Genomic DNA, 57,671 nt, shown 5'->3' with positions numbered 1-57,671 from the left:
CTCGTTCCTTCAGATAATATTTTCGATTTTGCTGGAAGGCTTTAAATTCTCCTTTTATGGCCAAGACCTGCTGCTGCACGGAGATTTGGAGGGAATCCCTGTCTAAGCCTGGTATTTCGGCTTCAACAATAAGTTCATTTTCCGTTTCGTATAAATCGCATTTAGGGAAAAATTCATTCACGGCAGATACGGGATTTAAGGAAGATGGTCTATTGTTTTCATTAAAAATTTGATTCCAAAATTTCTCTGATTGAAATTGCTGGGCCACATCCAGCCATTTTTTTAATTTATCAACTTCCATCATACCACCTCATTTTAATCATCCCTATTCTCATCATATTTTTCCTTGTCAAAAACATGCAAAAAAAAATCGACGCCTATAAGATTTCTGTCACGTCGATTTGGGAATATTGCATATCAATATTTTTTGGAATTTTAATTTCAAGGACTCCATCCTTATAATTGGCTGCAGCCCCTTTTTTTCGGACAATTGCCGGCAGGGTAATAGTATGTTTATCTTCTTGCTCAGGAATATGTTCAACAATTAATTTGTTCGACGTATGATAAATGCGAATTTGTTTGAGCCATTCATCACTTTTAAGTGGAATTCTCACAAAAACAAAATCATGTGTTTCAAAGGCGGCTGAATTTAACACTCCTGTCATTTGCGGTTGTTGTGAAACGGATGATTGAAATCCGTTCATTAGATCCTGAGGATTCATCATGCCCATCATGTTTTGGGGCATGATCTTTCGCATTAAATCCTGGACGAAATTTTCAATTTCTTCAGGCTTCATATTTTTCATGCTATCCTTCATATTCTTATTAAAAGGGAACATATTCCACGGGAACATCTTTGTTCATCCTCTCTAAAGTCTAGAATTGAGCTGACATTGGGAAGGAAGGGTTCGCGATTTGATCTTGGTCACTTACGTCAGGATCGATGAATCCGTTAAATGAGCAAGAACTTGAGGGTGATAAGTCTCCCAGTGCTAAATTCGCACCAACCCATTTTTGGTTGGCTGTATGGCTGTTTTGGACAGCAGGGCCCAGAGAAATATTGGCATTATTAGCTACTGAATTTGTTTTAATATTAAAAACATTTATCTGAAAAGGCATTTTTTTCAGTCCTTTATTTCGGATTACTAAAGACGTTTGACGGATTTGCGATATCTCCCATATCATTGACATCAGGATCAATAAAGACGTTTTCCATTGCTGCGTTAGGCGGTGCAAAATCACCATAAGCCGTATTTTGACCCTGGGATTTTGTATTGGCGGTATGGGCATTATGAAGGGCTTCACCGATGTTGACAGACCCGTTATTAGAGACACTGTTAATTTTCAAGCTGAAAATGTTGATTACAGTCTGCATCCTGTCACATCCTTTTTATTGATATCTCACACTCATACTATGCAATTACTCGCCCATCCGTTATTAAAACTTGTGCTATTGTTTAAGGACACATTTGTTTAAAATTTGCATATATAAATGAATCTTTTTAACATATAGTAAAGAGAGAAATTTTATAAATAGTGAGGTAATGGTCGTGAAAATAAAAACGGCTTTAATTACAGGCGGAGCCTCAGGCATCGGAAAAATGACTGCCTATCAGCTTGCAGAAAAAGGATATCAGGTTGTAATTAATTATCGTAGAAGTGAATCAGAAGCTGTTTTGTTGACACAAAGTTTATCTGAAATGTTTGGGACAAAAAACATCGCTGTTCAAGGGGATGTTGCAAATAAAGAAGATTGTATCCGAATGGTTAATCAAGTTCTTTCTGAATATGGAACTGTAGATGTGCTTGTACATAATGCTGGGCCGTATATACATGAGAGAAAGAAAATGACCGAATATGCCTTCGAGGAATGGGACTACCTTCTGCAAGGAAATTTGAGTGCTGTTTTTTACTTGTCAAAGCTGTTGATTCCTGGAATGAGACAACAAAAATGGGGAAGGATTATTACACTTGGGTTTGACCGTGTCGAAACTGCACCTGGCTGGGTGTATCGTTCCGCGTTTGCGGCTGCCAAGGCAGGATTAGCCTCACTTACGAGAACGATTGCAATTGAAGAAGCAGAGAACGGAATAACGGCCAATATGGTTAGTCCAGGAGATATCATTAACGAATGGAAGGAAAAGAAAATAGACGAAGCAGCGTGGACGGCCAATCAAAATACTGACAAAAGAAGACAGGGGACAGGTGAAGATATCGCAAGAGTTATTGCCTTTCTCGCAGATGAAAAGTCTGATTTTATTACAGGAAGTATCATTCCAGTCACCGGCGGGACAGACGTCCTGGGCAAAATACATAAGATCTAAGACCTGTTATAAAATTCAGGTCTTTTTTTATTGTTAAAACATGTTATCCTCAAGAATTAAACGCGGTTATTTTGTTGATAATAGGAAATAATCATCGATGAAAGGAGCAAAGAAAATGAGTTTTAATATCAATAGAATTAATCCTAATCAAACTCAAATATTTTTTCATGATGGCCGTTTTGAAACATTAACCAATGAGGAATTAGAAGAATTTTTGCTCCAAATGGGACTTAACGAGGTAAATGAATCGCTGGAACAAAATGTAACGGATTAATAATATTACTTTATTTTTAAAATGAATGACTAGGGCGTAATTTTCGCTCTGGTTTTTTTAATTAATTAAAACTAAGTTGATTGGACCGGAAATTACCAATTTAGCTTTATACAAATAAAAAAGCAATCGTTTTTAACCGATTGCTTTTAAGCTTCCAATAAATGTGAAGAATCGTCTTGAGAAGATCCATTTCTGAGAAAATGCAGCGTATACATGTCTTTTGGAATCTCATATATATCATATACTTCCTCATGAGCATTCAATTGATCATATAGTGATTTTCTTGATTCATTCGCTTTTATAACATAAGGAAGTTTTTCTGCAGCCTTAATAGACCTAATATTAACTTTTCGAATCCTCATAAAAACAGTTTCAATCCCTAACTCATAAAAGAGTTCTTGAAAAAAGGCCTCTTTTGCTGGGCTATTATAACCTTGCCCATGATAAGGCTTCCCAAGCCATGTACCTAAAAAACCGGCATTCTCTTCAATGTCGAACAAATTGATGGTTCCGATTGGAGTGCCCCACTCATCAAGAATAGTTCGGGAAATTAATTCCCCGCGCTCTTCTGCTTCAATCGTTTGTTTCGTGATAAATAAAAATTCATCATAGGAAGCCGCTTTTTGGCGAACGAAAGGGAAGACATCTGGATGCGTCATTAGTTCATATAGTGTATGGCTGTCATGTAGATCACGTTTCTTTAGCATGATTATCCCTCCATTAGGGCATACCGATCCCATGTCAAAAGAAGCGGCCCACCCTCGAAATTTTTTATAAAGTTGCGTAAAAAATTTCGGGGTGGGAATCGAACCCACTAGAACCAGAAAAACTGGTGGCGCACCATTTGCCTTCCCTATATCATTTTTTGTTAAACCGAAATGTCCAAAAAACCCCCAAATTTTTCAGGTCTTAAACAGACTTACTTAATGTATGATACTAAAAATAATCAAAAAAAGAAATAGGTTTTCAGCACATTTTCAACAAGAATTTATTCCAATTTTCAACAATCTTCTACAGGTCTGAATAAATCATTTCACCAGCAATCATCGTCCATTTTGGCTTTGCTAAGTAATGGAAAGGATGATGGCTCCATAACACCAAATCAGCATCTTTCCCCTCTTCAATACTGCCAACATGCTGATCTATTTTTAAATTTCTTGCCGGATTAATTGTAATACCCTCAAGTGCCTTTTGCTCAGGTAACCCTTCGCGATTGGCAATACCTGCACAAATATTTAAGTATTGAATTGGGGTATAAGGATGGTCGGTCGTTATCGATACTTCCACACCATGATTAGTCAATTCTTGATAGGTTTTCCAGGTTTTGTTCTTTAATTCAACCTTTGACCTTCTAGTCAGGGTTGGACCGACTGACACTTTTAAACCAATTCCAGCAAGTTCTTCCGCTATTAAATGTCCTTCGGTACAATGCTCAATTCTTAAGTCCAGATTAAATTCCTCTGCAAATCGTAAAGCAGTGATGATATCATCAGCACGGTGAGCATGTATTCGAACAGGAATCTCTCTTTTTAATGCCATCACTAATGGACTGATTCTTAAGTCATCAGGGTTGTCTGCATGAATCGCTTGGTAAAAGGCTTCTCTAAGCATCCCCATGATCCCCATTCGAGTAATGGAGTCACTATTGCCGTGGCTGTGTATTCTTTTCGGATTTTCTCCTAAAGCAATTTTTAATCCAGCTATATCTTGGACAATCATTTTTTTGATATTTTTCCCTGATGTTTTTATGACGGAAGTAGTTCCTCCGATTACATTCGCACTGCCCGGCATAATGTGGACCGTGGTGATGCCGTTTTTAATCGCATCTGAAAAAGCGGGATCTAATGGATAAACGCCGTCCATTGCGCGGATATGAGGTGTTAGTGCTTCAGCCGTTTCGTTGGCATCATTACCTGCCCAACCTGTACCTTCATCGTATAGTCCTAGATGTGTATGAACATCTATAAAGCCTGGAAATAGGAAGAATTCACTACAATCCATGATTTTAACGTTTGAATTGGTAACGATATTTTTGCCAACCTTTTTAATTTTACCTTCCTCTATGAGAACATCGCCGTATTTAATCGGTTTAGATGTTATCGGGTAAATTGTTGCATTTTTTAAAAGTATGTTCGTCATAATTTAACCTTTCTGTAACTGGATGATATTATTTTATCTATTTTACCAACTAGTGTGCCTAAGGAAAAGTAGGGAATTTTCGGCTTTTTCAAAAAAAGAGCGGAATTTGTTGTGATAATGAAACCTTTAAAAGTGTACTGCGTAAATAGTAAGGTAGAGAGAAAAAACTTTTCAATGGGGGAAATAAAAATGATAAAGAATGAAGAAAGGTTATTGGCTGCAGGGATATATGTGTTAAGTTTATTTTTTCCGATATTAGGGCCCTTAATTATTTGGTTAATTAAGAAAGATGAATCATCATTTATCGATTATCATGGAAAAGAATATTTTAACTTTGCTATTTCTTATTTTGTATACTCTGTCATTTCCGGAATTTTAGTATTAGTTTTAATTGGCGTTTTCTTATTATGGGCAGTGGGCATTGCGGCTTTTATTTTCACGATTATTGCAGCCGTGAAAGCTTATGAGGGTAATCAATATCAATTCCCGCTTATTTTCCGAGTGCTTAAATAAATAAATGGTGAACCCGGCAAAAAAATTTGCCGGGTTTTTTGAACGTTTTTATAGTTCAAACGTCATATAAATGTATTTATAGAAAATAAAGGGGGAAATAACATGGATGCTTTAGCCCAATATGCACCAATTTTATTGCCAATCGTCATTATTCAGCTTATTTTATTAATTGTTTCTATTATTGATTTAGTAAGGATTGAAAAAACCAATGGTCCAAAATGGCTATGGGCCATCATTATTTTGTTTGTAAATATTATTGGTCCAATCCTTTATTTTGTGATTGGAAGGAGAAATAACTAATGTCCCTTATTCAAATATCCGGATTAAAAAAGAGTTTTCAAGGCACGGAAGTGATTAAGGGACTTGATTTTTCCTTAGGAAAAGGAAAATGCATTGCTCTTTTGGGACCGAATGGGGCAGGAAAAACAACAACACTTAGAATGCTTTCCGGCTTAATGGCACCCACTTCCGGCACGATTACTTTTACAGATGCTAAAAAAGGAGAGGATATTCGTCATTTCATTGGTTATCTCCCGCAATTTCCCGTTTTTTATGAATGGATGTCAGGGCTTGAATTCCTAATCTATTCTGGCAAGCTTGCAGGATTAAAGCATAAACAGGCGAAAGAACGAGCCATGGAACTATTGCAGCTTGTTGGAATTATGGATGCTAAAAATCGCAGAGTTGGAAAATACTCAGGGGGGATGAAACAACGATTAGGTATTGCCCAAGCACTTATTCATAGTCCAGAGTTGATTATGCTTGATGAACCTGTATCTGCTCTCGACCCATTAGGCAGAAGGGAAGTATTGGATCTATTAGAAGGGTTAAAGAAAGAGACGACCATTCTATTCTCGACCCATATTTTAAATGATGCCGAAGAGGTGTGTGACGAGATATTGTTCTTACATAATGGAGAAATCGTGGAGTCCGGGACAATGAATGAACTTCGTGACCGCCACCAGCAAGCAAAAATTGACTTTATCTTTAAAACCAAATCGGAGGAAATTGAAACTTATTTTACCAATCATGAATTAACTCAATCAGTGAATATTGATGGCAAACGGAACAGTGTATTCGTCAAGGATATTGAGCGTGCTAGACAAATCTTTTTACAGGAAATTTTAGAGAAAAACTGGCCGCTTGAAAAATTTGAACTTAGCAGCATGACACTAGAAGATGTTTTTATGAAGGTGGTGAGAAAATGATCCAGTGGATGACGTTATTACAAAAAGAGCTCTTAGAAATGTGGAGAAACTTTAAATGGATTTGGATGCCGATATCTTTTATCTTAATTGGTGTTCAGAAGCCAATAACCACATATTACATGCCGCAAATCATTGATTCGCTTGGCGGCTTGCCTGAAGGTGCTGTGTTAAAGATTCCAACGCCGACGGCCCGTGAGGTAATTATGCAAGGATTGGGGGAATACACCAGTCTCGGTGCTTTAATAATTGTTCTTTCAACCATGGGCATTATAGCTGCTGAAAGAAAAAGCGGTGTTGCTGCGATGATTTTGGTAAAGCCGGTTTCATTTACTTCCTTTGTCACATCAAAATGGGCTGGGGGAGTATTGTTAATGTGGCTATCTTTTTTTATCGGTTGTCTAACAACATGGTACTATACAGGCTTATTATTTGATTGGGTACCATTTGGTGAATTTTTGCAGGCCTATTTCTTTTATGCCTTGTGGTTTACGTTTATATTAACTGTATCTGTATTTTTTAGTTCTATGCTTAGAACGTCGGGAACGGCTGGTTTTATCTCATTAGCTGTAGTTATTATTGTGAGTATAGTGTCAAGCACTTTATCTCGCTGGCTTGAATGGAGCCCGGCTCAATTAACGTCTTATGCGAATGAAATTTTATTAGATAAAGGAGTTTCAGAGTATCTTTTACCAGCAGGATTGTTGGCCGGAGTCTGTATCATCATTTTGTTGGCATTAAGTGTTATGATATTTCGAAAAAAAGAGCTTGCAGCATAGCAGAGTCATTTCGCTTTGAGAATAGGTGCAGATATTTTATAATGTCTATTATTGTAACCGCTATGGATGAAAGGAAGAAGCAGTGTGGTAAATCAAGTCGGTTTGGTATTAGAAGGCGGCGGGATGCGTGGAGTATATACTGCTGGAGTCCTTGAATACTTTTTAGAGCAGGAGCTGTTTTTTCCTTATGTCATCGGCGTTTCTGCTGGTGCATGTAATGCTGCTTCCTATTTGTCGAAGCAAAAAGGAAGAAATAAGACTGTAACAATTGAATATGCTTCTGATCCCAGATATATTTCATGGAAAAATTATTTTAAGAATCGTCAATTTTTTGGGATGGATTTTATTTTTGATGAGATTCCAAACCAGCATGTCCCATACGATTATGAAGCCTTCTATAACTGTTCAAGCGAATTTGTCGTCGGAACAACAGATTGTATGACTGGTCAGCCTGTCTATTTTAACAAACAGGAGTATGGGAAGGACTTTTTAAAGGTATTACGTGCCTCAAGTTCTCTGCCGTTTATTGCACCAGAAGTGAAATTTAAGGATAAAATTCTGTTGGATGGCGGGATTACCGATCCCATTCCCATAAAAAAAGCCCAGCAGGATGGTTTTTTGAAAAATGTGGTTGTATTAACTAGAAATTCAGGTTATTTGAAAAAGCCTTCGAAATTTCACTTTATTGTTGATCGGAAGTATCCAGAGTATAAAGGATTGCAACAATCGCTTAGGGAACGATATCTAGTTTATAATGAAACGGTTGCCTATCTCGAGGAAGAAGAGAAAAAGGGCAGGGTGCTGATTATCCGTCCTACCCAGTCGCTTAAGGTTGGCCGAATGGAAAGAAATCCAGGAAAACTTGAAGAACTTTATAATCAGGGGTACGAGGATGCCCGAAAATCCATGAAAGCCATTTTAGAATATATTCATAAAAAAGAAGGGTCATTATGATGACTCTTCTTTTTTATCTATCAAATTGAAATCTCCTATCATTTTTTTAATAGTTGATAAATAAACTAGAACTAGGAATCGATAAGGGGTTTTCAAAATGAAAATATACGAATATTACCGTGATGCCGCCAAAATCCACTTAAATGGTAGTATTGCAGCTCTGTTACCCGCCTGCTTAATTGTTTTCGGAAATATTTCTTTTATTCAAAATCAGCAGATAATGCTATTAACCCTTCCATTTATTATTTATAGTTTTTTTAGTTTTCAATTCTATCTTTATAAAATTCATCAGTCGATTGCTATTGCTCGAAACATGTCTCACACTAAAAGCACTGCCTATTCTTTATTTGATGCGAGTGAATTATTGGTGCTTTTTATGAATACGCAATCACCAGCATTACAGCTCTATTTTCCTAATGGTCATTTAGCAGGCAGTATTAAAAGGTACAAGCGGAAAACTTATGCTCTCTATAATGCAAAGGAAGAAGTAATTGGTTTTTATCAGGTTAAAAGAAGAATGTTGATTACGATCAATGTATATGATCAAACACAAAACCACCTAGGCTGTCTCGAAATTAAGAAACATCCGTGGAAGAAAGTAAAGAAAGTATTGCTCGACAAATCGGGCAGAATAATTGGCGCTGTGAAAGGCTCTTCTGTTTTTATGGATGAGGAAGTTATTAATAAAAATAATAAACAATTAGGGCGCCTTAGGAGAGGCTGGATGCCGTTTGAATGGAGTCCATTGTTTCCAAACCCAAATACCCCTGTGCTTACCTTAAGAGAGCTTAAATCCGAAAGGGACAAGCTTCTGGGGATGGCATTTTTAATTCATGAATTCTTTGTCGAAAGATGATATGATAAAATATAATGCTATTGTGGGGGTAATGAATTTGGACATTAATTTTATCAAAGGTCATGGTTCTGGGAATGATTTTCTCATTATCGATGAAATAACCAATAATTATAGGTTTTCGGAAGATGAGAGAGCGAATCTTGCTCGTTTATTATGTAATCGGGAATCAGAATTAGGGGCGGATGGAATCCTTTTTGTGATGAAAAGTGACCATGCTGATGGGAGAATGAGGGTCTTCAACGCGGATGGATCTGAAGCCTCCATGTGTGGAAATGGTCTTCGTCTTGTTGCCCGATATATTTGTGAACTTAAGGGGATAAATGAAGCAGTCGTTGAAACAATGAAAGCAGATTTGAAGGTAAGTAAACAAAAGGAGCTGGTTCCGGAGGTTCATACCTATCAAGTTGAAATTTCCCCAGTCCTGTTCGAATTGTCGGCACTGCCTTTGAATTTAAATCAAGATACATTACGGAACGAAAAAATTGAGGAACTTTCAAATGAATTAAAGTTTACAGCACTTGCAGTACCCAATCCACATTTAATTACGATCGTTGATAAAGACCAGCTGCAGCTTGATATTCAAAAAGAGTTAAGTGAAAAAGTGAATGCTCCGAATGAATTGTTTCCTGACGGAGTCAATGTTAGTTTTGTTAAACCACTCGAGACAGGTTCCATTTATGTCAGAACCTTTGAACGGGGGGTTGGTTTTACAAATGCCTGCGGTACCGCGATGTCTGCTTCCACTTTAGTCACTTGCTTACAAGGGATAAATGAATTCGAGCAAACGATAAAGGTCTATAATAATGGCGGACGGGTTCAATGTATTGTCCATCATGACAACGAAACCTATTACATTGAATTGATTGGAAATGCTACATACCTTTTTACAGGTACAGTCAAGATTGATCTGGATAAAGAGTTATTTTCAATAACCGAAAGAAACGACTTAACGGAACAAAATGCTTACGAGTTACTGCAAGCTGATGCCCAGCGATTTATACATGAAACATTGAAAGGATAAGGAAACACCTTATCCTTTTTTTGCTGTACCTTTTTTTAAAACTTCCAGCACTGGCGTAAAGGGCTGAATGGCCTTCGTTTGCTGATAATTCTTGAAGGGGTCGATTTGTTTGCGAATTCGAGCAAGGGCATTTTGCATTGTAAAGCTTTTTGGATTGAGCTTTTCATCTACCTCTTCCCAATAGAGCGGTGTTGCGACCCCAGCGTGTTGATTTCCCCGCATTGAATAAGGGGCGACAATGGTTTTGCCTTCCCCATGCTGAACATAATCCACATATAACCGGTTTCCTCGATTTTTTTTCATTCTTTCGATCGTAAACGAATCAGGATCTTTTGAGATTAAATATTCAGCAATAAAGCTGGTAAACATTCTTGTATCCTCGTAAGTAAATTCGCCATCAGGCAATGGCAAGTAAATTTGCAGCCCTTTGTTGCCAGACGTTTTGATAAAACCAATCAAATTTAACTGATCAAGTACTTCTTTGATAAATAAAGCAGCTCTAATTGCCAAATGAAATTTATCTTGAGAAGGAGGATCCAAATCGAAAACAATTTCACTGGGGCCCTTGCTGTTTATCGTTTGAAAGGGAACATGAAATTCAATCGCTATTTGATTTCCAAGCCATATCAAGGTTTTAAGATTATTGCAAAGTATATATTCGATTCCATCTATTAAATAGGTTTGAACAAACTCAGGAGCATACTCGGGACAGTTTTTTTGATAAAAGGCTTCACCAAACATGCCATGTGGATATCGGATTACCGTTAACAAACGGTTATGTAAAAATGGGAGCATATAAGGTGAAACCTCACGTAAATAAAGAATATAATCTGCTTTTCGAATTTCGAGTTTATCCCATAAGGGCTTATCAGGATGTGTTATTTCCAGGTTATTTGGCAGATTTTTTTGGCCAAACATGAACTTTTCGTAGGAACACTGCTCTGGTTCCACATCAAAGCGAAAACGGTCAAAGTGAGGCTCACGCAATTGGTTTTCGTATAGCTCTAAGTATTTCACCTCGAGACAAATGGCAGGTTCTACATAGATAAATTGCTCATCCTCACGAATCATATTTTGTTTCATTGTCTGCTGAAGTGCCTGCTTCTCTTCCGGTTTAAACCCAAACAGTACCTGGCCGATTCCTACAATTTTTTTATCCTTATAAACACCAACATAAAAGTACCCATTTGTTTTCTCATAAGAGGTGACAAAACAGGTAACATATTTCCAATTCTTAAATTTTAACCATTGTAAGGAACGTTTTCCTTCCTCCCAAAGACTATTTTTTTGTTTGGCGACAATACCTTCCCCATCATATAAAATAACTTTTTCCCATAATTCATCAAAATTCTGATGGGCAATTACAGGCTGAAGAAGCGAGTTATTTCGCAAGCCAGGTTCACGGGCAAGACCCGTTGTTTGAAATAATTTTATAAGCTCCTCTTTTCGTTTATGAAACGCAGTTGTATAAAGCGATTTGCCTTTTAAGGAAAGCAAATCAAAAACCATAAGGCGGCAAGGAGAGGATTCAGCCTGTTCCGTAATTTTTTTGGATGATTTTAAACGGCCGCGAACTTGAATTGCGGCAAAATTTGCTTTGTAGGGATTTTCAAGCCAAACCAGCTCACCGTCAAGCTGAAGCGGTAAAAAGGGCTGAAATTGTTTTTCATACTGAAGTAAAAAATCCTGGATTTCTGGGAATTGGGGCAATAAAGATTTTCCGTTTCGGCTTGTTAATTGAATCCCGCTTGAGGTCCAATCCAAAATAGCACGGAACCCATCATATTTAACCTCATAAAGCCAATCTGATTGATTCGGGAGCTCAAAGGTCAAACTTGGCAGCATAGGTTTCATCTGAACGTTTCCCTTCGTTTTCTTTTTAGTTTGCTATATACTTTTTGACTTCATCCATTTCCAATTGTTTTAAGGAATGTTTAGCCTGTGGAATCGAACAATAAAAATAAAAAGAATGGAGATTAAGTTATGCATACGATGTGGAAGGGAAGTATCAGCTTTGGGCTTGTCAATATTCCCATCAAGCTTCATACGGCTACAGAGGATAAAGATATTAAGCTTCGGACCCTTCATAATAAATGTCATGCACCGATTAAATATGAAAAGATTTGTTCAGTGTGTGAGGAGGAAGTAAAACCAGAGGATATTGTGAAGGCATATGAATATACAAAAGGAAAGTTTGTCGTACTTGACAATGATGACCTCGACAAGCTGCGAAAAGAAAACGAAGATAAAGCAGTAGAAATAATTGATTTTGTCAATATGGAAGAGATCGACCCGATTTACTTTGACAGAAGCTATTATATGTCCCCAAATGAAGGGGGAGGTAAAGCCTATTCATTACTGAGAAAAGCACTTCAGGAATCACAAAAAGTGGGTCTTGCCAAAATCATAATTCGTTCAAAAGAACAGATGGCCGTGATTCGTGTATATGAAAACACATTGGTGATGGAGACCATCCATTATCCAGATGAAGTTCGTAAAGCAGGGGATGTACCCAATGTACCTGCAGAGGATAAGGTAACAAAAAAAGAACTGGATACGGCGATATTATTAATTGATCAATTGACCTCCAAATTTGAACCGGAAAAATACACCGATGAATATCGAACAGCATTGTTGGAATTAATTGAATCAAAACGGAACGGAAAAGAGACCGTAACAGCTGCAGCAAAGGAAGCTCCTTCCAATGTAACGGATTTAATGGCAGCTTTGCAGGCATCTATTGATCGAACGAAGCCAAATCCAAATAAAACTTCTGCCCCAAAAAAGAAAACAACAGTAAAAATGAAGAAACAAGCATAAGATTTAGTAGGTGTCCGATTCGAATTTTTCGAATCGGCTTTTTTCATTCCGTTCTTGCACACAAATAGACAGCATATTTTTTATTAGTATTCGTATATCATTGAAAACGGGGGAGTGATAATGACCTATAATGTACTCATGTTTGCCGATCCAGGAATCGATGATTCCTTTGCGATAATGTACGCCTTACTAAATCCGAAAATAAACCTTGTAGGAATTGTAAGTGGTTATGGAAATACTCCAAAAGAGCAATCGATAAGAAATACAGCTTATTTATTAAATCTTGGCGGAAGAGAGGACATTCCTATTATTGCAGGTGCTGCTGGTCCATTATCCGGAGAATTAGTGCGATATTATCCAGAGATTCATGGCCAGGAAGGATTGGGCCCGATTAAACCTCCTGATAATATCCAAAATGTTAAGGTATATGATATTAATAAAATCCTTGAAATTGTCGCTCAATATAAAAACAATATTATTATTGTATCAGTTGGAAGATTAACAGAATTGGCATTATTGTTTATTTTATATGGGAACCAGGCTTTAAAGGATGTATCAGCCTTTTATATTATGGGAGGAGCTTTTTTAGTCCCTGGAAATATTTCAGCGGAGGCGGAAGCCAATTTTTTTGTCGATCCCATTGCCTCTAATACCGTCATGGAAAAAGCACATAATATTTATTTACATCCATTAAATATTACCAATAAAGCCCTTATATCTCCTGAAGTTATTCAGTTTCTTGGTGAAAATAGCCCCACTCCATTTAGACCGCTAATAGTTCCAGCATTTGATTATTATTATAAAGCCTATCAAAAAAATATCCCTGGTATTAAAGGGGCTCCGCTTCATGATGTTGTCCCCTTAATGGCTTTAACGGAACCCGATCTGGTCAAATATATTCCCAGAAGAGTAAGAGTAGAGGAGTTCGGAACGGCCAAGGGGAAAAGTATCGCAGATTTTCGTCCGCGACCGGATAAAGAACCGCCAGAATCCATAGATAACATTGGAATGGATGCTGATTTTCAAAAATTCACAGTCAACTTTATGGAAATATTTTTAAAAGGTGATTTTAATAAAAGGTAATTTTGATTGACAAAAGACAGGATTGGGTATAATATTAAATTACGCTTTAATGTTCGTTAAATATTTATTGGATTAAGTAGTCGTAACTGCACGAATGATGTGGGTGATGTCTATTGCCCCAAAAAGTGCAAGTGCGGCTTTTTTATTTAAATGTAAAATTGACTTAAAGTGAACAAATTGTTGGGGGTAATATCCATGAAAAACGGTAAAGTAAAATGGTTTAATGCAGAAAAAGGTTTCGGTTTCATTGAAGCTGAAGGCGGTCAAGACGTATTCGTTCACTTCTCAGCTATTCAAACTGAAGGCTTCAAAACATTAGAAGAAGGCCAAGCAGTTTCTTTTGAAATCGTTGAAGGCGCTCGTGGACCACAAGCTGCTAACGTTCAAAAAGCTTAATTTTGTTAATTAAAAGGGTGATGCACTGTTAGGGCATCACCTTTTTATCTATATTCACTTTTTTAATGTACTAAAAACAAGGGGTGAAAGTTGTGGCATTTGGTAGAAGAAATGACGAAGAAATCAAATTAGAGGAAACAAAAATTTGGGTTTGTAGTTCAGAGGATTGTAAATGCTGGATTCGCGACAATTTTAAAAGCAGTGAAGTGCCCCGTTGTCCAATATGCAAAAGTGAAATGAAGCAAACAACAAAAGAGCTTCAGGTCATTCATAATCATAGTAAGAATTTTATGTAAACAGATTTAAAGCAGGGTAAATTGATACCCTGCTTTTTTTATTCAATCGCATTTTCTTTACAATATTTAAGAACCAGATCTTCCTCATCTTCCTCAAGGGCAAAGTCCAGCACCTTTTCGCTTCCTTTTTCGAAAAAATGATAGGTGGAAAGCTTTGCTTCATTTTGATCCTCAACGAAAATGACCTTTAAACCCACACCTTTATCTGAAAAGAGTTCATCTTCTTCATCAATATCTAAATCTAGGAAGAATTCGTAGCGATCCCCAGATAATAAGCCGAATGGATCTTCTAGTTTTTCTACTGTATGGCCAGTAATGTTCAAGGGTATCATCCTTTATTTTTTATTAGTCCTTATTATTATACACATTTTTATTGAAAAGCCGAGAAGTTATCCTAGTTAAATCTTATTTTGGTGAAATAATATTTAGTAGCACCAACATAACTGGTGCTTTTTTTATTGATCTTCGTGACGAATTGTCAAAAAACTTTCAAAAACAATCAAAAGATGATTATTTTTGAAAGAAAATGATTGATTTTTGCAATCGGTTTCAGTAATATAAAAGCAGGAAAAGAAATTTCAGGTGGTGATAATATGTTAACACCAGAACGGCATCGCATTATTCTCCAATTATTAAAAGAGAAAAGTGTCGTGAAAATCCAGGAAATTATGGACATTACTAATACTTCAGAATCAACAATCCGAAGGGATTTATCACAATTAGAGGAACAAAAGTTTTTAAAGAGAATTCATGGCGGGGCTTCCAGATTACAGGGCAAACTCCAAGAACCAAGCATGATTGAGAAATCCTCCAAAAACCTTCACGAAAAGCACCTAATTGCCAAGTATGCGGCTAGCTTGGTGGAGGAGGGAGATTCGATTTACCTTGATGCAGGTTCAACGGTAATTGAAATGATTGAATTCTTACCGTTTAAAAATATTGTGGTAGTGACCAATGGTTTAATGCATTTAAAACCGTTATTAAATAAAGATATTTCAACCTATCTAGTCGGTGGACTAATTAAACCGAATACTAGTGCTTTTATTGGAAGAGGAGCGTTAGCCAGTCTCGACCTGTATCGTTTTGACAAATGCTTTATAGGAGTAAATGGCATTCACCCTCAATTCGGCTTTACAACTCCGGATCAAGAGGAAGCATTGGTAAAGCAGAAGGCTATTTCTCTTTCTAGAGAAACATATGTTTTAGCAGATAATACGAAGTTTGCTGAAATATCTTTCGCGAAAATTGCTGACATCCATGAAGCGTCTATTATCACTAATGAATTAGAGGAAGAAACCATAAATCAGTATGTAAATAAGACATCCATAAAGGTAGTGACTGCATGATTTACACATTAACGTTAAACCCATCTGTTGACTATATTGTTCAATTGGAAAGCTTTAGTCTGGGGGGATTAAATAGAACGGTAAGTGAAGCAAAGTTTCCAGGGGGTAAAGGGATTAATGTTTCCAGGGTTTTAAAACAATATGGAGCAAAGAGTAAGGCGTTTGGCTTTTTAGGCGGCTTTACCGGAGCATATATCGAGCAATATCTAAATAACGAAAATATTGAAACAGATTTTGTGAAGGTGGCAGAAGATTCCCGGATCAATATTAAGCTGAAAACAGGCCAAGAATCTGAGATCAATGCCAAGGGGCCTAACATTACAGACCTAGATTTTCAGCAGCTAAAGGATAAAATTCGCCAGTTAGGTTCATCGGACTTATTAGTGTTGGCAGGAAGTATTCCTTCCTCTTTACCTAAAACCACATATGAAGAGCTAGTGAAGATTTGTAGGGAAACAGGAGCGCAATTTGTTGTCGATGCAGAAGGAGACCTGCTAAAAAAAGTTCTTCCTTATAAACCGTTTTTAATCAAACCAAATCATCACGAACTTGGAGAACTTTTCGATACTGCTTTTACATTTGCGGAGGAAGTTATCCCATATGGGAAAAAACTTGCTGAAATGGGTGCCCAAAATGTAATTGTATCACTTGCAGATAAGGGTGCTGTATTGATTAGTGAGAACATTGCCTATTTGGCTGAAGTGCCTAAAGGAGAGGTTAAAAATTCAGTTGGAGCAGGTGACTCGATGGTGGCAGGATTCCTCGCAGCATACGAGAGAACGGCTGACCTCAAAGAAGCATTTCGATACAGTGTTGCATCAGGAAGCGCAACGGCATTTTCACTCGGATTATGTACTAAAGAAAAAGTAGAAGAGCTCCTTACACAGGTGCATATAAAAGAAATTCTCTAAGGGAGAGAAAACGATGAAAATTACTGAATTGTTATCCCAGGATACCATTCTATTAAATATTGAAGGCAATCAAAAAGAAAAGACAATTGATCAACTTGTTTCAGTCTTATTTAATGCTGGAAAAATCAACGATCAAGCAGAATTTAAAGAAGCTATTTTAAAGCGTGAGGGGCAAAGCACTACAGGAATTGGTGATGGCATTGCCATTCCTCATGCGAAAACAAAAGCGGTTAATGAAGCTGCTATAGTATTTGGTAAATCTGCTACTGGTGTAAATTATGAATCCTTAGATGGGAAACCAGCACATCTATTTTTCATGATTGCCGCCCCTGAAGGTGCGAATAATACACACTTGGAAGCATTGGCCCGCCTTTCTGGTATGTTAATGAAAGCTGAAGTACGGTACGAGCTTTTAAAAGCAACCTCAGCGGAGGAAGTTATCGATACGATTAACCGATTTGATAAAGAAGATAAACAGGAAACGGTTATTTCCAATAAGAAGGATTTAATCGTTGCTGTAACAGGCTGCCCAACTGGAATTGCGCACACCTATATGGCAGCAGATTCCTTAAAAGCAAAGGCTGCTGAATTGGGAGTAGACATTAAGGTTGAAACAAATGGTTCAGGCGGCGCTAAAAATGTTCTAACGAAGGATGAAATTGAAAATGCTGCAGCTGTCATTATTGCTGCTGATATCAATGTGGAAATGGAAAGATTCAAAGGCAAACATGTGATTCAAGTTGCCGTTGCTGAGGGAATTCGCCGTCCGGAACAATTAATAAACCGTGCAGTAAAACAGGATGCTCCCATTTATAATGGAAATGGCGGCCAAAGTGAAAAATCATCTGAACAAAAAGCTCCACGATCAGGCTTTTACAAGCATTTAATGAACGGTGTCTCCAACATGCTTCCGTTTGTTGTCGGCGGTGGTATTTTAATTGCCATCAGCTTTATGTTTGGTTATAATTCCGCTAATCCAGATGACCCATCCTACAATCCAATTGCGGCAGTAATCAAGGCAATTGGCGGTGATAATGCATTTGCACTTATCGTCCCTGTTCTTGCAGGGTTTATCGCCCTAAGTATTGCCGATCGACCAGGTTTCGCTCCTGGTATGGTGGGCGGTATGATGGCAGCTCATGGAGGAGCAGGCTTCCTTGGCGGTTTGGTTGCCGGTTTCCTTGCAGGATACATTGTACTTCTTTTAAAGAGAGTATTTGCAGGCCTTCCACGTTCACTTGAGGGAATTAAAAGTATTTTGATTTATCCTTTGTTAGGCATTGCGATTACTGGGTTTTTGATGCACTATGTCGTTAATAATCCAGTGGCTTGGATTAACAAGGAAATTGCCGATTTGTTAACTAGTCTTGGAACAGGTAATGCTGTATTGTTAGGTATTGTTCTTGGTTTGATGATGTCTTTTGACATGGGTGGCCCGGTAAATAAAGCCGCGTATGTTTTTGGAACAGGTTTATTGGCAAGTGGGGTTTATGAGCCAATGGCGGCAATTATGGCAGCAGGAATGGTGCCGCCGCTCGCAATCGCAATCGCAACAACAATTTTTAAAAATAAATTTAACGATCAAGATAAAGATGCAGGTAAGGCTTGTTATGTTATGGGCTTATCCTTCATTACAGAGGGAGCAATTCCATTTGCTGCAGCAGATCCGCTGCGCGTTATTCCTTCCGTTATGGCAGGTTCGGCCATTGCAGGAGCGTTATCAATGGCATTTGGAATCGGACTGCGTGCTCCTCATGGCGGGATATTCGTTGTCCCATTAGTAGAGAATGGGGCATTACTATATGCCATGGCCATTTTAATTGGCTCGGTCGTATCAGCGCTTTTAATCGGTTTCCTTAAGAAACCCGTGAAATAATTTTAGAAAAAGGCCGGTAAACTTTGTTTGCCGGCATATTTTTTTATCATAAATTGTAACCACCCGGAATAACATCAGATTGGTATGTGTATTTTTACCTGAGGGGGCATTAGCATGAATGATGATTTTGAGAAAACAGCAAGATTTGAACATCGATTCTGGCTCCAAATATTAGGGGATCATTCCCGGTTTATTTTAGAGGCTTTAGCACCCGTAGAAAAAGAGGAAATCGAAAAAGCGGAAGCCTTTATTCAAACTTTTGATATGCTTCTTGGGCAGGCGAAAACAGCAGAAGTAGTACAATTAACGGCTAATGCTGAAACAGAAGTCCTAAAACTCCGTGAATTTAAATTTAGTTTAATTAAAAGGCATTTAATCGGGAGGATAAAAATCCATCTTTCACCAACGTTTCTTAACCATATGGTCAATGAATTAGAAGAATATTTACGGATTCTATCACACTTAAAAACAGGCAAGCTTCCCCCAGTTTATCATGAGCTTCATCATCATCTTGTTTGGTTATTGGATGCTGCCGGGCATGCAGGAGCGATTTCATCCAATTTAGACGGAGTGGAAAAAAGGCTGAAAGATAAAAGTAATTTGTATACTAAGCATTTTGAAGATTTTTATTTAAAAGCAGTTGAATTGGCAGGCTATTTAAGGACGAACATCACCACATTTCCAGCCTTGGATAAAATGAATTCAGATGCCGTCCTGGAAATTAAATTATTTCAAAATTTCCTCCATGAAATTGAAGAATTAGAACTAAGTGCTCAAGCTCTTGGTACGTTCTCACCATTAATGGCAGACCATATGTCCCGTGAGGAATGTTATTACCTCATGAAATTAGCAGAATCAACCAACACAGAAATGCCAAACTGTGATCCAGCTAAACCAAGACTAAAAGAATAGGCGCTGTTAAAGGCATTTAATGAATATTTAACACTGTTGATTGGAGCGCAGGGTACTCGAATCCTGCGTGAAATAGAGGTAACCTGGAGATCCTCAGGCGCTTTCATCGCCGAGGAGGCTCCAAGACCTCCCCGCTGAAAGCGAGTGCCCGAAGCGGAAATAAACATTTGTATAGCAGAGCCCGAATATAGAAAAAAGCTGAGGACATATTCCTCAGCTCTCTTTGGGTTTAATGGCTTTCAAAGCGACCAAGGCAGCCAAAATACTTAAACTGCTAAGAAGGATAAAAATCCAGTGGTTAGAATGTTTCATGAACAAAGCAATAATCGGAGGCCCAGCCGCTACTCCGATAAACCTCATCGAACTGTATATCGATGTAATAGTACCCCGTTCCTCCTTCTCAACCCCTTCAGTAATTAAGGCATCGAGACAAGGAAGACCAATACCAATCCCTACCCCGCTTATTAAAAACATCGTGAGCATATACCACAGCTTTATGGAAAACCAGAGGGCAGCAATGGAGAATGCCGCAGCAACCATTCCACCAAAGGTTAACCATTTCATTAATACTTTATTTTTTTTAATAACTTTGCCGCTTATATAGGATGATAGGCAAAGTGCCCCAAGTGGTAATGCTAAAAAGAAGCCTTTTTTAATAGCCTTTATCCCATATTTTGTTTCAAAAATTTCAGACAGGTAGAAGAGAATTCCAAAAAGGACGAGCATAAGAATGCCACCAATAAAAAAGATGGCATAAAGCCAACGACCTTTTTTCGTAAAGGTTTTCTTAACATTTATAAAAAATTCCTTAAATGGGACTGGTTTAGCAGATGATTTGGGGCATTTAACAAGAAAAATCATCAACAAAACAGAAATACCACAAAAAATTGGAAAAGAGAAAAAAGGTAAAAACCAAATAAATCCAGCTAAAAATGCCCCTAAAATTGGACTTAAAACTTTTCCAAAGGTGTTGGAGGTTTCAATTAAGCCAAGTGTACAGCTGACATCGTCATCATTCTTAAACATATCGCCGACGAGCGGCATGACAATCGGAGCTGCACCGGCAGCACCCACACCTTGAAGTGCACGCCCAATTAAAATCAGCCAATAAGCATTATCTAATTTCCAAGCGGCCCAGCCAGATAGCAGTCCTCCAATTCCGGCGATGATAAGACTTGGAATAATGACCTTTTTTCTGCCAATATGATCAGATAAATATCCGGCAACAGGGATTAAAAAAATAGCAACGATAGAATATACCGTAATGATCATACTGGTTTGAAAGGAAGAAATCGATAATTTTTTCTCCATCGTTGGCAAAACTGGAATTAGCATCGAATTTCCTAAGGTCATCACTAAAGGAATGGAAGATAGCGAGACAATGGCCCACTTTTGGCTTGAAACCTCATTGGACCTCTTTTGCCCTGCCCGAGACTGTTTCTTTTTAGCAGCTCGTGGATTTTGGCCTAACTGTTCAATATGTTCCATTAATCTTTGATCCCGCCTTAAATTATTTTCTACTGTTAATATTCACTTAAACAGTTTTAAAAAACTAATCCTTTAAATGGAAGTTGATTGAGTATTTTAATGACGATTTCGAAGATTGAAAAAATTAATGCTTGACAATGAAGGATGAACTGTAATAATATAATAAACAATAATATGAACGTAAGGCATTGACGAAGAGTAGTACCTTTAACGGATTCTTTAGAGAGCTGATGGTTGGTGGAAATCAGTGTTGACGTTTTAGGGAATGGACTTCCGAGCCTCCAAACCGAACCTCCTCGAATGGTCAGTAGGCTTTGGCGAAGATCTCATCGTTACAAGAGACAGATATTAAAGCTATTTGCTTCGATATCGGTAAAGTGAGCTAATTTTTTAGCTAATGAAGGTGGCACCACGGGTCTTCCGTCCTTTTTTGGATGGAGGGCCCTTTTTGTATTTAAAAATAATATAGAAATTCGTTGAGCAAGAGGAGTACACATTTTTGTTTCTTTGCAGAGAGTCGGGGATGGTGAGAGCCCGATAAGAAAGGATTTGTGGAATGGACTTGTGAGAGGCATCTTGAACAAAAAGTAGGGATGCACGGAATTCCACCGTTAAAAGGATAGGATATCGAATGAAATAATTCTGTATCCGAAAGAGGAAGCAGGTTGGGCCTGCTTCAAATGGAGGTGGCACCACGGTCCGAGAATCGTCCTCTATATGCGTATTTTTACATGCGCATATAGAGGGCGATTTTTTTTATTAAGAAGGGAGCTTGATTATGACAACAAAACCCAAATATATCGTAGAGGAAATAAAAGGAGATACGCTTACCCCCATTTCGATTTTACAAAAAATTAGCGGGAAAAAGAAATTCTTGTTGGAAAGTTCTCATAAATACAATGACTCTGGCCGCTATTCCTTTATTGGCGCAGATCCAGCCTTTGAGCTTATTTCTAAAGGGAATTCTAATGAAATTTTCAATCGGGCTGGTGAAAAAAAAGTAGTGCATGGAAATCCAATCGAGGTTATAAAAGAGCTTTTACCGAATAAAAGCCTGGAACAGCTGCCTTTTCCGTTTATTGGAGGAGCAGTTGGATATGTAGGATACGACATTATCCGACAGTATGAAGGTATTGGAGAAGAATTTCCAAATGGAATGGAAATGCCGGATGTCCACTTAATGTTCTATGAAGAGGTTATCGTTTTTGACCATCTTGAAGAAAAGGTAATGATTTGCGGATGCCAGCTTTCTGAAGAAAATCAGATAACAGAAATAGAAAAACGGATAAATCAGAGGATAGAAGAACTGAAAAAACCTACATTCTACCCAAATGAGAAGCCATTTCAATTTACTGGATTTGATTCTGAAACAAGTCAAGAGGTCTTTATCAAAAATGTGGAAATAGCAAAAGAGCATATTTTAGCAGGTGACATTTTTCAAGTGGTTCTTTCGAGAAGAATGAAGTCAATCTTTGCCGGAGACCCTTTATCTCTTTATCGGAAGCATCGCGCACATAATCCAACCCCGTATATGTTCTACATCGATTTTGAGGACTATACCGTAATTGGATCATCACCGGAGAGCTTGATAAAAACTAGGGGGAATAAGGTTTTTTCCAATCCAATCGCAGGTACCAAAAGACGAGGCAGAACCAAGGAAGAGGATTTATTAATCGAAGAAGAGTTAAAAAAGGATGAAAAGGAATTAGCTGAACATAAGATGCTGGTCGATCTTGGCCGAAATGATCTCGGAAAAATTTGTGAGTTTGGCACTGTTCAAGTTGATAGGTATATGGCCGTTGAAAAATACCGTCATGTGATGCACTTGGTATCAGAAGTGAGCGGGGTTCTAAATTCGGAGAAAACAGCGATCGATGCCTTGGCAGCATGCTTACCGGCAGGGACGGTTTCAGGTGCTCCAAAGGTTAGGGCAATGGAGATCATTAACTCATTGGAAAAGTCAAAAAGAGGCCTCTATTCAGGTGCAGTTGGTTATGTATCGGCTAACGGGGATATGGATTTTGCCTTGGCCATCAGAACGATGATTTTGAAGGAAGGATATGCCTATATTCAAGCTGGTGCTGGGATTGTATACGACTCGAACCCGGAATCAGAATATCAAGAAACGATAAATAAATTAAATTCCTTCTTGGAGGGTGAGAAATGATTTTACTGATTGATAACTTCGACTCCTTCACCTATAACCTTTATCAGTATTTAGGTGAAATCGGCGAAAAGGTTGAGGTAGTTAGAAACAACCAGCTTACCGTTGACAAAATAAAAGAATTAAACCCAAAAGCGATTATTCTCTCACCTGGACCAGGTAAACCTGAGGATGCGGGAATTTGTATTGAAGTGATTCAAACCTATTATAATCAGTTCCCAATCTTAGGAATCTGCCTTGGCCATCAGGCGATTGGAGCGGCTTTCGGAGGGGAAATTCAAAGGGCTGAATTAATCAAGCATGGTAAAACATCCATCATTTCGCACAATGGTGAAGGGCTTTTTAAAGATCTGCCGGAGGTATTGGAAGTCATGCGCTATCACTCCTTGATTATTGAGAAACGCACGATGCCAGAAGTCCTTCAATGTGTTGCAGAGTCTTGTGATGACCAAGAAATTATGGCGATAAAGCATCGAAATTTTCCAGTCTATGGTCTGCAGTTTCATCCCGAGTCAATTGGAACGCCAGCTGGAAAACAAATATTGAAAAACTTTTTACTTGAGATCGAAAGGATGAGGACAAATGAAGAATTATTTACTCCAGTTAGCTGAGCGTGAATCCTTTTCTGAAAGCCAGATGAAAGAAGCAGTTGATTTCATCTTGGGTGAAGAAGTTTCAGAATCCGAAATCGCCGCCTTTCTAATGGGGTTGAAATCCAAAGGAGAAACAGTTGATGAAATTACGGGTATTGTCAAAGCAATGAAGGCCAATACCCTGACCTTTAAAAAGAGATTGCCAGGTGTAATTGATAATTGTGGAACAGGGGGGGATGGTTCCTCGAGCTTTAATGTCAGCACAACCTCTGCTTTTGTAATCGCTGGCGCTGGAATTCCTGTTGCCAAACATGGAAATAGGAGTGTTTCAAGCAAGACAGGAAGTGCCGATGTTTTAGAGTACTTAGGGGTGAATTTAAATCTGTCAGCAGAAAGAACAGAAGAAATTCTTCAAGAAATCGGACTATCCTTTTTATTTGCACCGAACGTCCACCCAAAATTGAAAAAAGTAATGACCGTTCGAAAACAATTGAAAATACCAACAGTGTTTAATTTTATCGGGCCGCTGACAAATCCAATTGATTTAGACTATCAATTGCTCGGTGTGTATCGAAGAGACCTAATAAATGTTTTTGCCGATGTTCTAAAGAAGTTAGGCCGTAAACGGGCTATTGTCATTAATGGGGCAGGGTTTATGGACGAAGCATCTCTCCAAGGAGAAAACCATCTGACCCTTTTGGAGAATGGAATCATTACCAACCAATCCTTCCATCCTGAAGAGGTAAATCTACCGCAATATGATAATAGCTGTATCAAGGGCGGAGATTCAAAAGATAATGCCGAAATTTTAGTCAAAGTGTTAAAAGGCGAAAAAGGTGCTTACCGTGATACCGTATTGCTTAATGCAGGAATGGGGATTTTTACAGCGGGCAAAGCAAATTCCATTAAGGACGGAATTCAAGCAGCCAGTGAAATCATTGATTCCGGTGCTGCTTATGAAAAATTAACGAACTTAATTGAAAAATCACAAGCATCCGGTAAGAAAGAGGCGATTTAAGTGGAAACAATCTTAGATAAAATTATTGCTCAAAAGAAAAAGGATATTCTCCTGCTCCTTGAAGGGAAACAGACATTGCATTCTGTTGTTCGTCAGAGAAGATCTTTTATTCAAAAGCTGCAAACAGCAGAAGAAATATCCATAATTTCTGAATTTAAGCGGGCATCACCTTCTAAAGGAATTATTAACGATACGATTCCACCAGCCATTCAGGCAGGTTTATATGAAGAATATGGCGCTTCCGCGATTTCTGTCCTGACAGATCAAACCTTTTTTAAAGGATCATTTTCTGATTTGCTGGAGGTTCGAAACACGGTGAACCTGCCGATTCTATGTAAAGACTTTATTATTGATCAAGTTCAAATTGATTTTGCTGCAGCTCACGGCGCAGACATTGTTTTGCTGATTGTTGCAGCATTAGACGAATTTAAATTGATAGAACTTTTTCAATACGCTAAGGGCATAGGGCTGGAAGTATTGGTGGAGGTTCATAATCTGGAGGAACTGGAAACAGCCCTGAAAACGGGTGCCAAGCTTATTGGCGTAAATAATCGCGACTTAAAAACCTTTCATGTCTCGCTTGAAGTTACAGAGAATCTAGCAACAGTTGTAAGAGATGCGGGTGCCTTTCTCATAAGTGAGAGTGGAGTCCACCACCAAGAAGATGTGGAACGTGTAAGAAATGCAGGTGCAAATGCGGTCTTAGTCGGGGAGGCTTTCATGAAAAGTGCAGACGTGAAACAATCCTTCTTGAACTTTCGCTTACCTTTGAAAGAAGGTGCAGGAAGATGAAAGTAAAAATTTGCGGAATATCCGATGTGGAAACAGGAATTGCGGCCTCCCAATTTGGTGCCGATGCTATTGGGTTTGTATTTGCAGAAAGTAAAAGGAAGGTTTCGATTGATAAGGCAAAAGAAATAGCTTCCTTCCTGCCTGAAGAAGTGTGTAAAGTTGGGGTATTTGTTAATGAATCAATGGAAGCAATAGAAAGAATTGCGTCCATTGTTGGTCTTACTCATATCCAATTACATGGTGACGAAACGGCTCCTTTTAGTGAATCACTATCATTGCCAGTTATCAAGGCCATTAGCTTTCAGGGAAATGAGAACTTAGCAACCTATAAGAATTTTCCGAGTGACTATTTGTTACTAGACAGTCCAAAAGGAAAATATCGAGGTGGAAATGGCACTGCTTTTAATTGGAACGAGGTCAATTTAAGTTTGATAAATAGTAAACGTGTCATTCTTGCAGGCGGATTGCATGCAGGCAATGTGGAAGAGGCGATCCATATTATACAACCCTATATGGTTGATGTAAGCTCTGGAGTCGAAACGGATGGTAAAAAGGATCTCCAGAAGATAAAAACATTTATTGAAAAGGTAAAAGGAAGCTTAATTGGAGGGATTACAAAATGAACACATATACATTACCAAATGAAAAAGGTCATTTTGGCATTTTCGGCGGAAGATTTGTACCAGAAACACTAATGAAGGCAGTCATTGAGCTTGGTGAGGCATATGACGATGCAAAGAAGGACCCTAGCTTTCAAGCAGAAATTCAAAGATTATTAAAAGATTATGTGGGGAGAGAAACCCCATTATACTTTGCCGAAAATCTTACAAAGTATGCTGGAGGAGCAAGGATTTTTCTAAAACGTGAGGATTTGAATCATACGGGTGCACACAAAATTAACAATGCTATTGGTCAGGCACTTCTAGCAGTACGAATGGGGAAAAGAAAGATTGTCGCTGAAACGGGCGCCGGGCAGCATGGTGTGGCAACAGCAACGGTTTGTGCCTTATTAAACCTTGATTGCATCATCTTTATGGGTGAGGAAGATATCAAGAGGCAGGCACTAAATGTGTTTCGAATGGAATTGCTGGGGGCAAAGGTAGTCAGTGTGACATCTGGCAGTGCCACCTTAAAAGATGCTGTGAACGAAGCCTTAAGGTACTGGGTTGCCAATGTGGATGATACCCACTATTTATTGGGGTCTGTAATGGGGCCGCACCCATTTCCACAAATGGTTAGGGACTTTCAAAGTGTAATCGGCAAAGAAACAAAAGAACAATTTCATAAGCTTGAAGGAAAGCTTCCTGATGCAGTGGTCGCCTGTATTGGAGGCGGCAGTAATGCCATGGGCATGTTTCATCCGTTTATTGAGAATGAGGAAGTCAAGCTTTATGGCGTAGAAGCAGCTGGACGAGGTGTTGATACAGAATATCATGCTGCTTCCCTTACAAAAGGCAAACCGGGTGTACTGCATGGGTCTTTAATGTATTTATTGCAGGATCAGAATGGTCAAATTCAAGAAGCCCATTCGATTTCCGCCGGTCTTGATTATCCTGGCGTAGGACCAGAACACAGCTATTTAAAAGAAATCGGCCGAGCAAACTATCAATCTATTACGGATAAAGAGGCACTTGACGCTTTCCAGCTATTATCAAAAATGGAGGGAATCATACCGGCACTTGAAAGTTCACATGCAGTTGCCTTTGCTGTAAAACTTGCAGCTGAAATGAAAACAACAGAAAGCATTGTGATCTGCTTGTCTGGACGCGGTGATAAAGATGTAGATGCTGTGAAAAACAGGCTTGAGGGGGAGAATTAATCATGAATCGGCTCGAACAAACTTTTACAATATTAAAAGAAGATCAAAGAAAAGCGTTTGTACCTTATTTAATGGCAGGAGACGGCGGACTGGACTGTTTAGCAGACCGGCTGGTTTTACTAGAAAAGTATGGAGCTACTGCTATTGAAGTAGGAGTCCCTTTTTCTGACCCGGTAGCGGATGGGCCTACGATTCAACAGGCAGGGATTAGAGCACTGGAAAAAGGAACAACCTTAAGAGGAATTATTGCTGAAATTGAAAAAGCGAGAAAAGTGGTTACGGCTCCGATTATCCTTATGACCTACTTAAATCCTATTTACTGTTATGGAATCAGTGAATTTGTCCGAGATATTAGCAATGCAGGTGTTGACGCTTGTATTATACCGGACTTGCCTGTGGAAGAAGAGGATCTTATTGCGCCACAGCTTGAAGAAGCACAGGTTGAATTAATTCGTCTTGTTACCCTTACAACTCCAATCGAAAGGATAAAGACGATTGCAAGTAAGGGAAAGGGATTTTTATATACAGTAACGATCAAAGGGATAACAGGAACGAGAAATGAATTTGACAGTGAGCTGCATCAATTTTTAAAACAGGTGAAAGAAGTTAGTACGATTCCTGTTTTGGCTGGATTTGGGGTCTCTAATGAACAGCAGGCATTAGAATTAACAACAAATTGTGATGGTGTTATTGTCGGAAGTAAAATAGTGGAATTATTTGATAAAAATGAGCTGGCAGAAATGGAAAAATTAATGTCTGTTTTTAAACAAGAATCAAAAATATTATAGGAAATTGTGTTAAATGCTAACAGGAATTTTGAAATTCTTGATAGCGGTGATTATCTACCTTATAATATGATTATACTCGTAATATATAAAAATTTTTTCTTGCTGACAAACTTTGTACGAAACTTCCCATAGAGGAAGTTTTTGTTTGTTTTAATATTTATTTTAGAGGGAGTGTAGTATCTATGAAGGAAATAACTGTTGAAGAACTTATGACGATGAAGAATCCGATCATCATTGATATACGCTCGCCAATTGAGTTTAACGATGGTGCTATTCCTGGTGCAATCAATGTGCCTTTATTTACTGACGAAGAACGCCAAGAAATAGGGACAATTTATAAACAAGTTGGACAGGCAGCAGCAAAATGGAGAGCGATGGAGCTTGTATCTCCCAAAATACCTGATTTACTTCAAACGATTAAATCATTTAATAAGGACGGAGAACTGATTATCCATTGCTGGCGCGGCGGAATGCGCAGCAAAGCTGTTGTAACGTTTTTAGAATTTGCCGGCCTTTATTCATGGCGTTTGGTCGGCGGATATAAAGCCTATCGTAATTATATCCTGGAGAAATTGCCAACCATGCTGCCAAGCCAAGCTATTGTGTTGCATGGATTAACTGGAGTCGGCAAGACGGAGGTTTTGAAGATTTTAAAACTGAAGGGATATGCTGTTTTGGACCTTGAAGAAATGGCCGGCCATAGAGGTTCGATTTTTGGTACCATTGGTCTTGGTGATGGATATAACCAAAAAACCTTCGATGCTCTTCTTTTTAAAGGTTTAAGTGAAATCCAGGGTTCGGACTATTTTCTAGTTGAAGCAGAAAGCAAGCGAATTGGCAAAGCTGTTCAGCCGGAGGAATTAATGATAAGTAAGTTTAAAGGTATTAACATTTACATTCATTCACCAATAGAGCAGCGAGTTCGGCAGCTCGTTACCGAATATGTGCTTCCATATAAAGATCAGCCTTGGTATCTGGAAAAAATTTCTGCTAGTTTAGAAAAGGTGTTAAGAAGGATAAAAGATAATGATATTAAAAAAGGACTTATGCAAACATTAGAGGATCAGAATTATCCTGAAATGATTTAAATTTTACTTGAGCACTATTATGACCCTCGCTATGATCATGCAAGACAGGATTACGAAGGAGAATTTTTTGATATTTTTGCCGAAGACCCGATTGACGCTGCGGATCAAATTGCAACAAAGTTAAAAGAGTTATCAGTAAGACCTCAGCTTGTTCTAAATAATTAATTCTAATCTATTTTTAATGATATTTTCATTTATCTTTATGATTTCTCTTGTATGATAGGCTTGTATGAATAATCTTTGGGAACCGGCTTGTTAATAATTTTGATTATTTAAGTTCATTTTGCTTATGTTTGCTTCTTTCTTGCTGCTAAGAACAAGCATAACCAAAATGAGGGTTCCCAATCGTCAGCACACGTTTCGCGCGTGTGCTTTTCTTTATCATTTTGCTGTTGAATTGTGCTCCAAACAACATATATTTTTATTAGATTCTCATTTTCTTTTCATACGGTTTTCCTTTTTCAGCACTATAATGAGCTCAATTACAGTTTATATATTTAGACTGCTGAAAAAGGAGGAATGCAAGATGCCTTGGGTTCGTTTTGTCATTGTTGGCTTCTTTTCACTTACCGCATTTTCTCTTATGTCATACCAGTCGATAGAAATTGTACATGCAGTAATTAATTTTTTTCATGACAAACATCAGTTAAAATAAAACAAAAAACAATGTGAGCGTGGAAATATGCCTAAATTATTAATCATTGAAGATGAAAAAAACTTAGCCAGATTTATTGAGCTCGAATTGAATTATGAAGGCTATGAAACAAAAGTTGCATCTGATGGCCGTAACGGGTTGCAATTGGCCCTTACTGAAACCTGGGACGCCATCCTGCTTGATTTAATGCTGCCGGAATTAAATGGTCTGGAGGTCTGCCGCAGGATCAGACAGGCAAATAAGACCCTGCCAATCATTATGATTACAGCAAGGGATAGTGTTCTTGACCGTGTCTCCGGCCTTGATAGCGGGGCAGATGACTACATTGTTAAACCATTTGCGATCGAGGAATTGTTAGCTAGATTGAGGTCCTTGTTTCGAAGGGTTGAGGCATTAGGAACAACAGAATTAACAACAATTACGTTTAAGGATATTGTAGTTGAACTGGAATCATGTGTGGTTAAAAAAGGCGATAAGGTGATTGGTTTAACCAAACGCGAGTATGACCTTTTAGTGATTTTCATGAGCAATATTAATATCGTTCTAACAAGAGAAGTACTATTAAATAAAGTTTGGGGTTATAGCACCGGGGTAGAAACAAATGTTGTGGATGTTTACGTACGCTATCTGAGGAATAAAATTGATGATCAAAATCAGGCAAGCTTTATTCAAACAGTGCGCGGCACAGGATATGTTATGAGATGAAAAAGATAATAGGCTATTTTTTAAAACGGCTTCCCTGGCAGACTAAATTAGTCTTAAGCAGTTCAACGGCCATTTTTCTAACTTTTTTCTTGTTTAGCCTTTTGGAATATCATACCGTATCAAAATGGATGTTGAACCGAGAGGAAATTGCCATAAATAGAACCATCACAGATATTGCTGCCTTTTATAAAGTTAAGCCGGGCCCTTTATCCCAACAGGATATAGAACACAGTGAAGTCTTTTTAAGAAAAATGAACGATAAAGATCAGTTAATCAGGGTATACAATCAAAAGGGGGAACTGCTTGTTTCTGATAAAAATGGAGACTTTTCAGTGTTAGAGCCAACTCCTGCAAAAAAAAGAACGACTGAAAGAGTGTCCATCGAAGGTCATGAAGCTATTGTTGCGAGATACCCCTTAATGAGTTCAAAGTTTAAAGGAACCCTAGAGATTGTTCGGCAATTAAATAACTATCATAAAATGATGAGTAACCTCTTTTGGGTCATGACGATATTTGGGTCAGCAGCAATACTTTTTAGTGCTATTAGCGGTTTTTTTCTTTCAAGGCAGCTGTTAAAACCAGTCAGGGATTTGGCACGAGCCATGAAACGGATAAAAGAAAATGGTTTTCAAGGAAGAATGGAATTATATGTGCATAAGGACGAATTAACAGACCTTACAAACGTTTTTAATGAAATGATGGATGAAATCGAAAAGTCATTCATGAAGCAAAAACAATTTGTAGAGGACGCTTCCCATGAATTGCGGACACCCGTTTCAATCCTTGAAGGGCACCTGTCATTATTGAATCGCTGGGGGAAAAAGGATCCTGCTATTCTTGATGAATCCCTTGCTGCCTCATTACAAGAACTATCTAGGTTAAAAAAGCTAATAAATGATTTACTACTATTAACACGTGCAGAAAACCCACGTGTAAAAAGTGGGGATAAGGCGGATATCCCTGCTGTATTACAGCACTTGATTAAAAATATTGAGATTGTTCATCCCGAGTACCAGTTTAACCTTGAAATAGAACAGCCAATTTCTAAGGCTGCGATCTCCGAGCAGCATTTAGAACAAATCCTGATTATTCTCATCGATAATTCGATCAAGTATTCACACGAAAATAAAACAATCTGGATTTCTGCTCATCAAAGAGGACGTGAAATATTGTTATCTGTTATCGACAGTGGAATTGGCATATCTAGTGAACATATTCCGGAAGTATTCAATCGTTTTTATCGAGTAGACAAAGCACGCGGCCGGGAAAATGGAGGAACGGGTTTAGGATTATCGATTGCCAAGCGTTTAATTATGAAATACAATGGATCCATTTCGATTGAAAGTAAAGAAGGCGTCGGAACAAAGGTCAGTATGATTCTTCCAATTAATTAATAGGGAAAATTCTAAATTTTAACACAACTAATCATAACGATTTCCTATTATAATAGAATTAAGATCAAGGTGTAGAAAGGGTTGAGAGCAATGCGGGAATCGAAGATTAGTTATCATCTGTTAGTTGATTGCCAAGAACATAGTTCCTTTACCTTTGAAGATGGGATTAATATGTTTAGTGTTAATGCTTATTCTCATACATGCTTAAATTGTGGGCAGATAGAAGGAAAAGAATCATTAGACCCAAATATTATCGATAAACGAAATAAAGTCCCTAAAACACTCCACCACATTTCTTTAAAAAAAGTTTTCTATTGAAAAGACCGGTTTCGGTCTTTTTTTGTTGTACATATGAAATTATTTGTTCAAAATTACACACACTAAACAAGGTCCATAACGTAAAAATATATAGATTCAATAAAAGTCCATTAGGATACATACGTTTTAAGGGGGAATTGATGATGACTAAACCAAATGCCGATTTAAAAGCCTTCCTAAATAATTTTCTTGGTCCTAATCTTGGCTATTTAATGGAAAAATTTGAAAAGTATAAAGAGGATCCTTTATCAGTTGAACAGGATATGAGAGTGATCTTTGAACAATTAAATGAAGAGGATTTTATCGAAGCAGGAATTACGGTTCCAGTTTCAAATCTAAAGGCACCTATGGTTGAGAGTGAAAAGATCCTTGCTGCTGTAAAGCTTGCTGAAAATATCCGTACTTATGGCCACCTTGCAGCAAATATTTATCCATTAGGAAATCAAAAACCTGATGTAACTCACTTAGAATTAAACAGCCATGGAATCAGTGAGGAGGATTTGAAAAATTTACCATCAGGAATTATGACAAAAAATAGCCCATCGTCTTTTCAAAACGCACTAGAAGCGTTTGGATATTTAAAAGAGATTTATACAAAATCGATTGCATTTGAATTTGACCATGTCCATGACCTAAGAGAGAAAAATTGGTTAATGGAAAGAACTGAAGATAGCCGTTTTCGTACAGATCTTACGAATGAAAAAAGAAAAGGGATTTTAAAGAGACTTGTGGAAGTCGAAGAATTTGAAAAGTTTCTCCATAAAACATTTGTTGGTCAAAAGCGTTTCTCTATTGAAGGGCTTGATGCAATGGTGCCACTCATTGATGAGGTTATTTCTAAGGCTGTAATCGATGGTGCTGAAAATATTAATATTGGTATGGCGCATCGCGGAAGATTAAATGTCCTAGCCCATGTCCTTAATAAACCATATGAAAAGATATTTGCAGAGTTTCAGCACGCCCCAAATAAAGAACTTGTCCCCTCAGAAGGATCTACAGGCATCAACTTTGGCTGGACTGGCGATGTCAAATATCACCTTGGGCTCAACAGAGAGCTGGACGGCGATCATTCTGTTAGGGCTAGAATTTCGCTAGCCAATAATCCAAGTCACCTTGAATATGTTGGAGCGGTTGTAGAAGGATTTACAAGGGCGGCACAGGACGATCGAACGAAACCTGGTTATGCTGAAGATAATAGTAAATCTGCACTTGCTATCTTGATCCATGGTGATGCAGCATTCCCTGGTGAGGGGATTGTCGCTGAGACACTAAATTTAAGCAGGTTAAAGGGATATCGTACTGGAGGCACCATTCACATTATTGCGAATAACACAATCGGCTTTACCACAGAATCTGCGGATTCCCGCTCGACCAGGTATGCAAGTGACCTTGCCAAAGGATTTGAAATTCCAATCCTGCATGTAAATGCGGATGATCCAGAGGCTTGTATCGCTGCAGCCATTTTCGCAGCAGAATATCGCTATGTATTCCAAAAAGATTTTTTAATCGATTTAATCGGGTATAGGAGGTTTGGCCATAATGAAATGGATGAGCCCATGACAACCAGCCCGCAAATGTATTCGTTGATAAATAAGCACCCTACCGTCAAAGAAATCTATGCGAAAAGTTTAATAGAACGAGGCGTCATAAAACAAGATGAGTTAGCAGAACTAGAAAAACAAATCAGGAATAGATTAGCAAATGCGAATGATAAAGTTTCAATGATAAAGAAAGATACGGAAATAAGTGTCCCAGAACCACCAAAATTCAAGAAGGAACACGAATCAATTATTACCAAGGTTCCTTTAGAAAAACTGCAAATTCTGAACAATGAATTGCTTCAATGGCCAAATGAATTTACTGTTTTCAACAAGTTGGAAAAAATATTACAAAGAAGATCAGATGCACTAGGTGAAAATGGGAAAATTGAATGGGCCTTAGCTGAAACCTTGGCATTTGCGACGATTTTGGCAGATGGAACCCCAATAAGGCTAACCGGACAGGATTCAGAGCGCGGTACCTTTGCCCATCGCCATCTTGTGCTCCATGATAGTCAAACAGGTGAAACCTATTCACCGCTTCATCATTTTTCGTCAGCAAAAGCATCATTTGCTGTTTATAATAGTCCCTTAACGGAAGCAGCTGTAGTTGGTTTTGAATATGGGTATAATGTCTTTTCACCGGAAACCTTAGTGATTTGGGAAGCTCAATACGGTGATTTTGCCAATGCCGCACAAGTTATATTTGACCAATTTATCGCTGCCGGAAGGGCAAAATGGGGACAAAAGTCTGGTCTAGTATTGTTGCTTCCGCATGGATATGAAGGGCAAGGTCCGGAACACTCAAGCGGAAGGGTAGAAAGATTTTTACAATCAGCCGCCGAAAAGAATTGGACGGTCGCTAACCTTTCAAGTGCAGCTCAGTATTTTCACCTGTTAAGAAGACAGGCCGCAATGCTGTCAAAGGAAGAAATTAAGCCGCTTATCATTATGTCGCCGAAAAGCCTTTTACGAAACCCGCTTGTTTCATCGACGGCTGCAGAGTTAAGTGAAGGAGAATTTAAACCGGTTATAGAGCATTTCCAAGCAAATAGGGACGATAGTAAGGTAGAAAAAATTGTCCTCTGTTCCGGAAAAATATCCATTGATATTGCAGAACAGGTAAAAGAATCTGACAGTTATGATTGGCTTCAGGTCATTAGACTTGAGGAAATATATCCATTCCCAGCGGATGAATTACGAGAAATTTTTACGAAATACGAGAATGTCAAAGAAGTGGCATGGGTTCAAGAAGAGCCAAAAAATATGGGTGTATGGAATTTTGTAGAGCCGAGAATTAATGAAATTGTACCGGCCGGAATGAAGGTAGACTATATCGGCCGCCGCCGCCGGTCAAGCCCAGCGGAAGGGGAACCGAATGTTCACAAACTTGCCCAAACAAAAATTCTTCAAGCTGCCTTAACGAGGCTAGAAAAAGGAGGTTTACAGCATGGCTGAAATTAAAGTACCAGAATTAGCAGAATCGATTTCAGAAGGAACGATTGCGAAATGGCTAAAGAATATTGGAGAACATGTAGAGAAAGGCGATTATCTTGTCGAACTAGAAACAGATAAAGTCAATATTGAAATTATTTCAGATTTTTCTGGAACGCTTACTGAACAAAAATTTGCTGAAGGTGATACGGTTCAAGTAGGAGAAACGATTGCTGCTGTTGATGAAAGCGGCCAAAGCAACACTGTCCATACTACAGAACAAAACCCTTCTGAACCAATAGCACATACACCAATCCAACCTACAGTTGCTGCTGATGCCACTAAAGAAAATAAGGAGGAATTATCCAGCCGTCCGATTGCTTCTCCAGCAGCCAGACGGCTGGCTAGAGAAAAAGGGCTCAATTTAAATGATATTCCTGCAGTAGACCCTCTAGGAAGGATAAGAAAGCAGGATGTTTCGTCATATCAACAACCGGCACAAAATAATACTCCAAAAGTAGAAAAAGCTGGAGAAATGGTGCCGAGTCAAAATGTTCCTAAACCCATTTTATACGAGCGAATGTCGCGCCGGCGCCAAACGATTGCAAAAAGACTTGTAGAAGTACAACAAACCGCCGCTATGCTGACAACCTTTAACGAAATTGATATGACGGCGGTTATGGACCTTCGAAAAAGAAGAAAGGATAAATTTTTCGATGAGCATGATGTCAGACTTGGTTTTATGTCCTTTTTTACCAAAGCAGTTGTTGCTGCTCTAAAGAAATTTCCTTATTTAAATGCAGAAATTCAAGGTGACCAGCTGTTGGTTAAAAAGTTTTATGATATTGGCATTGCGGTTGCGGCAGAGGAAGGACTCGTGGTTCCTGTGGTCAGAGATGCCGATCGGAAAACTTTTGCAGAAATTGAAATGGATATCATGCAGCTTGCAGAAAAAGCAAGAACCAATAAACTTTCCTTAAATGATTTACAAGGTGGAACTTTCTCGATTACCAATGGCGGGGTCTTTGGCTCTTTACTGTCAACGCCGATATTAAACGGACCACAGGTTGGAATACTTGGAATGCACAAAATTCAACTAAGACCTGTAGCAATAGATAAAGAGAAAACAGAAAACCGTCCAATGATGTATGTGGCTCTTTCTTATGACCATCGTATTGTTGATGGAAAAGAGGCGGTAAGCTTTCTTAGTAAAATAAAAGAAATGCTCGAGGACCCAGAAAGTTTGCTGTTAGAAGGATAAGGGAAAATGAAAAACCGCTGAATAATGGTTCAGCGGTTTTTGGCATGTTACGATTCATTATCGATTCTTAAATGGTCTTAATCCACGGCGTTGAATTTCATCTTTTAATATTTTAATCCATTCCTTTTCCTTACCAGACTTTAAAGCGTCCCGATACGTTACAACCAACTGCTCATTACTCATAATTTTCAATGTGAGAATGCCTCCTTGGAAAATGGATTGAATATTCAGTTTTTATTATTGTAATGGTTTTCTTTTATTTTGAGAACCCCTAATTGATAAAAAATTAAAAGGTTCATAAATTGTTCATAGTTCATTCACGGAAAAGAATTATATTTTAAAAATATTGAATATTCTTATAAATATGATAACATACTTTTGAAAGCGTTTTATTGTATGTTTATGTACATAAGGAGGATGGAAGAATGTCGGTATTATTAAATGTTACCATTGGTGAACTTTTAGAAGAAAAAGCAAAATTACAACCCGACAATCAAGCAGTAATCTACTCAGATCGAGATTTAAGATGGACTTATCACGAATTTAATGATACTTGCCGGCTTGCAGCTAAGGGTTTGATGAAACTCGGAATAGATAAGGGTGAACAGCTTGCGGCCTGGTCAACCAATACTCCTGAATGGCTGATAACGCAATTTGCAACTGGGAAGATGGGAGCAGTTCTTGTGACCGTTAACACCAACTACCGTACAGCAGAACTTGAGTATCTTCTGCAACAATCAGATTCCACAACTTTTATTTTAATGGATACATGGAAGGAATCCTCCTATATTGATATGCTCTATGAAATTGCACCAGAATTAAGGACTTCGGAACCAGGCAAGCTGAAAAGCAGCCGTTTGCCATATCTAAAAAATGTCATCGTCCTCGGGGACAAACGATATCCTGGAACCTATTCATGGAATGATATTATGAAGCTTGGCGAATTGGTCTCTGATGAAGAATTAAATCAGAGAATGGATTCACTGGATCCGGATGATGTCATAAATATGCAGTATACTTCTGGGACAACCGGTTTCCCTAAAGGTGTAATGCTTACCCATAATAATATCGTTAATAATGGCTTTAATATAGCCGGTTGTATGAAGCTGACTCCCCAGGATCGACTATGTATACCAGTGCCATTTTTCCACTGCTTCGGTTGTGTTCTAGGGACAATGGCTTGTGTTTCAGTGGGTGCTGCAATGGTTCCGGTGCAGGAATTTAGCCCGAAACGGGTTTTGCAAACTGTACAGGATGAGAAGTGTACAGGACTTCACGGAGTCCCAACTATGTTTATTGCTGAATTGAATGACCCTGACTTTGAGAAATATGATTTATCAACATTAAGAACGGGAATAATGGCAGGCTCGAACTGCCCCATTGAGGTTATGAAGGCGGTTATTGAGAAAATGGGAGCAAAAGAAATAACGATTGCCTATGGGCAAACAGAGTCCTCTCCTGTTATAACCCAAACTAGAACGGACGACCCGATTGACTTACGCGTAGAGACAGTAGGAAAAGCCCTGCCGAACGTCGAGGTTAAAGTAGTTGAACCAGGTACATCAAAAGAAGTTCCTTTTGGGGTACAAGGAGAACTTTGTACTAGAGGCTATCATGTTATGAAGGGATACTATAAAAACCAAGCAGCTACTAATGAGGCGATTGATGCTGCAGGATGGCTTCATACAGGCGATTTGGCCGTAATGGGTGAAAACGGCTATTTGAAAATAACCGGCCGTTTAAAGGATATGATCATTAGAGGAGGAGAAAATATTTATCCCCGTGAAATTGAAGAATTTCTCTATTCTAATTCAAAAATATTGGATGTTCAGGTGATCGGAGTCCCGGATGAAGTATATGGAGAAGAAGTAATGGCATGGATCATTTTAAAAGAGGGTGAAGAGACAACAGCAGAAGAAATCAGAGAATATTGCAACGGGAAAATTTCGAAGCATAAAATCCCTCGCTACATTGAGTTTACCGACGCCTATCCCATGACAGCCTCAGGAAAAATACAAAAATACCGTTTAAAAGAAAAAGCCATCGAAGCCATTAAAAATTAATTTCAATCTAATATAGTGAGGTGTTGCACTATACAATCCCTTTTGATTATACTAGAAAATGGACAATGACTAATAGGGACGGTGGCAGCAATGATCCATTTATCTTGGCGTGATCGTGAAACAGTAAAAAAAGTGAAGTGTGTTCATACGGATGCAAAAAAATACCTCGTTCATAACGCGTTAACTGCAGGGAAAATCTACGATGTAAAAAATGAAACAGAAGAGTTTTATTACATTATTGATAATTCCGGTAAAGTTGGCGGTTTTTACAAAGAGTATTTTCAAGATGCATAAGAAAAAGGACTGTAAGGCATTGCCTGCAGTCCTTTTTCTTATATTATCGAGCATCAGGAAAAACACGGCGAATCGTTTTGGAGAATTCATCGACTAAACCAGAAATGGGTCTTCCATTCCGAATATCATTGGCATAGGTGTTCATCCGATCATAAAAGTCAGGATTAACCGATACATAAACATTGTCAATATTTGGGTCAGCAGATTTTACTTTTCGCGATATTTTATTTTCGATAGCACCGGTTAACTTATTGCGAGCTGATTTGTCAAGTTTTGCGGCAACAAAGGCATTATTATCTGTAACAATGATATTGGCACTGTCAACCTCAGACAGGCTGGTTACCTTATCAGCCGCTTTATCAGCAATCCTCATTTTCGAATCGTTATTCCCAACATTGTTACGGACATTTCGAATGTTGGTACGATTCATTTTTCGGTCAAGTTCAGTGTCACTGGTATCCACGCCAGTGATTGCTGGGCCGCCATGATTCGGGTTATGATAATTAACCCGTGCAGGTTCGATATCATTTCTGCTCCGGTTGGCAACATCGTCATTCACATTTTTGTTTGCACAACCAGTTAAATAAAGACTAAAAATTAAGGTAGATGTTAAGAATAAACCTTTTTTCATTAATTTTAGCACCCCTTTGTCTTAGTTGAACAAGAATAGCATTCCAAAATGGAAAGAAACTATCCTTAAGGACAAAAAGGATTAAAAAAGAAGCATCGGAAACCAATGCTTCTTTTTTCGGATCATTATTTTTGTTTCACAGTAACTTCCGTCGTTTTTTTCGATTGATACAGACTACGGCTAATCATTGTTTGTACGATTAGGAATGTACCGCCTACTACCCAATAAAGGGGAAGTGCGGCCGGTGCACTAAAGGAAAACATAACGATCATTAACGGTGATAATAACCCCATGTACTTCATTTGCTCCTGCTGGGCTGACGGCATATTGGATTGTGAAACTTTAAACTGGAAGTAATATATAAGCCCGGCGATGATAGTAATAACAATATCAGGGTGTCCAAGACTAAACCATAAAAATTTATGGTGGGCAATTTCCTTTGAACCCCGGATTGCATAATAAAAGCCTGTCAAAATCGGCATTTGAATGAGGATTGGCAAGCATCCCATATTTAATGGGTTAACGCCATGCTTTTGATAAAGCCCCATCATTTCAGCCTGCAGCTCTTGTTTTTTCTTTGGATCCTTTTCAGCCTTCATTTTCTTTTGAATGGCGTCCATTTCAGGCTTTAAGACATCCATTTTTTCCTTCATTTTCATCTGATTTTTATATTGTCGTAACATTAATGGCATTAATACAAGTCTGATAATAAGGGTAACAAGAATGATCGCTAAGCCATAATTCCCGCCAAAAAAATCTGCCACTGAGTGAATAATAGTCGAAAATGGGTTTACAAAATAAGTGTGGAAAAATCCATTGTTATTACCACTTTGAGTTTGTGATGAACAGGCAGATAAAATTAGCGTTGTTAAGGATAATAAAGCTATAAGAATAAGTGAAGAACGTTTTATTTTCATATTTCCTCCTAAAAATGTGATTTAGTATATTAGGTAAAAAGGAAGGAAATAGGTTCCTCGGAATCGTCCTGAGAACATTCTTTTCTACGAATATATTTAACAATTCTAATTAGAATAAAACTTCCATTTAAACGGCTTTTTTTCTTATATAAAAACCACGGGTGAATAATTTTTGTATTTGCAGGATTTGTCTGCGAGCCAATAAAGGAATATTCCACTCCCCAAGCCCATAGGTATTTCAGCATCATTCCTAAATAAATGCTGACATATAGAGCCGTTAAGGCATTTATATCTGAATGATCGATCAGTAATTGGAACAAAAATTTTCACCTCGCATAAACAGCCAATGATAAGAGTATATAGGAGAATAGTTAAATAATCAATTTAATCCTTGCTAAAATTCCAAAAGAAGAAGAGATTGCTAATATCCTTTTAAAAAGGCTATTTTCGCAAAGGTTGATTTTTTTCGTATAGGTTCAACCCGTTTAACTTGAATCTGGCATCTTTTCGTAATGACATTTGCGAAAATTGCCTAGAAACTTAGTAAATGACCCTTAATAAGTTCTACAAGTAACAAAGTTTACGAAAAGAGCCTTAAAAAACAGAAAAAGCGGAATTGTTCCGCTTTTTAATTCCAATGGGCTGTTAACTTTTGATAGGTAAAATCTACTTTTTCCTCTGTTGGCGGGTCAACATGTTTTAATGGATATTCATGTCCCAGAGCTTCCCATTTGTAAACACCGAGTTTATGATATGGGAGAATTTCAATTTTTTGGACATTTTCTAGTGTACCGATGAATTCTCCTAACTTTTGTAAATCTTCCTCGTCATCCGTAACTGTTGGAACTAGGACATGTCTTACCCAGATTGGTACATTGCGGCTGGATAAAAATGTTGCAAATTCAAGAATGTGATCATTTGCCATTCCAGTTAATTGGATATGTTTTTTTCGGTTGATATGTTTTAAATCCAATAAAATGAGATCCGTATATTGTAATAATTCTTCAAGCTGTCCAATAAAAAGCTTAGAATGAGAGAAACAGCCGCCAGAGGAATCGATGGTGGTGTGAATCCCTTTCTTTTTGCATTCCTTAAATAATTCGATAAGAAAAGGAATCTGTAACAATGGTTCCCCGCCGCTAACTGTTATACCGCCTCCAGAGGCTTGAAGGAAAGGGAGATAACTCATCAAATCATCCATGATTTCGGAAACGGTCATTTGCTTACCGGTACCGATTTCCCAAGTATCAGCGTTATGACAAAACTGGCACCGCAAAAGGCAGCCCTGTGTAAAAACAACATAACGTATCCCTGGTCCGTCGACTGTTCCAAGTGTTTCTATAGAATGAATATTTCCAATCATGAAGATGTTCCCCTTTCGTTTGAAAGCAGGAGCTCTACTAAAAAGAGCCCCCAATAATTTTAATTATAAAGATTCGTGAAAAGTACGGTTAATTACATCCAGCTGTTGTTCTTTTGTCAATTTAATAAAGTTTACAGCATAACCAGACACACGGATGGTTAATTGCGGATATAGTTCTGGATGTTCCATTGCATCTAAAAGTGTTTCTCTATTAAAGACGTTCACGTTAAGATGGTGACCAGTTTTCATTGCATAGCCATCTAAGATGGAAACTAAATTACGAATCTGGTTATTTTCTTCTTTTCCTAATGCTTTTGGTACGATGGAGAAGGTATTAGATATCCCATCCATTGCATAGCTATATGGAAGTTTGGCAACGGAAGACAGGGAAGCTAATGTACCTTTTGTATCACGTCCATGCATCGGGTTTGCACCAGGTGCAAATGGTTCCCCCGCACGGCGGCCATCAGGTGTATTTCCCGTTTTCTTGCCGTAAACCACGTTAGATGTAATCGTCAAAATAGACATGGTATGCACAGAATTGCGATAAGTTTGATGTTTTTGAAGCTTTTTCATAAATCGCTCCACGATTTCTACAGCAATACTGTCTACCCGATCATCGTTGTTCCCATATTTAGGGAAGTCACCGGAAGATTCAAAATCAACAGCTATCCCCTTTTCATCCCGGATAACCTTCACTTCGCCATATTTTATGGCGCTCAGGGAATCTGCAACTACACTTAACCCAGCGATACCAGTTGCCATTGTTCTTATTATTTCAGTATCATGCAAGGCCATTTCTATTCTTTCATAGCTGTATTTATCATGCATATAGTGGATGACATTCAAAGTATTTATATAAAGTCCTGCAAGCCATTCCATTATTAAATCAAATTTATTCATTACTTCGTCATAACTTAAGATTTCTGAGGTAATTGGCTGATACTCAGGCCCAACTTGAATTTTAAGTTTTTCATCGACACCGCCATTAATGGAGTAGAGCAGTGCTTTCGCTAGGTTGGCACGTGCTCCAAAGAACTGCATTTGTTTGCCAATTTTCATCGCAGACACACAGCAGGCAATTCCGTAGTCATCGCCGTATTCCGGGCGCATAATGTCGTCATTTTCATATTGTATAGAGCTGGTCTTAATCGACATTTTCGCACAATATTGTTTAAAGTTTTCAGGAAGCTGCGGTGACCATAAAACCGTTAAGTTTGGTTCTGGCGCTGGTCCTAAATTGTCCAAGGTATGAAGGAAGCGGAAAGAATTTTTCGTTACTAATGAACGTCCGTCTTGCGCCATTCCTCCAATAGATTCGGTTACCCATGTTGGGTCGCCGCTAAACAATTCATTATAATCAGGAGTCCGAGCAAATTTAACAAGTCGGAGCTTCATAACAAAGTGGTCAACTAGTTCCTGGACCTCTTCCTCTGTTAAGGTTCCATTTTGTAAATCTCTTTCAACATAAATATCTAAGAAGGAAGAAACACGGCCAAGGCTCATTGCTGCACCATTTTGTTCCTTAATGGCAGCTAAATATCCTAAATATAACCATTGAAAAGCCTCTTGTGCATTTTGGGCAGGATTGGATATATCAAATCCGTAGGAAGTTCCAAGCTCTTTTAATTCTTTGAGAGCACGAATTTGTTCCGCGATTTCTTCACGCAGCCGGATATTGTCTTCTGTCATTACCTTACTGGTATTCTGTTGATCCTTTTTCTTTTCCTCTATTAAAAAATCAATACCATATAAGGCAACACGGCGATAGTCACCAATAATGCGTCCTCGGCCATAAGCATCTGGCAGACCTGTGATAATGGCAGCTTTACGGGCAAGCATCATTTCATCTGTATAAGCATCAAATACACCTTGATTATGTGTTTTACGGAATTCAGTAAAGATTCTTTCAATTTCAGGATTTAATTGATATCCGTAAGCTTCGCAGGCTGCTTTTGCCATACGAATTCCTCCAAAAGGCTGCATGGAACGATTGAATGGTTTATCTGTTTGAACACCAACTACCTTTTCAAGTTCTTCATCCAAGTAACCGGGTCCGTGCGAGGTAATAGAAGAAACGGTTTCGGTATCCATCTCAAGAACGCCGCCGTTTTCCCGTTCCTGCTTTGTAAGTTCCATAACCTGGGCCCATAATTGTTTAGTTGATTCTGTTGCTCCAGTTAAAAAGGAATCATTTCCTTCATATTGAGTGTAGTTCTTCAAAATGAAATCCCGAACATTTACTTCTTTTGTCCAAACTCCTTTTGTGAATCCTTTCCATTGTTCCATTGTTTTTCACCTCTAAATTAAATTCGTAATTTTATATAACAGTTTGAATTGCTATTTATATCTTAAGTATAACAGCGTAGATTTGTGTAACAATGAGCATATGTTAAGAAATTGTGAAATCTATATTTTTAGGGGGTTTTCTGGGATAAGTTTGAACGAATTATGAACAACGAAGGGTTCTGTACTATAAAAAAATCCCATGAATATTTAACTGTTATACATGAGAAAGTCAATATTACCAACATATTTATAGGGGAAATGAATAAAACAGCACAAAAAAACAGGAGAAAGACTCCTGTCCTAATCGACGACTATATAAGCTATCATCGGCCCATTATGTGACCGGTCGGAGTGGGTTTCACAAATTAGCCTATATGTCCCTTCTTTTTTAAATTGAAGGGTAACCACTGTTTCCTCGCCTTTTTTCACTGTTCCCTTGATTTTTGTTCCCTCAATATAAAAGGGATGTGCTGCGCCGTTTATTCCACTGATATATAATTTAACCTTTTCACCTTTTTCTAAAGAAATGGTGCCGGGATCCCAACGGTAAGCCTCAATTTCTTTACCATTCTTCAACGTAGATTTAAATTCTCCCGTGACCATATGAATTTCTCGAATATTTTTATTCGCTTGTTGATTAAAAACAGTCACGTCGCCTGCTTTTAACATAAACCAAGCAGAGATGGTGGCTAGAACGACACCCACTGCCAGGAAAAATAGAAGTGTTTCTTTCTTTAACACTAAAAATTTCATCTAAAAACCCCCCCGATAATTTGTCCTATTTAATACTTATGCCGAGGAGGTATGTAAACTTGTCTCTTTTTTACAATATTAGATTGTTTTATTGACGGTTGAACGCTAAGTAAACTGTCAACAATGTAGGTAGTTAGAATTAATTTTCTTTTATTTTTCCTATCGAAAAGTTTATAGTTAATTTAGGATGAAAAAATAGGTGGTTATTTTGTTGGGGATTAAAAAAGAAAAAATATTAAAAGTAGTAAAGTTTATATTCCCGTTATTTTTGTTAATTTTCGCCATAGTTGAAATGAAAAAATTTACTGGGGATCTAAATTTACAATTATTAAAAAATGAGCTTAATCAACTCAATATTTTCTCATTATTATTAATTTTAGCAGTTACTTTCTGTGCTGTTCTGCCGATGCTTTTGTATGATGTTGTCCTTGTAAGGATTTTACAAATAAAAGTTCCCAAAAGGGAGCTGTTAGAACAATCCTTTATTGCCAATTCTTTTTCAAATTTAATAGGTTTTGGCGGATTGGTCGGGGCCATGTTAAGAACTTATTTTTTTCATAAGTTTGAGCATGATAAACGGCGGCTTTTAGGTGTCATCGCTACCGTTTCCCTATTTTATTTAACGGGAATCTCGTTTCTTTCATGGATTGTAGCACTTGGATATCATCATTTTCCATTGTTTATTGATACAAAATGGCTTTATTTTGCTGTATGGGGCGTTGGTTTATATCTACCGATTTTTTTATTTATACATATTTTAAAATCTAAAAAGGACCATCAGTCCCAATTTACTAACAAAATAGCAGCTGAACTTGTCATCATCTCGATCGTTGAATGGTTAGCTGTATTTATAGCGATATATGTTTTATGTAATGTATTGGGGATTGCTATTTCCTTTGAACAGCTTTTTCCGGTTTATATTGTGGCAGCCTGTGCAGGTATCATAAGTATGATTCCTGGGGGACTTGGCTCATTTGATTTGGTTTTTTTGTGGGGAATGCAAGAATTACATATCCCTGAAGAGAAAATCTTGGTGTTACTGCTTTTTTATCGAACTGGTTATTATTTCATCCCATTTTTCACCAGTTTGATCTTTTTTGTAAAGCTATATTGGAAAAAGTGGAACAAATCCTGGAATTATTTACCTAAGGCTATTATTCAAGGTCTAAGTCATATTATCCTGACAATTCTCGTATTTTTATCCGGGTTAATTTTGTTATTGTCAGCTAGTGTACCTGGCATTATGTCCCGGTTAAGAATTGCTCAGGAGCTGCTATCTTTTCCGATTATAAATGTATCTCATCAGCTTTCTGTTGCAGCAGGATTTTTACTTTTAGGATTGTCTCGCGGAATCGAATACAGTGTGAAGCGGACTTACGATTTGACGATGTTTGCGTTGATTCTTGCGGCACTTTTCTCCATTTTTAAAGGAATTGATTATGAGGAAGCTATCTTTTTAATTATTGTAGCCCTGTTACTAAGATTCTCTAAAGATCAATTTTACCGTGAGAGTTATGTGCTGACTTGGGGAAAAACGATTTTTGATATGACTATCATATTAATTATCACCTCAACGTATCTCATTATTGGTTATCTAAATTTACCTGAGGCGAAATTAGCCATTCCGACAAAATTTTTGCCGTATGTGATTCTCGATTACCGTGATTTATTTAAGAGTGCGAGTATCGGCCTTGTTATTGCGTTATTAATACTTATCTCCGGCTATTTCATTAGCTTGCCGAAGAAATGGAAATTGGATAGGTCATTTGATTTTGAAGATGAAATCAATCGTCATTTGACGAAGTATCATGGAAAAGTTTTAACTCACCTAATCTTCTTACATGATAAATACATCTTTTGGAATAAACATAGAAATGTTTTAATCCCATTTCAAAAATATGCTGATAAGTTAGTAGTACTAGGGGATCCAATAGGTGAAAAGAGTGAATTATCGAGTGCGATAGAAGAATTCCAGGAAATAGCGGATCTCCATGGATTTACGCCTGTTTTCTATCAAGTAAGTGACGAGATGCTTCCCTTTCTTCATGGCCACGGATTTGCCTTCTTTAAATTAGGGGAAGAAGCCTTCATCGATTTGAAAAACTTCTCGCTTTCAGGGAGTAAAATGAAAGGGCTGCGAGCTCTTAGAAGTAAATTCAATCGCGGCCAATACTCCTTTGAATTACTGCAGCCGCCTTTTTCTAATGAACTATTTGCAGAATTAAGAGAAATATCAAATGATTGGCTTCAAGGGAGAACTGAGAAGGGATTTTCCCTTGGTTTCTTTGATGAAGATTATTTAAATCGGGCACCAATCGGGATTGTACGTGATGAAAATAAACAAATACTAGGCTTTATGAGCATCATGTATGTTTATGATGACGCTGAGACCATATCAGTGGATTTAATGAGATTTAAGCCAGAGGTAGAACCTGGAATTATTGATTTTCTGTTCCTATCTTTAATAGATTGGGCTAAAGAACAGGGGTATCACCGCTTTAATATGGGAATGGCGCCTCTTGCTAATGTAGGCTTATCGAAGTTTGCATTTTTAAGTGAGAAAATAGCGGCCCAAATTTTCCTGCACGGCCACTTTATTTATCATTTTCAAGACCTAAGAAAGTTCAAAGAAAAGTATACAAATGTTTGGGAACCGAAATATTTAGCATATCGAAGAAAAGCCTCTCTACCTTTAATAATGGCCCAAATTACTTTACTAATATCGAAAAAAAGAGCTTAACCAATTTTTGACCTGTTACGATTACGGACAGGTTTTTTTTATAACAATTTTTTGAAAATACTATTTTTTTCTAAAAAATATCTGTTAAAATCAAATAGGAAATAGTTAAAGATAGGGTGTTTTGTATTGAAGAAATTATTTACTTATTTCATAATTTTCCTTGTGGCACTATCTTGGCAAATGAAAGCCCTTGCAGCAGAGAAACCTTCATTAGAACTTAAAAGTGAGGCTGCCTGCCTGTTGGATTCTGAGACAGGTGCCGTTTTATTTGCAAAAAATGCGGATCAAAAAATGTATCCTGCAAGCATTACTAAAATCGCAACAGCTATCTATGCGATTGAAAAAGGGGATTTAAACAGTATTGCAACGGTCAGCGCTAATGCAGTAAGACAAGATGGGACAAGGGTCTATCTGGTTGAGGGGGAGCAGGTCCCTTTAAAAAAGCTTATTCAAGGAATGCTGATTAACTCCGGAAATGATGCAGCTGTTGCCATTGCGGAACATTTAGATGGAAGTGTGGAACATTTTGCAGAAAATATGAATCAATATTTAAATACCACTATCGGAGTAAAAAATACACATTTTACGAATCCCAATGGATTGTTTGACGAGAATCATTACACAACAGCAATGGATATGGCACTCATCACAAATTATGCGATGAAAAACCCAATATTTAAAGAAATATTTGGCACAAAAGAACTCATGTGGGTGGGACAATCTTGGAGCACCAAGCTCGTTACACATCACCGCATGCTAAAAGGGGAACTTCCTTATCCAGGGATTACGGGCGGGAAAACAGGATTTACTACTGAATCCAGGCAGACCTTGTCCACAACCGCAGATAATGGCAAAATTAAATTAACGGCTGTCGTTATGAAATCAGAGTATAAAATTGATAAATATAAAGATACTGCTGCTTTGTTTGATTATGGTTTTAGTCACTTTCAAAATGCTATTCTCAAACAAGGTGAAATCTATCAAAAAGATCAGAAACAATATTATCTGGATAAAGATACTGTCATTACAGAAGAGATAAATGGGGCAACAAAGGAAGTGGCTCCAAAGGGAATTTTGTTGATAAAAAATACAAAGGGTCAAATGGTTCAGGAGATTCCTCTTCATTATAAAGAGCCACAAACAGTTCCAAAGAAAACCGAACTTGCTGCGCCGTCCACAAAAGCTCAAAAAGCACACAATAAGCAACTAACGGAGCTTAACGCTATTATGGGGGTAATAATACTTGGAATTGCTGTCCTATATATTGGCATGCGAAAAAAATCAAGAAAAATGATAAATCCAAAATAAAGCGATGGAGAGTATTCTTCTCCATCGCTTTATTTTGGATTAACGTTTGTGGCTAATAACATAAAAAAGGAGAGCAACACCATTGCAATGACTAAAAACCAGGCTAATTTCATGTTTCCAGATTCCATGGCAATATATATAGCTGTAGGGGCGGTTTGTGTTTTACCAGGAATATTACCAGCAAACATTAACGTTGCCCCAAATTCTCCAAGTGCCCTTGCAAAGCTTAATATGATGCCGGTAATGATTGATTTAATTGATAAAGGAACGCTGACGAGTAAAAAGACATTCCATTCGTTCGCTCCATCGACCCGTGCGGCTTCTTCAATATCTTTATCAACAGATAGGAAACCTGTTTTTACCGTTTGATACATTAGCGGAAAGGCGACAATCGTTGAGGCAAGAACCGCAGCCCAAGGGGTAAACATGATGGTGCTTTGAAATAATTCTTCAATCAATATACCGACAGGACTATTCCTGCCGAAGAAATAAATTAATAAAAAGCCAATAACGGTAGGCGGCAAAACAATTGGCAGTAACAGAAAAGTCTCTACAACTACTTTTCCTTTGAAATGAGTTTTAGTTAACAGTCTTCCAATAAGGGTACCGGAAATAAATACTAAAATAACAGAAAGGGAAGCCACTTTAAGTGACAATAAAATAGGAGGCCAAAATTCATTATGTATCAAGTTTATCCATCCAATACTTTATGCTCTTAACCATTATAACAAAAAAACTGCCTGGAGGCAGTTTTTGATTCATGGTTTAAACGACACTGTTCTTTGCAGAGGCACTATCAATGACATCCTGGTCTGTAACGGCCTGAATTGGAATATTGACCGGCGAAAGGTCCCCGTTTAATTCTCCAAATCCCTGATTCCGTTTTGTAGAAACAAATAAATCGAACTGTTGATTGGGACCCATGATGAGATTAGACCCTTGATCAATAATATTAACTTTGAAACCAAGTAAATTAACAACCATTGGGGCAAATAACAAGAACGATCACTCCTTTACACTATTGATTGGTTGAGAGTCGAAGGAGGTTGGGGAGTCAATTTGATCCTTATCATCCACAAAACTTCTAGTTGCCACAAAATCACTGCGATCACCAAAATTTTGTCCGAAGCCCTGATTTTTTTTATCAGAATTATGCCACTCGGCTAAAAGGTTTTGCCCAATATTTACAGCAGAAGCATTTTCAAAGGAATTAATTTTAATCATGAATATATTTATATTAATATACGGAACTGGAGCCGGCATTTTAATCCCCTCCTTTTACTTGCTTATAAATATATGCGGTTCCAAAATCTTTATGAGGTATAAAGAAAAGTTGGATTAAATTCCAAAGATAAATAGTATGATGAAAATAAGCATGAAGGGGGTGTGGATAGATGGAAATGGATAAATTGAAACAATGGATGGAGCTTGCCAAGAATATGCATGGTGGGGATTTCTGGACCAATATTTTTGACCAGGAATTTACAAAACAATTCATGATGAACGACCAGCAATTTAATTCCCCAAGTGATGGAGTAAATAGGAAAACGGGACAGGAGGAAAAGGTGCGCACCTTTCCTATCATTGATATTTTAGAAAGTGAAAGTGAAGTTATTGTCTTGATCGAACTTCCTGGTGTCGCGAAAGAGAATATTGAATTAGGGCTTAACGGGAATATATTAACTATAAAAGGAACTGCTCCAGCACTTCATCCGCACTTGAAAAAGAGCTATACGGAAAGGTTTTATGGTGAATTTCTTCGGCAGATTACCTTGCCAGATACCATTGCCCCTAATCAACTAAGTGCTAAATTTTGGAATGGTTTATTATTCGTAAGTTATCAGCGAATCGTTGAAAAAGGTGAAATCATACCAATAGACTAGCCGTTAATGACAATGGCGTCTAGAAGATCAGCATCCTCAACTGTTTGGATTGGTAAGGATATGGTTGAAAAGTCAGCAGATTGCTGCCCGAAACCTTGGTTTTTCTTGTTCGTATTCTTCCGCGATATTAATTGTGCACTTCCGATGGTAAAGGTTGAACCTAGACCAACTCCATTGATTTTTATGATCCCAAGATTACCTACTGTTGGAATATAGAACATTTTTTGCTTCCTCCTTTTTCCTTTGGACATGTTAAGGTAATTTCCCCATATACTTGAGAGTAAGGCAGGAAGTAAGGGAGCGTTTGTGAGTATGTCATTAAAAGATTTATTCCATAAATTCGGTAAAAATGATTACGAAAAGGAATTAAAGAGAAAATTGCTCTTTTTAGAAATGAATTTGGAAGAATTGAAAAAATCGCTGCAAACAATTCAAGAACAAATTCCAGCTGAAGCAAAAGGAAAAAGTCAAGAAGCGCCTATTATTATTGAAAAAATAAATATAGAAAAAATCATTTTAGATAAATATGAGTTAAATAATAATTTTGGACAACTCGGAATCAAAGAGTTAAAAGGAAAACTAAATATAGGGGCTACATATGGAAGTGAATTTACTCCAGCGTTAACCGACGAAGAAAGAGGAGAGGAGCAGGGTGAAATAAAGAAAACATCAACTGAAAAGAGCCCGCGGGTTAATATACAGGCGAAAAAAGAAGTGTAAGAAAAAAGACTAAAGTTGTACCCTTTAGTCTTTAAAAAAATTATTGCAGTCTGCTTTCAACTTGCTGGCATACCTCATCAGCAGACAAGCCGTTCGCATCAATAACAGACGCTTTTGTTGTTGTATCCTGCATTCCCATAACGTTAGAATCAAGGCCGGAAACGACACAGCAATCACAGTTTTGAGCATCTGACTCCTGCTTTAAATCCACAACATCATATCCTTTTTCCCGAAGAGCTTGTGAAATATTTGTAAGAGATTGTTCAACTCCAACTTTTGCCATTCTAAACACCTCCTCCTGTAAATTATCATGTCTAAGTTTCAAAGAAATATTCCGCATAAGTTGCGATAATCTTCCAAAAGCTAAAATGGGAGGTGTTTCAATTGGGTAAGCGAAGTAAGAAGAAAGCAGATCCTTCTACAATTGGGCTTAATTCACCGCAGGTGGAAGGGCAAGGAACAACAACGACTGAAACTGGCTCAAGAGCAGAGCCTTCTTCTAGAAGAAAGCAGAAAAGAATGTAAATAAAAATAGAAGGCACCATGAAAGGTGCCTTCTTATTTTTATTTATACATTTCAGCTACTTGTTTCTGAATTTCATCGTTTTCTAGGTATTCATCATAAGTCATTTGCTTATCAACTAAGCCATTTGGTGTTAATTCAAAAATGCGATTTGCAATTGTTTGTATAAACTGATGGTCATGGGAAGCAAACAGCATAGACCCTTTAAAGTTGATCAATCCATTGTTAAGTGCTGTAATTGATTCCAAATCCAGATGGTTTGTCGGCTCATCTAATAGCAGGACATTGGCTCCATTTAACATCATTTTTGAAAGCATACAGCGAACTTTTTCTCCTCCAGAAAGGACACTTGCTTTTTTAAGTACTTCCTCACCAGAGAATAGCATCCTTCCTAAGAATCCACGTAAAAAGCTTTCACTGTCATCCTTTGGAGAGAATTGTCGAAGCCAATCAACAAGATTTAAATCACTGTTTTCAAAATACTCCGAGTTATCCTTTGGAAAATAAGCTTGTGATGTTGTGATACCCCACTTAAAAGTTCCGCTGTCCGCTTCCATTTCGCCCATTAAAATTTTGAAAAGCGTTGTTTTAGCGATTTCGTTTGTGCCAACAAGTGCTATTTTATCTCCTTTATTCATAAAGAAACTGATATTATCAAGCACCTTTACACCATCTATAGTTTTTGTTAACCCCTCAACCCTTAATAAATCATTCCCAATTTCACGGTCTGGTGTAAACCCAACGAATGGGTAGCGGCGGGATGATGGCCTAATATCATCTAATGTAATCTTGTCTAAAAGTTTTTTACGGGATGTAGCCTGCTTTGATTTAGAGGCATTTGCACTAAACCGGGCAATAAAGCTTTGAAGTTCTTTAATTTTTTCTTCTTTTTTCTTATTGGCATCAGATGCCATTCTTGATGCTAACTGGCTTGATTCATACCAGAAGTCATAGTTCCCTACATAGATTTGAATTTTACTAAAGTCCAAATCCGCAATATGGGTACATACTTTATTTAGAAAATGACGATCATGGGATACGACAATAACGGTGTTTTCAAAGTTAATTAAGAAATCTTCAAGCCATTGAATCGCTTTGATATCCAAATGGTTGGTCGGCTCGTCCAAAAGTAAGACATCAGGTCGGCCAAATAATGCCTGTGCAAGCAAGACCTTAACTTTATCAGACCCTGTCAACTCGGCCATTTTTTTATAATGAAGATCTTCGCCGATTCCGAGACCTTTTAAAAGAATAGCAGCCTCTGGTTCAGCTTCCCATCCGTTTAATTCAGCAAATTCCCCTTCAAGTTCAGCAGCTTTCATGCCGTCTTCATCGGTGAAGTTTTCTTTCATATAAATGGCGTCTTTTTCCTGCATAACTTCGTAAAGTCTTGTATGACCCATAATAACGGTCTTTAACACTTCGAATTCTTCGTATTCAAAATGGTTCTGTTTCAAAACGGCCATCCGTTCATTAGGGCCTAATGTAACAGTACCAGTTTGTGCTTCAATTTCACCAGATAAAATTTTTATAAAAGTAGATTTACCTGCACCATTTGCCCCGATTAAACCATAGCAATTTCCAGGCGTGAATTTAATATTCACATCTTCAAATAACTTCCGGTCCCCATATCTCAAACCTACGTTACTTACAGTAATCATAATTAAAACATCCTCCAAAACAAAATATCTATTAATTATATCATTAAAATTAGGGGAGGGCGAATTCTATTGGAATGAAATGTTGTGAAAGAAAAATTTTCTAAAAAATTTTCCCCGATTTCACACTTTATTCATAAATTTGTTGTAGAATTGGTTTAAGAAGTATTAAAGAAGGTGATAAGTATGGCAAAAAAACAGCTTACTGATCTCGTTAACAAATTAAAAAAAGCAGGAATAAAAGTGAGTTTAACAAAACCAAAGTCCAATTACCTTTTATCTTTACAGCAACTTAAAAAATTTCCTTCATCCGTGAATTAAATAGGAAAATAGGTAATAAAAAGCGATTAATCCCTCCAGGATTAACCGCTTTTTTATTAAAAGGCCGTGTTTAAATCTGGCTGTTGATTTGCGCTCCAGGCGCTTCGCTTTCCGCGGGCGTTCCGGGGAGCCTCCTCGGCGCTAAAGCGCCTGCGGGGTCTCCCCAGCCCCGTACTCCCGCAGGAGTCTCGCGCCTTCCGCTCCAATCAACATCGTTTCAAGATAAATGGTGACAAATAACACTGTCTATTATTTAATTTCGTCCATTATTTTGTTGTAAACTTCTTTTTTATTAAATTCTTTTCCCATTGGAAATTTTTCAATAAATTTATTGTTTTCATCTACTAAGTAGGTAAAGGTAGAATGAATGAATTGGCCATTCCCTGGGTCTTTATATTGAAATTGCAATGCCCCCGTGACTTGCTTGATTTTTTGCTGTTCTTCTTTTATTTTTTGCTTGTCCCCAGTTAAGAACTGCCAGCTATCATTATTATTAATTTCGAAACCATTCATATAACCTTTTAAGACTTCTGGTGTATCACGATATGGGTCTATTGTGATGGTGATGAATTCGATTTCCTTGCCAAATACACCGCTTTTTACTAAATCATTTTTTAAGCCAACCATTTTTTGCGTTGTAGTTGGGCAGATATCAGGACAATGGGTATAGATAAACTCAACAAGCTTTAATTTCGTTTTATCTTTACCAAAATTATAGTCTTCATTATTTTGGTTAATTAAGGTAACATTTGCTGGAATTTTAGCATTTGCATCGCGTATAAGGAAAAACGATATTCCCGCAGAAATCCCAAGGAACAGCGCTAGGCCGCAAATAAGATAAATCTTTTTCATTTCGAATCCCTCCTATTAAAAGGATAAAGAAGTTCGCAGAAAAATGATATGGATAATTTGTGAACAAAAACCCATTTTTCTGAATCGTAGTTGACAATCAATTCCAAATATCGTATTCTTTACTTGAATTTAAATTTTTATTTTAGAGGGAGTATGTTTTATGTTAGGTGTCGTTCTTAACTAATCCAATCAATTGGATATTTTCATTTCACCACGCTCGTCTGTTTTTTTATAAACAGAAAAGGCTTATTTAAGTATGGCTGGAATGAGGTTAAGAACAATGGGCAAACATACGCATACATCTTTTACCAATGATGCTGTGTACACTCGTGTAGACAGTTTTTATTTTGGATAAAATTTTGTATGAAAAAATGAGTGTTTTAAACTCGTTTTTTTACAGCCGCAATGACATTGTTCATTGCGGCTTTTTTTATTACAAAGGAGGCAAAAAAATTGAATCAACACACCTTTCATACGTTAGAATTTCAACAAATAAAAGAAGCGATTGCACATTATGCATTAACAAAAGAAGGGAAAGAACAGATTCTTAAGCTGGAACCATCGACTAATAAGAACCAAATTGAAGCCTGGCTAGATGAAGTTTCTGAGGCTGTTCATATTTTAAAAAGGAGTGCCAGTGTGCCCATTTCTGGGATGGATGGAATGGAACAGCTTCTAAATAATCTGAATAAAGGTACAGCCTTAAGACCTGATCAACTTTCAAGGCTGTATGATTTTTTAGATTGCTGCGTCAAAATGAAAAAATACATGAAGGATAAGGAATTTTATGCACCAAGAGTTTCAGCTTATGTCGATGCAATTGATGAATTGCCAGACTTGGCAAGCGAAATTATTCGTTGCATCCGAAATGGAAGAGTTGATGACTATGCTACAAAAGAGCTGCTAAAAATTAGAAAACAAATGGCCATTCACGAGGAGCGGCTTAAAGAAAAAAGCATGCAGTTGATCCGCTCAAATAAATACAAAACCTATTTGCAGGAAAATGTAATCAGTCAGCGAAATGGAAGATATGTAATTCCAATAAAGAAGGAATACCGTAATAAAATAAAAGGCACCGTGCTTGATACATCGGCATCGGGTTCCACGCTTTTTATTGAACCTGAAGAAATAGCCGTTTATCAGGATCAGCTGACATGGCTTCAAGCTGATGAGGAGATTGAAGTGCAAAAGGTATTGTATTTCTTAACTGGATTAGCCGAAGAAAAAGAGCAGCAAATCCGCCTTGCTGTCGAAATCATGGTGCATTATGACTTTTTATTTGCCAAGGCCAAGTATTGCCGCTCAATTAATGCGGTCAAAGTGGAAGTAAATGATTTAGGTGAGGTTGAAATCATTGATGCAAGGCATCCTTTATTAGGTGACAAGGCAGTACCATTATCGTTTAGGTTAGCGCAAAATCAGAAAGCATTAGTGATTACAGGTCCGAATACCGGTGGAAAAACAGTTACCATTAAAACTGTAGGGCTCTTAACCTTAATGGTACAATGTGGTCTCCATATCCCAGCATCGGAAGGAAGTAAATTATGTGTCTTTGAACGCATTTTAGTAGATATTGGGGATGGGCAGAGCATTACCGAAAATTTAAGCACCTTTAGTTCAAGAATCGTAAATATTATCGAAATTCTTAAGGAGACGAATAGCCGAACCTTGGCGCTGTTAGATGAACTTGGTTCTGGCACAGATCCTGGAGAAGGAATGGGCCTAGCGACAGCGATTTTGGCAACTCTTTATGAAAAAGGTGCTATCATCCTCGCAACCACTCATTATAGTGAAATTAAGGAATTTGCTGAAAAGCACGATGGTTTTATTAATGGGTCAATGGAGTTTGACTTAAACACACTAAGTCCAACATATCGCTTAAATATTGGAAGGGGAGGGGAAAGCCAAGCGTTTGCTATTGCTTTAAAGCTGGGCATTCATCCGAAAATAATTGAAGAGGCACATAGAATTACCTATAAGGAAGATAAAATTTATACAACTGCCATAACAGATCCTTGGAAGCTTAAAGAAATTGAGAAGCAGATTATTTTCAATAAATATCAGAATCGAAAAAAAGTCCCCAGAACGGAATTGCAAATCCCTCAATATCAACAGGGTGACAATGTCAAGGTTTCACCTGCAAATGAATTTGGTATCGTTTATCAGGGGCCGGATTCCCAGGGGAATTATATAGTTCAAATTAAAGGGGAGAAAGTGTCAGTAAACCACAAAAGGCTAACGCTTTATATTGCGGCAAATGAACTATATCCAGAGGATTATGACTTTGATATTATTTTTCAATCGAAAGAGAACCGGAAAAAAAGTAAAATCCTTTCGAAAAGGCACGAGGAAAATATCAGTATCGATCATACTGAATAACGAATTTTGCTAGGACTTTGTATAAGTTCTAGCTTTTTTCGATTAGCAATATTAAAGGTCAAATTCGGTTTTTACCTATGTTGATTAGAGTGGAAGGCGCGAAGACTCCTGCGGGAGAACGGGTCCGAGTTATCATGAACGAAACTAGCTCCTACTCGTAAATACGTAGGTTAATTTGGTTAGAATGTTTATTGGAAAAAACAAACCAAATCAGAGC

General features: G+C 37.8%; 62 protein-coding genes and 2 other annotated features (1 of these 64 running past the window's edge). Of the genes, 39 read left to right on the top strand and 23 right to left on the bottom strand.

Annotated elements, in window-relative coordinates:
* The 4 genes from PH210_RS24670 to PH210_RS24655 form a co-directional block, all read right to left on the bottom strand.
* A protein-coding gene (locus tag PH210_RS24670) for an Hsp20/alpha crystallin family protein (protein WP_289989033.1) crosses the window boundary here: on the bottom strand, nt 1–301 show its 5' portion. It extends 161 nt beyond the left edge of the window; only the first 301 of its 462 coding nucleotides appear in the window; it begins with the start codon at nt 299–301; its stop codon lies beyond the left edge, outside the window.
* Nucleotides 302–377: 76 nt separating this feature from the next.
* A complete protein-coding gene (locus PH210_RS24665) occupies nt 378–854 on the bottom strand; it encodes an Hsp20/alpha crystallin family protein (RefSeq protein WP_289989032.1) in 477 nt (158 codons plus the stop codon).
* Nucleotides 855–876: 22 nt separating this feature from the next.
* Nucleotides 877–1,119 (bottom strand): spore germination protein, encoded by a 243-nt coding sequence (locus PH210_RS24660; protein ID WP_289989031.1) that lies wholly within the window; start codon nt 1,117–1,119, stop codon nt 877–879.
* A gap of 13 nt (nt 1,120–1,132) precedes the next feature.
* Complete coding sequence (locus tag PH210_RS24655) at nt 1,133–1,375, bottom strand: spore germination protein (protein ID WP_289989030.1); 243 nt, start codon at nt 1,373–1,375, stop codon at nt 1,133–1,135.
* Nucleotides 1,376–1,550: 175 nt separating this feature from the next.
* On the opposite strand from PH210_RS24655, the gene PH210_RS24650 reads away from it, so the two are divergent.
* Together PH210_RS24650 and PH210_RS24645 are read left to right on the top strand one after the other, a co-directional pair.
* Nucleotides 1,551–2,324, top strand: a complete 774-nt coding sequence (locus PH210_RS24650; RefSeq protein WP_289989029.1) for an SDR family oxidoreductase — start codon at nt 1,551–1,553, stop codon at nt 2,322–2,324.
* A 115-nt stretch (nt 2,325–2,439) separates the two neighbouring features.
* On the top strand, nt 2,440–2,598 hold the full coding sequence (locus tag PH210_RS24645; RefSeq protein WP_289989028.1) for a hypothetical protein: 159 nt from the start codon (nt 2,440–2,442) through the stop codon (nt 2,596–2,598).
* A 146-nt stretch (nt 2,599–2,744) separates the two neighbouring features.
* Here the strand turns inward: PH210_RS24645 and PH210_RS24640 are convergent, their stop codons facing one another.
* Both PH210_RS24640 and PH210_RS24635 read right to left on the bottom strand, forming a co-directional pair.
* Nucleotides 2,745–3,305, bottom strand: a complete 561-nt coding sequence (locus PH210_RS24640; RefSeq protein ID WP_289989027.1) for a GNAT family N-acetyltransferase — start codon at nt 3,303–3,305, stop codon at nt 2,745–2,747.
* A 304-nt stretch (nt 3,306–3,609) separates the two neighbouring features.
* Complete coding sequence (locus tag PH210_RS24635; protein WP_289989026.1) at nt 3,610–4,737, bottom strand: amidohydrolase; 1,128 nt, start codon at nt 4,735–4,737, stop codon at nt 3,610–3,612.
* A 189-nt stretch (nt 4,738–4,926) separates the two neighbouring features.
* Between PH210_RS24635 and PH210_RS24630 the strand changes: the two genes are divergently transcribed.
* From PH210_RS24630 to dapF, 7 genes are all read left to right on the top strand, one after another.
* Nucleotides 4,927–5,250, top strand: coding sequence for a DUF4870 domain-containing protein (locus tag PH210_RS24630; RefSeq protein WP_289989025.1), 324 nt, complete (start codon nt 4,927–4,929; stop codon nt 5,248–5,250).
* 102 nt (nt 5,251–5,352) lie between these two features.
* Nucleotides 5,353–5,550, top strand: coding sequence for a PLD nuclease N-terminal domain-containing protein (locus PH210_RS24625; protein ID WP_289989024.1), 198 nt, complete (start codon nt 5,353–5,355; stop codon nt 5,548–5,550).
* Nucleotides 5,550–6,458, top strand: a complete 909-nt coding sequence (locus PH210_RS24620; protein ID WP_289989023.1) for an ABC transporter ATP-binding protein — start codon at nt 5,550–5,552, stop codon at nt 6,456–6,458. The genes PH210_RS24625 and PH210_RS24620 overlap by 1 nt, the downstream gene beginning before the upstream one ends.
* Nucleotides 6,455–7,234, top strand: a complete 780-nt coding sequence (locus tag PH210_RS24615; RefSeq protein WP_289989022.1) for an ABC transporter permease — start codon at nt 6,455–6,457, stop codon at nt 7,232–7,234. Before PH210_RS24620 ends, PH210_RS24615 begins: the two co-directional genes overlap by 4 nt.
* 84 nt (nt 7,235–7,318) lie before the next feature.
* Complete coding sequence (locus PH210_RS24610) at nt 7,319–8,188, top strand: patatin-like phospholipase family protein (RefSeq protein ID WP_289989021.1); 870 nt, start codon at nt 7,319–7,321, stop codon at nt 8,186–8,188.
* 97 nt (nt 8,189–8,285) lie between these two features.
* Nucleotides 8,286–9,044, top strand: a complete 759-nt coding sequence (locus tag PH210_RS24605) for a hypothetical protein (RefSeq protein WP_289989020.1) — start codon at nt 8,286–8,288, stop codon at nt 9,042–9,044.
* Between the two features lie 37 nt (nt 9,045–9,081).
* The gene (dapF, locus tag PH210_RS24600) at nt 9,082–10,065 is read left to right on the top strand and encodes a diaminopimelate epimerase (protein WP_289989019.1); all 984 of its coding nucleotides are present in this window, start codon (nt 9,082–9,084) and stop codon (nt 10,063–10,065) included.
* Between the two features lie 9 nt (nt 10,066–10,074).
* Here the strand turns inward: dapF and PH210_RS24595 are convergent, their stop codons facing one another.
* A complete protein-coding gene (locus tag PH210_RS24595) occupies nt 10,075–11,919 on the bottom strand; it encodes a DNA ligase D (RefSeq protein ID WP_289989018.1) in 1,845 nt (614 codons plus the stop codon).
* Nucleotides 11,920–12,048: 129 nt separating this feature from the next.
* Here PH210_RS24595 and ku point away from each other — a divergent pair, with 129 nt between their 5' ends.
* The 4 genes from ku (at nt 12,049) to PH210_RS24575 (ending at nt 14,660) form a co-directional block, all read left to right on the top strand.
* The gene (ku, locus tag PH210_RS24590; RefSeq protein ID WP_289989017.1) at nt 12,049–12,885 is read left to right on the top strand and encodes a non-homologous end joining protein Ku; all 837 of its coding nucleotides are present in this window, start codon (nt 12,049–12,051) and stop codon (nt 12,883–12,885) included.
* 120 nt (nt 12,886–13,005) lie between these two features.
* Nucleotides 13,006–13,968, top strand: a complete 963-nt coding sequence (locus tag PH210_RS24585) for a nucleoside hydrolase (RefSeq protein WP_289989016.1) — start codon at nt 13,006–13,008, stop codon at nt 13,966–13,968.
* 195 nt (nt 13,969–14,163) lie between these two features.
* Complete coding sequence (locus PH210_RS24580) at nt 14,164–14,364, top strand: cold-shock protein (protein WP_223593178.1); 201 nt, start codon at nt 14,164–14,166, stop codon at nt 14,362–14,364.
* A 92-nt stretch (nt 14,365–14,456) separates the two neighbouring features.
* Nucleotides 14,457–14,660, top strand: coding sequence for a cold-shock protein (locus PH210_RS24575; protein WP_289989015.1), 204 nt, complete (start codon nt 14,457–14,459; stop codon nt 14,658–14,660).
* 38 nt (nt 14,661–14,698) lie between these two features.
* Here PH210_RS24575 and PH210_RS24570 read toward each other — a convergent pair whose 3' ends face one another.
* Nucleotides 14,699–14,992 carry a DUF6509 family protein gene (locus PH210_RS24570; protein WP_289989014.1) on the bottom strand — a complete coding sequence of 98 codons (294 nt, stop codon included), beginning with the start codon at nt 14,990–14,992 and terminating at the stop codon, nt 14,699–14,701.
* A gap of 261 nt (nt 14,993–15,253) precedes the next feature.
* Here PH210_RS24570 and PH210_RS24565 point away from each other — a divergent pair, with 261 nt between their 5' ends.
* From PH210_RS24565 to PH210_RS24550, 4 genes are all read left to right on the top strand, one after another.
* On the top strand, nt 15,254–16,006 hold the full coding sequence (locus PH210_RS24565; RefSeq protein WP_289989013.1) for a DeoR/GlpR family DNA-binding transcription regulator: 753 nt from the start codon (nt 15,254–15,256) through the stop codon (nt 16,004–16,006).
* Entirely contained in the window at nt 16,003–16,917 is a 915-nt protein-coding gene (gene pfkB / locus PH210_RS24560) for a 1-phosphofructokinase (protein WP_289989012.1), read from the top strand. The genes PH210_RS24565 and pfkB overlap by 4 nt, the downstream gene beginning before the upstream one ends.
* Before the next feature lie 13 nt (nt 16,918–16,930).
* On the top strand, nt 16,931–18,793 hold the full coding sequence (locus PH210_RS24555; RefSeq protein WP_289989011.1) for a PTS fructose transporter subunit IIABC: 1,863 nt from the start codon (nt 16,931–16,933) through the stop codon (nt 18,791–18,793).
* Between the two features lie 114 nt (nt 18,794–18,907).
* Nucleotides 18,908–19,705, top strand: a complete 798-nt coding sequence (locus PH210_RS24550; RefSeq protein ID WP_289989010.1) for a DUF2935 domain-containing protein — start codon at nt 18,908–18,910, stop codon at nt 19,703–19,705.
* A gap of 213 nt (nt 19,706–19,918) precedes the next feature.
* Here the strand turns inward: PH210_RS24550 and bcbE are convergent, their stop codons facing one another.
* On the bottom strand, nt 19,919–21,193 hold the full coding sequence (gene bcbE / locus PH210_RS24545; protein ID WP_289989009.1) for a bacillibactin exporter BcbE: 1,275 nt from the start codon (nt 21,191–21,193) through the stop codon (nt 19,919–19,921).
* Nucleotides 21,194–21,372: 179 nt separating this feature from the next.
* Nucleotides 21,373–21,624 (top strand) — a binding site (T-box leader).
* Nucleotides 21,625–21,660: 36 nt separating this feature from the next.
* Nucleotides 21,661–21,910 (top strand) — a binding site (T-box leader).
* A gap of 61 nt (nt 21,911–21,971) precedes the next feature.
* Here bcbE and trpE point away from each other — a divergent pair.
* The 14 genes from trpE (at nt 21,972) to odhB (ending at nt 36,760) form a co-directional block, all read left to right on the top strand.
* Nucleotides 21,972–23,360, top strand: a complete 1,389-nt coding sequence (gene trpE, locus PH210_RS24540; RefSeq protein WP_289989008.1) for an anthranilate synthase component I — start codon at nt 21,972–21,974, stop codon at nt 23,358–23,360.
* Nucleotides 23,357–23,968 (top strand): anthranilate synthase component II, encoded by a 612-nt coding sequence (locus PH210_RS24535; protein WP_289989007.1) that lies wholly within the window; start codon nt 23,357–23,359, stop codon nt 23,966–23,968. Before trpE ends, PH210_RS24535 begins: the two co-directional genes overlap by 4 nt.
* A complete protein-coding gene (gene trpD / locus PH210_RS24530; RefSeq protein ID WP_289989006.1) occupies nt 23,940–24,968 on the top strand; it encodes an anthranilate phosphoribosyltransferase in 1,029 nt (342 codons plus the stop codon). Before PH210_RS24535 ends, trpD begins: the two co-directional genes overlap by 29 nt.
* Nucleotides 24,969–25,760 (top strand): indole-3-glycerol phosphate synthase TrpC, encoded by a 792-nt coding sequence (gene trpC / locus PH210_RS24525; RefSeq protein WP_289989005.1) that lies wholly within the window; start codon nt 24,969–24,971, stop codon nt 25,758–25,760.
* Complete coding sequence (locus PH210_RS24520) at nt 25,757–26,383, top strand: phosphoribosylanthranilate isomerase (protein WP_289989004.1); 627 nt, start codon at nt 25,757–25,759, stop codon at nt 26,381–26,383. The genes trpC and PH210_RS24520 overlap by 4 nt, the downstream gene beginning before the upstream one ends.
* Nucleotides 26,380–27,579 carry a tryptophan synthase subunit beta gene (gene trpB, locus PH210_RS24515; protein WP_289989003.1) on the top strand — a complete coding sequence of 400 codons (1,200 nt, stop codon included), beginning with the start codon at nt 26,380–26,382 and terminating at the stop codon, nt 27,577–27,579. The genes PH210_RS24520 and trpB overlap by 4 nt, the downstream gene beginning before the upstream one ends.
* Before the next feature lie 2 nt (nt 27,580–27,581).
* Nucleotides 27,582–28,367 (top strand): tryptophan synthase subunit alpha, encoded by a 786-nt coding sequence (gene trpA, locus PH210_RS24510; RefSeq protein WP_289989002.1) that lies wholly within the window; start codon nt 27,582–27,584, stop codon nt 28,365–28,367.
* A 182-nt stretch (nt 28,368–28,549) separates the two neighbouring features.
* A complete protein-coding gene (mnmH, locus tag PH210_RS24505) occupies nt 28,550–29,455 on the top strand; it encodes a tRNA 2-selenouridine(34) synthase MnmH (RefSeq protein ID WP_289989001.1) in 906 nt (301 codons plus the stop codon).
* 526 nt (nt 29,456–29,981) lie between these two features.
* Nucleotides 29,982–30,110, top strand: a complete 129-nt coding sequence (locus PH210_RS24500; protein WP_289989000.1) for a hypothetical protein — start codon at nt 29,982–29,984, stop codon at nt 30,108–30,110.
* A 27-nt stretch (nt 30,111–30,137) separates the two neighbouring features.
* Nucleotides 30,138–30,815, top strand: coding sequence for a response regulator transcription factor (locus tag PH210_RS24495; protein ID WP_289988999.1), 678 nt, complete (start codon nt 30,138–30,140; stop codon nt 30,813–30,815).
* Nucleotides 30,812–32,209 carry a HAMP domain-containing sensor histidine kinase gene (locus PH210_RS24490; protein ID WP_289988998.1) on the top strand — a complete coding sequence of 466 codons (1,398 nt, stop codon included), beginning with the start codon at nt 30,812–30,814 and terminating at the stop codon, nt 32,207–32,209. Before PH210_RS24495 ends, PH210_RS24490 begins: the two co-directional genes overlap by 4 nt.
* Before the next feature lie 90 nt (nt 32,210–32,299).
* Entirely contained in the window at nt 32,300–32,527 is a 228-nt protein-coding gene (locus tag PH210_RS24485; RefSeq protein WP_289988997.1) for a hypothetical protein, read from the top strand.
* Between the two features lie 143 nt (nt 32,528–32,670).
* Nucleotides 32,671–35,523, top strand: coding sequence for a 2-oxoglutarate dehydrogenase E1 component (locus PH210_RS24480; protein ID WP_289988996.1), 2,853 nt, complete (start codon nt 32,671–32,673; stop codon nt 35,521–35,523).
* On the top strand, nt 35,516–36,760 hold the full coding sequence (gene odhB / locus PH210_RS24475) for a 2-oxoglutarate dehydrogenase complex dihydrolipoyllysine-residue succinyltransferase (RefSeq protein WP_289988995.1): 1,245 nt from the start codon (nt 35,516–35,518) through the stop codon (nt 36,758–36,760). Before PH210_RS24480 ends, odhB begins: the two co-directional genes overlap by 8 nt.
* Nucleotides 36,761–36,817: 57 nt before the next feature.
* Here the strand turns inward: odhB and sda are convergent, their stop codons facing one another.
* The gene (sda, locus tag PH210_RS24470; protein WP_420491584.1) at nt 36,818–36,943 is read right to left on the bottom strand and encodes a sporulation histidine kinase inhibitor Sda; all 126 of its coding nucleotides are present in this window, start codon (nt 36,941–36,943) and stop codon (nt 36,818–36,820) included.
* 242 nt (nt 36,944–37,185) lie between these two features.
* Here sda and PH210_RS24465 point away from each other — a divergent pair, with 242 nt between their 5' ends.
* Complete coding sequence (locus PH210_RS24465) at nt 37,186–38,823, top strand: AMP-binding protein (RefSeq protein ID WP_289988994.1); 1,638 nt, start codon at nt 37,186–37,188, stop codon at nt 38,821–38,823.
* Nucleotides 38,824–38,913: 90 nt separating this feature from the next.
* Complete coding sequence (locus tag PH210_RS24460) at nt 38,914–39,117, top strand: DUF6501 family protein (protein ID WP_289988993.1); 204 nt, start codon at nt 38,914–38,916, stop codon at nt 39,115–39,117.
* A 43-nt stretch (nt 39,118–39,160) separates the two neighbouring features.
* Here the strand turns inward: PH210_RS24460 and PH210_RS24455 are convergent, their stop codons facing one another.
* The 6 genes from PH210_RS24455 to PH210_RS24430 all read right to left on the bottom strand — a co-directional run bounded on the left by PH210_RS24455 (nt 39,161) and on the right by PH210_RS24430 (nt 45,070).
* Nucleotides 39,161–39,748 carry a YhcN/YlaJ family sporulation lipoprotein gene (locus tag PH210_RS24455; RefSeq protein WP_289988992.1) on the bottom strand — a complete coding sequence of 196 codons (588 nt, stop codon included), beginning with the start codon at nt 39,746–39,748 and terminating at the stop codon, nt 39,161–39,163.
* A 125-nt stretch (nt 39,749–39,873) separates the two neighbouring features.
* Complete coding sequence (yidC, locus tag PH210_RS24450) at nt 39,874–40,665, bottom strand: membrane protein insertase YidC (RefSeq protein WP_289988991.1); 792 nt, start codon at nt 40,663–40,665, stop codon at nt 39,874–39,876.
* Between the two features lie 29 nt (nt 40,666–40,694).
* Nucleotides 40,695–40,985 carry a hypothetical protein gene (locus PH210_RS24445; protein ID WP_289988990.1) on the bottom strand — a complete coding sequence of 97 codons (291 nt, stop codon included), beginning with the start codon at nt 40,983–40,985 and terminating at the stop codon, nt 40,695–40,697.
* Nucleotides 40,986–41,293: 308 nt separating this feature from the next.
* Entirely contained in the window at nt 41,294–42,028 is a 735-nt protein-coding gene (pflA, locus tag PH210_RS24440) for a pyruvate formate-lyase-activating protein (RefSeq protein WP_289988989.1), read from the bottom strand.
* 63 nt (nt 42,029–42,091) lie between these two features.
* Nucleotides 42,092–44,317: a formate C-acetyltransferase gene (pflB, locus tag PH210_RS24435; protein WP_289988988.1), complete on the bottom strand. Its 2,226-nt coding sequence runs from the start codon at nt 44,315–44,317 to the stop codon at nt 42,092–42,094.
* Nucleotides 44,318–44,617: 300 nt separating this feature from the next.
* Nucleotides 44,618–45,070 (bottom strand): cupredoxin domain-containing protein, encoded by a 453-nt coding sequence (locus PH210_RS24430; protein WP_289988987.1) that lies wholly within the window; start codon nt 45,068–45,070, stop codon nt 44,618–44,620.
* Nucleotides 45,071–45,281: 211 nt separating this feature from the next.
* On the opposite strand from PH210_RS24430, the gene mprF reads away from it, so the two are divergent.
* Together mprF and PH210_RS24420 are read left to right on the top strand one after the other, a co-directional pair.
* Nucleotides 45,282–47,810 carry a bifunctional lysylphosphatidylglycerol flippase/synthetase MprF gene (gene mprF, locus PH210_RS24425; protein ID WP_289988986.1) on the top strand — a complete coding sequence of 843 codons (2,529 nt, stop codon included), beginning with the start codon at nt 45,282–45,284 and terminating at the stop codon, nt 47,808–47,810.
* A gap of 126 nt (nt 47,811–47,936) precedes the next feature.
* On the top strand, nt 47,937–49,118 hold the full coding sequence (locus tag PH210_RS24420) for a D-alanyl-D-alanine carboxypeptidase family protein (protein ID WP_289988985.1): 1,182 nt from the start codon (nt 47,937–47,939) through the stop codon (nt 49,116–49,118).
* A gap of 29 nt (nt 49,119–49,147) precedes the next feature.
* Here the strand turns inward: PH210_RS24420 and modB are convergent, their stop codons facing one another.
* The 3 genes from modB to PH210_RS24405 all read right to left on the bottom strand — a co-directional run bounded on the left by modB (nt 49,148) and on the right by PH210_RS24405 (nt 50,381).
* Nucleotides 49,148–49,804, bottom strand: coding sequence for a molybdate ABC transporter permease subunit (gene modB, locus PH210_RS24415; protein ID WP_289989059.1), 657 nt, complete (start codon nt 49,802–49,804; stop codon nt 49,148–49,150).
* A gap of 79 nt (nt 49,805–49,883) precedes the next feature.
* Nucleotides 49,884–50,117 carry a hypothetical protein gene (locus PH210_RS24410; protein WP_289988984.1) on the bottom strand — a complete coding sequence of 78 codons (234 nt, stop codon included), beginning with the start codon at nt 50,115–50,117 and terminating at the stop codon, nt 49,884–49,886.
* Nucleotides 50,118–50,123: 6 nt separating this feature from the next.
* Nucleotides 50,124–50,381: a hypothetical protein gene (locus tag PH210_RS24405; protein ID WP_289988983.1), complete on the bottom strand. Its 258-nt coding sequence runs from the start codon at nt 50,379–50,381 to the stop codon at nt 50,124–50,126.
* Nucleotides 50,382–50,512: 131 nt separating this feature from the next.
* Here PH210_RS24405 and PH210_RS24400 point away from each other — a divergent pair, with 131 nt between their 5' ends.
* Entirely contained in the window at nt 50,513–51,001 is a 489-nt protein-coding gene (locus tag PH210_RS24400; RefSeq protein ID WP_289988982.1) for an Hsp20/alpha crystallin family protein, read from the top strand.
* Here the strand turns inward: PH210_RS24400 and PH210_RS24395 are convergent.
* A complete protein-coding gene (locus tag PH210_RS24395) occupies nt 50,998–51,222 on the bottom strand; it encodes a hypothetical protein (RefSeq protein ID WP_289988981.1) in 225 nt (74 codons plus the stop codon). The genes PH210_RS24400 and PH210_RS24395 overlap by 4 nt on opposite strands.
* A 91-nt stretch (nt 51,223–51,313) precedes the next feature.
* Here PH210_RS24395 and PH210_RS24390 point away from each other — a divergent pair, with 91 nt between their 5' ends.
* Nucleotides 51,314–51,721 carry a hypothetical protein gene (locus tag PH210_RS24390; protein WP_289988980.1) on the top strand — a complete coding sequence of 136 codons (408 nt, stop codon included), beginning with the start codon at nt 51,314–51,316 and terminating at the stop codon, nt 51,719–51,721.
* Between the two features lie 40 nt (nt 51,722–51,761).
* Here PH210_RS24390 and PH210_RS24385 read toward each other — a convergent pair whose 3' ends face one another.
* The gene (locus tag PH210_RS24385) at nt 51,762–52,004 is read right to left on the bottom strand and encodes a YkuS family protein (RefSeq protein ID WP_223595446.1); all 243 of its coding nucleotides are present in this window, start codon (nt 52,002–52,004) and stop codon (nt 51,762–51,764) included.
* 101 nt (nt 52,005–52,105) lie between these two features.
* On the opposite strand from PH210_RS24385, the gene PH210_RS24380 reads away from it, so the two are divergent.
* Nucleotides 52,106–52,246 carry a YuzL family protein gene (locus PH210_RS24380; protein ID WP_289988979.1) on the top strand — a complete coding sequence of 47 codons (141 nt, stop codon included), beginning with the start codon at nt 52,106–52,108 and terminating at the stop codon, nt 52,244–52,246.
* Nucleotides 52,247–52,285: 39 nt separating this feature from the next.
* On the opposite strand, the gene PH210_RS24375 is transcribed toward PH210_RS24380, so the two are convergent.
* Entirely contained in the window at nt 52,286–53,905 is a 1,620-nt protein-coding gene (locus tag PH210_RS24375) for an ABC-F family ATP-binding cassette domain-containing protein (RefSeq protein WP_289988978.1), read from the bottom strand.
* A 567-nt stretch (nt 53,906–54,472) separates the two neighbouring features.
* Complete coding sequence (locus PH210_RS24370; RefSeq protein ID WP_289988977.1) at nt 54,473–55,075, bottom strand: SCO family protein; 603 nt, start codon at nt 55,073–55,075, stop codon at nt 54,473–54,475.
* A 453-nt stretch (nt 55,076–55,528) separates the two neighbouring features.
* Between PH210_RS24370 and PH210_RS24365 the strand changes: the two genes are divergently transcribed.
* The gene (locus tag PH210_RS24365) at nt 55,529–57,454 is read left to right on the top strand and encodes an endonuclease MutS2 (protein WP_289988976.1); all 1,926 of its coding nucleotides are present in this window, start codon (nt 55,529–55,531) and stop codon (nt 57,452–57,454) included.
* The last annotated feature ends 217 nt before the right edge of the window (nt 57,455–57,671 follow it).

It is taken from the genome of Paenibacillus sp. BSR1-1 (assembly GCF_030403775.1).
In the GTDB taxonomy this organism is placed as follows: Bacteria; Bacillota; Bacilli; order Bacillales; family Cytobacillaceae; genus Neobacillus.
This window is presented reverse-complemented; position numbering and strand designations above follow the sequence as displayed.

Excerpts from the sequence above, each read along its gene's own strand:
- PH210_RS24495 (WP_289988999.1), top strand. The coding sequence starts at position 30,138 with ATGCCTAAATTATTAATCATTGAAGATGAAAAAAACTTAGCCAGATTT.
- sda (WP_420491584.1), bottom strand. The coding sequence starts at position 36,943 with ATGAGTAATGAGCAGTTGGTTGTAACGTATCGGGACGCTTTAAAGTCT.
- pfkB (WP_289989012.1), top strand. The coding sequence starts at position 16,003 with ATGATTTACACATTAACGTTAAACCCATCTGTTGACTATATTGTTCAA.
- PH210_RS24645 (WP_289989028.1), top strand. The coding sequence starts at position 2,440 with ATGAGTTTTAATATCAATAGAATTAATCCTAATCAAACTCAAATATTT.
- PH210_RS24465 (WP_289988994.1), top strand. The coding sequence starts at position 37,186 with ATGTCGGTATTATTAAATGTTACCATTGGTGAACTTTTAGAAGAAAAA.
- PH210_RS24430 (WP_289988987.1), bottom strand. The coding sequence starts at position 45,070 with ATGAAATTTTTAGTGTTAAAGAAAGAAACACTTCTATTTTTCCTGGCA.
- trpD (WP_289989006.1), top strand. The coding sequence starts at position 23,940 with ATGAAGAATTATTTACTCCAGTTAGCTGAGCGTGAATCCTTTTCTGAA.
- PH210_RS24405 (WP_289988983.1), bottom strand. The coding sequence starts at position 50,381 with ATGCCGGCTCCAGTTCCGTATATTAATATAAATATATTCATGATTAAA.
- PH210_RS24485 (WP_289988997.1), top strand. The coding sequence starts at position 32,300 with ATGCGGGAATCGAAGATTAGTTATCATCTGTTAGTTGATTGCCAAGAA.
- PH210_RS24585 (WP_289989016.1), top strand. The coding sequence starts at position 13,006 with ATGACCTATAATGTACTCATGTTTGCCGATCCAGGAATCGATGATTCC.
- PH210_RS24480 (WP_289988996.1), top strand. The coding sequence starts at position 32,671 with ATGACTAAACCAAATGCCGATTTAAAAGCCTTCCTAAATAATTTTCTT.
- yidC (WP_289988991.1), bottom strand. The coding sequence starts at position 40,665 with ATGAAAATAAAACGTTCTTCACTTATTCTTATAGCTTTATTATCCTTA.
- PH210_RS24455 (WP_289988992.1), bottom strand. The coding sequence starts at position 39,748 with ATGAAAAAAGGTTTATTCTTAACATCTACCTTAATTTTTAGTCTTTAT.
- PH210_RS24635 (WP_289989026.1), bottom strand. The coding sequence starts at position 4,737 with ATGACGAACATACTTTTAAAAAATGCAACAATTTACCCGATAACATCT.
- PH210_RS24660 (WP_289989031.1), bottom strand. The coding sequence starts at position 1,119 with ATGCCTTTTCAGATAAATGTTTTTAATATTAAAACAAATTCAGTAGCT.
- PH210_RS24570 (WP_289989014.1), bottom strand. The coding sequence starts at position 14,992 with ATGATACCCTTGAACATTACTGGCCATACAGTAGAAAAACTAGAAGAT.
- PH210_RS24550 (WP_289989010.1), top strand. The coding sequence starts at position 18,908 with ATGAATGATGATTTTGAGAAAACAGCAAGATTTGAACATCGATTCTGG.
- trpA (WP_289989002.1), top strand. The coding sequence starts at position 27,582 with ATGAATCGGCTCGAACAAACTTTTACAATATTAAAAGAAGATCAAAGA.
- PH210_RS24490 (WP_289988998.1), top strand. The coding sequence starts at position 30,812 with ATGAAAAAGATAATAGGCTATTTTTTAAAACGGCTTCCCTGGCAGACT.
- pflB (WP_289988988.1), bottom strand. The coding sequence starts at position 44,317 with ATGGAACAATGGAAAGGATTCACAAAAGGAGTTTGGACAAAAGAAGTA.
- PH210_RS24655 (WP_289989030.1), bottom strand. The coding sequence starts at position 1,375 with ATGCAGACTGTAATCAACATTTTCAGCTTGAAAATTAACAGTGTCTCT.
- PH210_RS24565 (WP_289989013.1), top strand. The coding sequence starts at position 15,254 with ATGTTAACACCAGAACGGCATCGCATTATTCTCCAATTATTAAAAGAG.
- PH210_RS24615 (WP_289989022.1), top strand. The coding sequence starts at position 6,455 with ATGATCCAGTGGATGACGTTATTACAAAAAGAGCTCTTAGAAATGTGG.
- PH210_RS24605 (WP_289989020.1), top strand. The coding sequence starts at position 8,286 with ATGAAAATATACGAATATTACCGTGATGCCGCCAAAATCCACTTAAAT.
- trpE (WP_289989008.1), top strand. The coding sequence starts at position 21,972 with ATGACAACAAAACCCAAATATATCGTAGAGGAAATAAAAGGAGATACG.
- PH210_RS24390 (WP_289988980.1), top strand. The coding sequence starts at position 51,314 with ATGTCATTAAAAGATTTATTCCATAAATTCGGTAAAAATGATTACGAA.
- bcbE (WP_289989009.1), bottom strand. The coding sequence starts at position 21,193 with ATGGAACATATTGAACAGTTAGGCCAAAATCCACGAGCTGCTAAAAAG.
- PH210_RS24625 (WP_289989024.1), top strand. The coding sequence starts at position 5,353 with ATGGATGCTTTAGCCCAATATGCACCAATTTTATTGCCAATCGTCATT.
- PH210_RS24665 (WP_289989032.1), bottom strand. The coding sequence starts at position 854 with ATGTTCCCGTGGAATATGTTCCCTTTTAATAAGAATATGAAGGATAGC.
- mnmH (WP_289989001.1), top strand. The coding sequence starts at position 28,550 with ATGAAGGAAATAACTGTTGAAGAACTTATGACGATGAAGAATCCGATC.
- PH210_RS24375 (WP_289988978.1), bottom strand. The coding sequence starts at position 53,905 with ATGATTACTGTAAGTAACGTAGGTTTGAGATATGGGGACCGGAAGTTA.
- odhB (WP_289988995.1), top strand. The coding sequence starts at position 35,516 with ATGGCTGAAATTAAAGTACCAGAATTAGCAGAATCGATTTCAGAAGGA.
- PH210_RS24460 (WP_289988993.1), top strand. The coding sequence starts at position 38,914 with ATGATCCATTTATCTTGGCGTGATCGTGAAACAGTAAAAAAAGTGAAG.
- PH210_RS24385 (WP_223595446.1), bottom strand. The coding sequence starts at position 52,004 with ATGGCAAAAGTTGGAGTTGAACAATCTCTTACAAATATTTCACAAGCT.
- PH210_RS24580 (WP_223593178.1), top strand. The coding sequence starts at position 14,164 with ATGAAAAACGGTAAAGTAAAATGGTTTAATGCAGAAAAAGGTTTCGGT.
- trpB (WP_289989003.1), top strand. The coding sequence starts at position 26,380 with ATGAACACATATACATTACCAAATGAAAAAGGTCATTTTGGCATTTTC.
- PH210_RS24535 (WP_289989007.1), top strand. The coding sequence starts at position 23,357 with ATGATTTTACTGATTGATAACTTCGACTCCTTCACCTATAACCTTTAT.
- PH210_RS24400 (WP_289988982.1), top strand. The coding sequence starts at position 50,513 with ATGGAAATGGATAAATTGAAACAATGGATGGAGCTTGCCAAGAATATG.
- PH210_RS24520 (WP_289989004.1), top strand. The coding sequence starts at position 25,757 with ATGAAAGTAAAAATTTGCGGAATATCCGATGTGGAAACAGGAATTGCG.
- PH210_RS24640 (WP_289989027.1), bottom strand. The coding sequence starts at position 3,305 with ATGCTAAAGAAACGTGATCTACATGACAGCCATACACTATATGAACTA.
- PH210_RS24595 (WP_289989018.1), bottom strand. The coding sequence starts at position 11,919 with ATGAAACCTATGCTGCCAAGTTTGACCTTTGAGCTCCCGAATCAATCA.
- PH210_RS24395 (WP_289988981.1), bottom strand. The coding sequence starts at position 51,222 with ATGTTCTATATTCCAACAGTAGGTAATCTTGGGATCATAAAAATCAAT.
- PH210_RS24555 (WP_289989011.1), top strand. The coding sequence starts at position 16,931 with ATGAAAATTACTGAATTGTTATCCCAGGATACCATTCTATTAAATATT.
- pflA (WP_289988989.1), bottom strand. The coding sequence starts at position 42,028 with ATGATTGGAAATATTCATTCTATAGAAACACTTGGAACAGTCGACGGA.
- PH210_RS24620 (WP_289989023.1), top strand. The coding sequence starts at position 5,550 with ATGTCCCTTATTCAAATATCCGGATTAAAAAAGAGTTTTCAAGGCACG.
- ku (WP_289989017.1), top strand. The coding sequence starts at position 12,049 with ATGCATACGATGTGGAAGGGAAGTATCAGCTTTGGGCTTGTCAATATT.
- PH210_RS24630 (WP_289989025.1), top strand. The coding sequence starts at position 4,927 with ATGATAAAGAATGAAGAAAGGTTATTGGCTGCAGGGATATATGTGTTA.
- PH210_RS24370 (WP_289988977.1), bottom strand. The coding sequence starts at position 55,075 with ATGAAAAAGATTTATCTTATTTGCGGCCTAGCGCTGTTCCTTGGGATT.
- PH210_RS24500 (WP_289989000.1), top strand. The coding sequence starts at position 29,982 with ATGCCTTGGGTTCGTTTTGTCATTGTTGGCTTCTTTTCACTTACCGCA.